The 56,994-nt window shown below is 65.3% G+C and carries 51 protein-coding genes and 1 riboswitch (2 of these 52 cut by a window edge); of the genes, 16 read left to right on the top strand and 35 right to left on the bottom strand.

Going from position 1 to position 56,994, the window contains the following annotated elements; all coding sequences use genetic code 11:
- Nucleotides 1-537, top strand: partial view of a cytochrome c peroxidase gene (locus tag JEY66_RS05085; protein ID WP_018268967.1) — the 3' end only. 894 nt of this gene lie to the left of the window's left edge; the window shows 537 of its 1,431 coding nt (coding positions 895-1,431); its start codon lies off the left edge, out of view; it ends in the stop codon at nucleotides 535-537.
- A gap of 12 nt (nucleotides 538-549) precedes the next feature.
- On the opposite strand, the gene JEY66_RS05080 is transcribed toward JEY66_RS05085, so the two are convergent.
- The 4 genes from JEY66_RS05080 to JEY66_RS05065 all read right to left on the bottom strand — a co-directional run bounded on the left by JEY66_RS05080 (nucleotide 550) and on the right by JEY66_RS05065 (nucleotide 5,806).
- Nucleotides 550-1,236 (bottom strand): hypothetical protein, encoded by a 687-nt coding sequence (locus JEY66_RS05080; RefSeq protein WP_240536813.1) that lies wholly within the window; start codon nucleotides 1,234-1,236, stop codon nucleotides 550-552.
- Nucleotides 1,237-1,354: 118 nt separating this feature from the next.
- Entirely contained in the window at nucleotides 1,355-3,406 is a 2,052-nt protein-coding gene (locus JEY66_RS05075) for an alkaline phosphatase family protein (protein WP_016845253.1), read from the bottom strand.
- Between the two features lie 241 nt (nucleotides 3,407-3,647).
- A complete protein-coding gene (locus JEY66_RS05070; protein WP_016845252.1) occupies nucleotides 3,648-5,024 on the bottom strand; it encodes a cytochrome c peroxidase in 1,377 nt (458 codons plus the stop codon).
- The gene (locus JEY66_RS05065) at nucleotides 5,021-5,806 is read right to left on the bottom strand and encodes an EfeM/EfeO family lipoprotein (RefSeq protein WP_016845251.1); all 786 of its coding nucleotides are present in this window, start codon (nucleotides 5,804-5,806) and stop codon (nucleotides 5,021-5,023) included. Before JEY66_RS05065 ends, JEY66_RS05070 begins: the two co-directional genes overlap by 4 nt.
- Nucleotides 5,807-5,883: 77 nt before the next feature.
- On the opposite strand from JEY66_RS05065, the gene JEY66_RS05060 reads away from it, so the two are divergent.
- A complete protein-coding gene (locus tag JEY66_RS05060; protein WP_244620867.1) occupies nucleotides 5,884-6,540 on the top strand; it encodes a prepilin peptidase in 657 nt (218 codons plus the stop codon).
- A gap of 20 nt (nucleotides 6,541-6,560) precedes the next feature.
- On the opposite strand, the gene JEY66_RS05055 is transcribed toward JEY66_RS05060, so the two are convergent.
- The 10 genes from JEY66_RS05055 to JEY66_RS05010 are packed head-to-tail and all read right to left on the bottom strand — an operon-like array spanning nucleotide 6,561 to nucleotide 14,746.
- Nucleotides 6,561-7,205 carry a hypothetical protein gene (locus JEY66_RS05055; protein ID WP_240536814.1) on the bottom strand — a complete coding sequence of 215 codons (645 nt, stop codon included), beginning with the start codon at nucleotides 7,203-7,205 and terminating at the stop codon, nucleotides 6,561-6,563.
- On the bottom strand, nucleotides 7,205-7,768 hold the full coding sequence (gspM, locus tag JEY66_RS05050) for a type II secretion system protein GspM (RefSeq protein ID WP_038378692.1): 564 nt from the start codon (nucleotides 7,766-7,768) through the stop codon (nucleotides 7,205-7,207). Before gspM ends, JEY66_RS05055 begins: the two co-directional genes overlap by 1 nt.
- Nucleotides 7,765-8,838 carry a PilN domain-containing protein gene (locus tag JEY66_RS05045; protein WP_018268969.1) on the bottom strand — a complete coding sequence of 358 codons (1,074 nt, stop codon included), beginning with the start codon at nucleotides 8,836-8,838 and terminating at the stop codon, nucleotides 7,765-7,767. The genes gspM and JEY66_RS05045 overlap by 4 nt, the downstream gene beginning before the upstream one ends.
- Complete coding sequence (locus JEY66_RS05040) at nucleotides 8,838-9,752, bottom strand: type II secretion system minor pseudopilin (protein WP_018268970.1); 915 nt, start codon at nucleotides 9,750-9,752, stop codon at nucleotides 8,838-8,840. Before JEY66_RS05040 ends, JEY66_RS05045 begins: the two co-directional genes overlap by 1 nt.
- Nucleotides 9,752-10,459, bottom strand: coding sequence for a PulJ/GspJ family protein (locus tag JEY66_RS05035; RefSeq protein ID WP_016845245.1), 708 nt, complete (start codon nucleotides 10,457-10,459; stop codon nucleotides 9,752-9,754). The genes JEY66_RS05040 and JEY66_RS05035 overlap by 1 nt, the downstream gene beginning before the upstream one ends.
- A complete protein-coding gene (locus tag JEY66_RS05030) occupies nucleotides 10,456-10,875 on the bottom strand; it encodes a prepilin-type N-terminal cleavage/methylation domain-containing protein (RefSeq protein ID WP_240536811.1) in 420 nt (139 codons plus the stop codon). The genes JEY66_RS05035 and JEY66_RS05030 overlap by 4 nt, the downstream gene beginning before the upstream one ends.
- On the bottom strand, nucleotides 10,841-11,305 hold the full coding sequence (locus JEY66_RS05025) for a type II secretion system protein (protein WP_016845243.1): 465 nt from the start codon (nucleotides 11,303-11,305) through the stop codon (nucleotides 10,841-10,843). The genes JEY66_RS05030 and JEY66_RS05025 overlap by 35 nt, the downstream gene beginning before the upstream one ends.
- A gap of 15 nt (nucleotides 11,306-11,320) precedes the next feature.
- Entirely contained in the window at nucleotides 11,321-11,836 is a 516-nt protein-coding gene (gene gspG / locus JEY66_RS05020; protein WP_016845242.1) for a type II secretion system major pseudopilin GspG, read from the bottom strand.
- 17 nt (nucleotides 11,837-11,853) lie between these two features.
- Nucleotides 11,854-13,065: a type II secretion system F family protein gene (locus JEY66_RS05015; protein ID WP_016845241.1), complete on the bottom strand. Its 1,212-nt coding sequence runs from the start codon at nucleotides 13,063-13,065 to the stop codon at nucleotides 11,854-11,856.
- Nucleotides 13,066-13,069: 4 nt separating this feature from the next.
- A complete protein-coding gene (locus JEY66_RS05010) occupies nucleotides 13,070-14,746 on the bottom strand; it encodes a GspE/PulE family protein (RefSeq protein WP_016845240.1) in 1,677 nt (558 codons plus the stop codon).
- A gap of 336 nt (nucleotides 14,747-15,082) precedes the next feature.
- Between JEY66_RS05010 and gspD the strand changes: the two genes are divergently transcribed.
- Both gspD and JEY66_RS05000 read left to right on the top strand, forming a co-directional pair.
- Nucleotides 15,083-17,470 (top strand): type II secretion system secretin GspD, encoded by a 2,388-nt coding sequence (gene gspD / locus JEY66_RS05005; RefSeq protein ID WP_170198517.1) that lies wholly within the window; start codon nucleotides 15,083-15,085, stop codon nucleotides 17,468-17,470.
- Between the two features lie 76 nt (nucleotides 17,471-17,546).
- Complete coding sequence (locus tag JEY66_RS05000) at nucleotides 17,547-18,020, top strand: tetratricopeptide repeat protein (RefSeq protein WP_016845238.1); 474 nt, start codon at nucleotides 17,547-17,549, stop codon at nucleotides 18,018-18,020.
- Nucleotides 18,021-18,027: 7 nt separating this feature from the next.
- Here JEY66_RS05000 and JEY66_RS04995 read toward each other — a convergent pair whose 3' ends face one another.
- The 6 genes from JEY66_RS04995 to JEY66_RS04970 form a co-directional block, all read right to left on the bottom strand.
- Nucleotides 18,028-19,527: a PepSY domain-containing protein gene (locus tag JEY66_RS04995; protein ID WP_016845237.1), complete on the bottom strand. Its 1,500-nt coding sequence runs from the start codon at nucleotides 19,525-19,527 to the stop codon at nucleotides 18,028-18,030.
- 2 nt (nucleotides 19,528-19,529) lie between these two features.
- Nucleotides 19,530-21,803 carry a TonB-dependent receptor gene (locus JEY66_RS04990; protein ID WP_016845236.1) on the bottom strand — a complete coding sequence of 758 codons (2,274 nt, stop codon included), beginning with the start codon at nucleotides 21,801-21,803 and terminating at the stop codon, nucleotides 19,530-19,532.
- Nucleotides 21,804-21,909: 106 nt separating this feature from the next.
- Nucleotides 21,910-22,105: riboswitch (cobalamin riboswitch) on the bottom strand.
- Nucleotides 22,106-22,541: 436 nt separating this feature from the next.
- Entirely contained in the window at nucleotides 22,542-23,465 is a 924-nt protein-coding gene (locus JEY66_RS04985) for a CobW family GTP-binding protein (protein ID WP_026191892.1), read from the bottom strand.
- Nucleotide 23,466: 1 nt separating this feature from the next.
- Nucleotides 23,467-24,957, bottom strand: a complete 1,491-nt coding sequence (locus tag JEY66_RS04980; RefSeq protein WP_018268972.1) for an amidohydrolase family protein — start codon at nucleotides 24,955-24,957, stop codon at nucleotides 23,467-23,469.
- A gap of 153 nt (nucleotides 24,958-25,110) precedes the next feature.
- Entirely contained in the window at nucleotides 25,111-25,650 is a 540-nt protein-coding gene (locus tag JEY66_RS04975; protein ID WP_016845232.1) for a hypothetical protein, read from the bottom strand.
- Nucleotides 25,651-25,655: 5 nt separating this feature from the next.
- On the bottom strand, nucleotides 25,656-27,512 hold the full coding sequence (locus JEY66_RS04970) for an ABC transporter ATP-binding protein/permease (RefSeq protein WP_018268973.1): 1,857 nt from the start codon (nucleotides 27,510-27,512) through the stop codon (nucleotides 25,656-25,658).
- A gap of 194 nt (nucleotides 27,513-27,706) precedes the next feature.
- Between JEY66_RS04970 and rpmE the strand changes: the two genes are divergently transcribed.
- Nucleotides 27,707-27,934, top strand: coding sequence for a 50S ribosomal protein L31 (rpmE, locus tag JEY66_RS04965; protein WP_016845230.1), 228 nt, complete (start codon nucleotides 27,707-27,709; stop codon nucleotides 27,932-27,934).
- A gap of 321 nt (nucleotides 27,935-28,255) precedes the next feature.
- Here the strand turns inward: rpmE and JEY66_RS04960 are convergent, their stop codons facing one another.
- Nucleotides 28,256-29,062, bottom strand: coding sequence for a DUF1214 domain-containing protein (locus JEY66_RS04960; protein ID WP_026191893.1), 807 nt, complete (start codon nucleotides 29,060-29,062; stop codon nucleotides 28,256-28,258).
- 680 nt (nucleotides 29,063-29,742) lie between these two features.
- On the opposite strand from JEY66_RS04960, the gene JEY66_RS04955 reads away from it, so the two are divergent.
- Nucleotides 29,743-32,346, top strand: coding sequence for an MASE1 domain-containing protein (locus tag JEY66_RS04955; RefSeq protein ID WP_016845229.1), 2,604 nt, complete (start codon nucleotides 29,743-29,745; stop codon nucleotides 32,344-32,346).
- 86 nt (nucleotides 32,347-32,432) lie between these two features.
- Here JEY66_RS04955 and JEY66_RS04950 read toward each other — a convergent pair whose 3' ends face one another.
- Together JEY66_RS04950 and JEY66_RS04945 are read right to left on the bottom strand one after the other, a co-directional pair.
- Nucleotides 32,433-33,050, bottom strand: coding sequence for a LysE family translocator (locus JEY66_RS04950; RefSeq protein WP_018268974.1), 618 nt, complete (start codon nucleotides 33,048-33,050; stop codon nucleotides 32,433-32,435).
- A 14-nt stretch (nucleotides 33,051-33,064) separates the two neighbouring features.
- Nucleotides 33,065-33,691 carry an FMN-binding negative transcriptional regulator gene (locus JEY66_RS04945; protein ID WP_016845228.1) on the bottom strand — a complete coding sequence of 209 codons (627 nt, stop codon included), beginning with the start codon at nucleotides 33,689-33,691 and terminating at the stop codon, nucleotides 33,065-33,067.
- 109 nt (nucleotides 33,692-33,800) lie between these two features.
- On the opposite strand from JEY66_RS04945, the gene pdxR reads away from it, so the two are divergent.
- Nucleotides 33,801-35,315: a MocR-like pyridoxine biosynthesis transcription factor PdxR gene (gene pdxR, locus JEY66_RS04940; RefSeq protein WP_018268975.1), complete on the top strand. Its 1,515-nt coding sequence runs from the start codon at nucleotides 33,801-33,803 to the stop codon at nucleotides 35,313-35,315.
- 16 nt (nucleotides 35,316-35,331) lie between these two features.
- On the opposite strand, the gene rcdA is transcribed toward pdxR, so the two are convergent.
- Together rcdA and JEY66_RS04930 are read right to left on the bottom strand one after the other, a co-directional pair.
- Nucleotides 35,332-35,844 carry a protease adaptor protein RcdA gene (gene rcdA, locus JEY66_RS04935; RefSeq protein ID WP_016845226.1) on the bottom strand — a complete coding sequence of 171 codons (513 nt, stop codon included), beginning with the start codon at nucleotides 35,842-35,844 and terminating at the stop codon, nucleotides 35,332-35,334.
- 562 nt (nucleotides 35,845-36,406) lie between these two features.
- Complete coding sequence (locus JEY66_RS04930) at nucleotides 36,407-36,598, bottom strand: DUF1192 domain-containing protein (RefSeq protein ID WP_016845225.1); 192 nt, start codon at nucleotides 36,596-36,598, stop codon at nucleotides 36,407-36,409.
- 286 nt (nucleotides 36,599-36,884) lie between these two features.
- On the opposite strand from JEY66_RS04930, the gene metG reads away from it, so the two are divergent.
- The 3 genes from metG (at nucleotide 36,885) to JEY66_RS04915 (ending at nucleotide 42,629) form a co-directional block, all read left to right on the top strand.
- Nucleotides 36,885-38,564, top strand: coding sequence for a methionine--tRNA ligase (metG, locus tag JEY66_RS04925; RefSeq protein ID WP_016845224.1), 1,680 nt, complete (start codon nucleotides 36,885-36,887; stop codon nucleotides 38,562-38,564).
- A gap of 69 nt (nucleotides 38,565-38,633) precedes the next feature.
- Nucleotides 38,634-39,632: an NAD(P)H-quinone oxidoreductase gene (locus JEY66_RS04920; RefSeq protein ID WP_016845223.1), complete on the top strand. Its 999-nt coding sequence runs from the start codon at nucleotides 38,634-38,636 to the stop codon at nucleotides 39,630-39,632.
- A 120-nt stretch (nucleotides 39,633-39,752) separates the two neighbouring features.
- On the top strand, nucleotides 39,753-42,629 hold the full coding sequence (locus tag JEY66_RS04915) for an EAL domain-containing protein (RefSeq protein ID WP_018268976.1): 2,877 nt from the start codon (nucleotides 39,753-39,755) through the stop codon (nucleotides 42,627-42,629).
- Nucleotides 42,630-42,805: 176 nt separating this feature from the next.
- Here the strand turns inward: JEY66_RS04915 and JEY66_RS04910 are convergent, their stop codons facing one another.
- Together JEY66_RS04910 and JEY66_RS04905 are read right to left on the bottom strand one after the other, a co-directional pair.
- A complete protein-coding gene (locus JEY66_RS04910) occupies nucleotides 42,806-43,972 on the bottom strand; it encodes an integrase core domain-containing protein (protein WP_244620959.1) in 1,167 nt (388 codons plus the stop codon).
- 369 nt (nucleotides 43,973-44,341) lie between these two features.
- Nucleotides 44,342-44,599: a DUF7662 domain-containing protein gene (locus JEY66_RS04905; RefSeq protein ID WP_018268978.1), complete on the bottom strand. Its 258-nt coding sequence runs from the start codon at nucleotides 44,597-44,599 to the stop codon at nucleotides 44,342-44,344.
- A 115-nt stretch (nucleotides 44,600-44,714) separates the two neighbouring features.
- Between JEY66_RS04905 and JEY66_RS04900 the strand changes: the two genes are divergently transcribed.
- Entirely contained in the window at nucleotides 44,715-46,208 is a 1,494-nt protein-coding gene (locus JEY66_RS04900; protein ID WP_018268979.1) for a GGDEF domain-containing protein, read from the top strand.
- Nucleotides 46,209-46,467: 259 nt separating this feature from the next.
- On the opposite strand, the gene JEY66_RS04895 is transcribed toward JEY66_RS04900, so the two are convergent.
- The 3 genes from JEY66_RS04895 to JEY66_RS04885 all read right to left on the bottom strand — a co-directional run bounded on the left by JEY66_RS04895 (nucleotide 46,468) and on the right by JEY66_RS04885 (nucleotide 49,948).
- Nucleotides 46,468-48,504: a DEAD/DEAH box helicase gene (locus JEY66_RS04895; protein WP_018268980.1), complete on the bottom strand. Its 2,037-nt coding sequence runs from the start codon at nucleotides 48,502-48,504 to the stop codon at nucleotides 46,468-46,470.
- Between the two features lie 280 nt (nucleotides 48,505-48,784).
- Nucleotides 48,785-49,132, bottom strand: coding sequence for a hypothetical protein (locus JEY66_RS04890; protein ID WP_016842933.1), 348 nt, complete (start codon nucleotides 49,130-49,132; stop codon nucleotides 48,785-48,787).
- Nucleotides 49,133-49,342: 210 nt separating this feature from the next.
- Nucleotides 49,343-49,948 (bottom strand): CGNR zinc finger domain-containing protein, encoded by a 606-nt coding sequence (locus JEY66_RS04885; protein WP_016842934.1) that lies wholly within the window; start codon nucleotides 49,946-49,948, stop codon nucleotides 49,343-49,345.
- Between the two features lie 187 nt (nucleotides 49,949-50,135).
- Between JEY66_RS04885 and JEY66_RS04880 the strand changes: the two genes are divergently transcribed.
- The 3 genes from JEY66_RS04880 (at nucleotide 50,136) to JEY66_RS04870 (ending at nucleotide 52,086) form a co-directional block, all read left to right on the top strand.
- A complete protein-coding gene (locus tag JEY66_RS04880) occupies nucleotides 50,136-50,840 on the top strand; it encodes an alpha/beta fold hydrolase (RefSeq protein WP_016842935.1) in 705 nt (234 codons plus the stop codon).
- 44 nt (nucleotides 50,841-50,884) lie between these two features.
- A complete protein-coding gene (locus tag JEY66_RS04875; RefSeq protein ID WP_016842936.1) occupies nucleotides 50,885-51,739 on the top strand; it encodes an alpha/beta fold hydrolase in 855 nt (284 codons plus the stop codon).
- Nucleotides 51,740-51,822: 83 nt separating this feature from the next.
- Nucleotides 51,823-52,086, top strand: a complete 264-nt coding sequence (locus JEY66_RS04870) for a hypothetical protein (RefSeq protein WP_137483532.1) — start codon at nucleotides 51,823-51,825, stop codon at nucleotides 52,084-52,086.
- 245 nt (nucleotides 52,087-52,331) lie between these two features.
- On the opposite strand, the gene JEY66_RS04865 is transcribed toward JEY66_RS04870, so the two are convergent.
- Nucleotides 52,332-53,633, bottom strand: a complete 1,302-nt coding sequence (locus JEY66_RS04865; RefSeq protein WP_026191895.1) for a PQQ-dependent sugar dehydrogenase — start codon at nucleotides 53,631-53,633, stop codon at nucleotides 52,332-52,334.
- A 446-nt stretch (nucleotides 53,634-54,079) separates the two neighbouring features.
- Here JEY66_RS04865 and JEY66_RS04860 point away from each other — a divergent pair, with 446 nt between their 5' ends.
- The gene (locus tag JEY66_RS04860; RefSeq protein ID WP_075969423.1) at nucleotides 54,080-54,367 is read left to right on the top strand and encodes a hypothetical protein; all 288 of its coding nucleotides are present in this window, start codon (nucleotides 54,080-54,082) and stop codon (nucleotides 54,365-54,367) included.
- Nucleotides 54,368-54,468: 101 nt separating this feature from the next.
- Here the strand turns inward: JEY66_RS04860 and JEY66_RS04855 are convergent, their stop codons facing one another.
- Nucleotides 54,469-54,675 (bottom strand): hypothetical protein, encoded by a 207-nt coding sequence (locus JEY66_RS04855; RefSeq protein WP_016842939.1) that lies wholly within the window; start codon nucleotides 54,673-54,675, stop codon nucleotides 54,469-54,471.
- Between JEY66_RS04855 and JEY66_RS04850 the strand changes: the two genes are divergently transcribed.
- Nucleotides 54,650-55,201: a caspase family protein gene (locus JEY66_RS04850; RefSeq protein ID WP_018268982.1), complete on the top strand. Its 552-nt coding sequence runs from the start codon at nucleotides 54,650-54,652 to the stop codon at nucleotides 55,199-55,201. The two genes, JEY66_RS04855 and JEY66_RS04850, sit on opposite strands and share 26 nt — an antisense overlap.
- Here the strand turns inward: JEY66_RS04850 and JEY66_RS04845 are convergent.
- From JEY66_RS04845 to JEY66_RS04835, 3 genes are all read right to left on the bottom strand, one after another.
- Nucleotides 55,196-55,759: a DUF488 domain-containing protein gene (locus JEY66_RS04845; RefSeq protein ID WP_016840516.1), complete on the bottom strand. Its 564-nt coding sequence runs from the start codon at nucleotides 55,757-55,759 to the stop codon at nucleotides 55,196-55,198. The two genes, JEY66_RS04850 and JEY66_RS04845, sit on opposite strands and share 6 nt — an antisense overlap.
- Nucleotides 55,752-55,961 carry a hypervirulence associated TUDOR domain-containing protein gene (locus JEY66_RS04840; protein WP_016840515.1) on the bottom strand — a complete coding sequence of 70 codons (210 nt, stop codon included), beginning with the start codon at nucleotides 55,959-55,961 and terminating at the stop codon, nucleotides 55,752-55,754. The genes JEY66_RS04845 and JEY66_RS04840 overlap by 8 nt, the downstream gene beginning before the upstream one ends.
- A 331-nt stretch (nucleotides 55,962-56,292) precedes the next feature.
- Nucleotides 56,293-56,994, bottom strand: partial view of a DUF3300 domain-containing protein gene (locus JEY66_RS04835; protein ID WP_240536809.1) — the 3' portion only. The gene runs 603 nt beyond the window's last position; the window shows 702 of its 1,305 coding nt (coding positions 604-1,305); its start codon lies off the right edge, out of view — the gene reads right to left on this strand; it ends in the stop codon at nucleotides 56,293-56,295.

Here is a 56,994-nt window from a genome sequence, read left to right as displayed (position 1 = left end):
GTCGATCATTTCGATCGCGTGTTCGACCTCGAACTGTCGACCCAGGACACCCAGGACCTCGTGGCTTATCTGAATGCGGTCGGCGACGGCGAACGCCCGTTCGACAAGGACGGCGTTATGCTCCGGATGAAAGAGGTACTCGAGCTCTCGAGCGTCCTCGAGGTCGCGATCCCGGCTGCCGATACTGCGGTGGTGTCGCTGGCAGTGACCGGGGTCGGGGCTGAGCTGCGCGAACTGACCGAGCGCATCCCGGACATCAGGAACACCGCGATCGGTGGCAAGGACGAGCGGCTGGCGGCGCGCGCGATCCTGAAGGACCTGGTTCTCACCCTGCGCCGCATTGATCTCGACGTCGCCGCCGGCCGTATCGACGATGCGATGGCCGAATATCGCAACTTTGCGCAGCTGGTGCACTTCGACGTACCCGTCGCCCTGAAAAAGGCCGAACCCTGGTCGCTGTTCAACAGCGACGTGCATCAGTCGCACTACACGGCGCTCGGCCGGATCCTGCCGGTAACAAGCCAGCAGTCGCAGTGACGGACGGCGTGCTCACTCCGAAGCCGGCGGCTCAACCCACACATCGCTCTGCCGGATCCGACGGATCAGCGCTTGCGGGTCGAACTTGCGCAAGCCTGCGGGAATTTCAAACGTCTGCGCCGGCTGCGGCTCGTCGCGGATGTGATCGGCAGCGATCACCGTGCCATCCGCGGTCTTGATCCGCACCGGAAATTTGCGCGCTCGGTCGATCCAGCCGACAAAACTCAAGCCGGGCGGCGCGGCGATTCGAAAGATGTCGGTGTCGTACCCCGCGATGGTTTCCTCTCCATCGCGTTGGCAGTGCCACGTCGCGAGGTCAATCGGCGCGGACAGCTGCGCCATCGCCAGCCATTGCCGGCAGGGATCATCCGGATCGACCGGAATGAACATCCGGGTGAGCGGGCTCGATTGCCGCGCGTCCATGTAAACCCGTGCCGCCGGACGGACGAAATAGGCTGCGGGCTTGCGCGTATCGATCAGGAAGAAGCCATCGGGCAGCGCGCTTGTCTCGATCCGTGCTTTTGCGCCGGAGACCCGCAAGGCTCCCATGGCGGCTGCCGCATCGTCCTTGTTCGCGACGAGGTCGGCGGAAAACTGCTGCGCCATGACCGGGATCGCCGCGCCGGCCAGGATGGCGACGGCAAGCAGCCCGGCCGCGACGCTGCTGCTGATCGAGCATGTCTTCTCGTTGCGCTTCATCGCGTGTCTCCGGTCGATCAGGTGGTGAGGACAGAACATGACGGCGCCGACCGAACCATTGGTTCGATCGGCGCCGCCCTCGGATGGAATCAAGACCTCGCTGTCGGCGAGAGCTTGATCACTCGGTGTAGGACAACGTGACCGGCTTGCTGAAGTCGAACGCGTCGAACAAGTCAGACAATGCAGGGCTGTTGGTCGGAACGTACTCGTTGTTCTTCGAGTAGGTCGGGTTCGGCAGGTTATCGCGGCTGCGGTTCGTGATCGGCTGGAGAGCCCAGTTGCGTTCGATGAACTTCAGCAGCGAAACGTGGTCGGCGTAGTTGTGGTTGACCTTGCCGCCCGTCGAATAGGGCGAAAGGATCAGGGTCGGAATGCGCGGTCCGTCGCCGAAGAAGTCGATGGACTGCTGGTAGCCGGAGTCCCAATAGCCGCCGGCCTCGTCCCAGGTGATGAAGACCGCGGTTTCAGCCTTCAGCTCCGGATTGTTGTCCAGCGAGTTGAGCACGTTCAGGACATAGGCCTCGAACAGATCAACCTTCGAGCTCTGCGGATGACCGTCGAGCAGGCCGTCCGGCTTGCCGAACGACACCGCAGGCAGCGTGTTGTTCTGGATCGCCGTGATCAGATCGGCAGTGTCCTTCATGTGAGCCTGGCGCACGGCCGGATTGGCCATGATCGAGGTCGCATACTGGAACGGATTGCAGATCTGGCAGTAGGCAACACCGAGCGCGTGCGCCGGATCGGCGACCGCAGCGGCGCTGAGGTTCGGGTTCGACGGATTGGCGGCAACCGCGGCGTTGGAAAGCGCCACGGCGTCGTTAAACGCGCCGCCATAGAACGCCCAGGAGATGTTCTTCTCCATGAGCGCATCGCCGATCGTGCGAACCGACGACGGCGGCACGTTGTTGCCGCCCGACAGCGCGCCGTTCGGCAGATAGCCCGGGTTGACGTTGTTGAGCATGTAGTAGTGGTTGGGCTTGCAGTTCGGCTCCGCCGCGTACGGCAGATTGTTGAGGTAGGTGACGATCGGCTTGACGCCGGGCTGGAAGACATCAGAGCAATTGCTCCAATTGCCATCGACGGTGTAGCGGTTGACCGAACCCGCGACCGGATTCGGATTGGCGATCAGGTTGGCCGGCGGCGTCACCGGATTGCCCTTGCCGTCGCTCCAGAAGGCCGCGTCGCCGGTACCGAGCATGAAGTGGTTCGCGCCGGTGCCGCCGTGGAACGACTGGTGGAAGTTGTCGCTCAGGGTGAAGCGGTCGGCCAGCATCTTCAGGACCGGAGCCTGACCCTGCTGGGCGTTGTAGAAGCCCATCGAGTTGGCCATGCTCTTGTTGGACGCCGAATAGGTCGCCATCACGAACGGGAACAGGTCGTTCAGGCAACCCGAATTGTTCTTCTTGGTGGCGTTGGCGGCGCTGCAGTCTTCCTGCTGCCAATCCTGATAGAAGCGATGGGTCGAGTCGCCGGTGTAGTCGTCGTCGCTGATCTGCTCGCCCTGCAGCTGGAACGGTCCGTTCAGACCACCGGCGCCGGGAATGCGGGTATCCAGCACACCGGTCGGCAGGCCGCTGAAGCCGGTGGTGAGGATATCGAGATCGGCCGGGTCCATGTCCTTCTCGACGCTGGCTTCGGCGATCGTCTTGAACGGAGCGCCGGTGTCGCTCTGCGCGGTCGGTGTGCCGGCCGTGTTCGGCTGCGGCATCGGGTTGGTCGCGTTGTAGGGCGACTTCCCGATCGTCGGTGCGCCGATATAGTACAAGGGCTGGCCCGCGACCGAGGACTGCTGCGCCAGCGCAAAGTTCGGTCCCGGCGTTCCATCCTCGTTGACGATGCCCTTCGACAACAGGTTAGAGATGGTCTGCCCCTTGCCCTTCGGCTTGTAGATACCGAAGGTGTGATCAAGGCCGCGGTTCTCACCGATCAGAATGATGACGTGCTTGATCGGCGACGCGGTCTTCACGCCGTGATCGCCGTCACCATGATGGCCATGATTCTCATGCTTCGCACGATCGCCCTCTTCGTGCGCCTGGTGATTGTGATGCGGACGCTTGTCCCAATCACTGCGACCGCCCGGATAGTGAGCGGCATATGCGGCTGTTGCGACGAGCACCGTTGACGCGATGCAGAGCGCGGTGCTGGTTCGCCAGTGCTTTTTGTAATTCAAACTCATTGTCGACCTCAGGGTGTTTGCGGTTAGCAACACACACTGCTTAGTGCGACAATATGACGCATGGTTTTCGCTTACGTGAAAGCGCGCAAGAAATTTCGAAACGTTCAAATATTTTCTGTGGAGACACCCGCCGCTGCGCCGCATCTCCACGATTCAATTATGCAATCAATGATAGAAAATTGATTGAGCATCCGCGCTACGCCGCAGATCGCAAAATCGCTGCAATACAACGTAATCAGTGCGAAAGGTGCTTGGAGCGCATCACCTGGCGAAGCGCAGCATAGTGCTGGTCATGCACGTCTTGATTGAATAGCGACCATGGCTCGGCGCTGGCCAACAGCGCAGGCACTGCAGCAGCCATCAGATTGCGATAATTCCTGAACTCGGTTGCGGCATCCGCGTTGCGCCCTGCCGCAACCGCCATCTCGATTCGCCGCAGCGTGAGCACGAGCTCCTTGAGGCCGTTGCGCGCAAGTACGCGCTGCTGCTCGCCGCCCGCGACGCTGGTGTTCTTGCGATCGGGATATTGCTCGGTCAACTCGCGCAGTTCGCGGCCGATCGTATCGACCGCAAGTGCGACGATGTCCTTGTCGCCGGCAGGAATCGCAGTCGCGAGCACCGTTGAGAAATCGTTGATCTCTTTCAGCGTTGCACCGGCACCGTCGCGCTCATAGGGCTGCACGCCATCGCCGACCGCCGTGAGATAGGCAACGAGGTCGTCCTTGCCCTGCGCCGAGAGGTCGAGCTGAAAGGTCCGGTCGAAATAGTCGACAACCTGGTTGTAATTGTCGAAGCGGCCATCGTGGAAGTACGGCGCGTTGAAGTCGGCGTTGCGCAGCGTCGGCGTCTTGAACAGGCCGCCGGAACCGATGTCGTGCTGCTGGTGATCGACGAAGCCGGACGACGGAACGTGGCATCCCGCACAACTCAATGATGGATCGTGCGGGAACGGCTTCGCGAACAGCGCTTCGCCGCGGCGCTCCGCGTCGGTGATCTTGCCGGCCAGCCGCCCGGCGGGACCAAGGCTCGGATTGGGCAGGAACTCGATGTCGTGAATATACGCCACGATCGCATCGAGCGTTGCCGGCGACGGCTCCGGACCTGCGAATTCGCTGGTGATGACGTTGTGGACGAAGTCGCGCAGCGAGGCGAAGCGGCCGTCTGCGCCGTAGGGCGCAAGATAGCGGGCGCCGCGCAGGCTCGGGATCCGCACGGGATCGAACGCCAGATTGTTGGCCTTCGGATTGAACAGCGGACCGGTGGTGTCGAACGTGCCGGGCCGGCTCGACATCTTCGGCATGAAGAATTTGGCGTTGTTCGCGCCATTGACGTGGCAGGTGCCGCAGCTCACGCCGGCCTGTCTCGCCACATCACCGAGCAGCCCCGGCGAATTGAACGCGAGATCGCCGAGATTCACCAGATAGGACTTGGCTCCGGTCCGCTCGGACTGGAACACCTCGCGCGGCTTGTCGAGCGCATCCTCGTTCAGCTCGGTCGCAACAGGCAGCACGGTCTTGTCACCGTCGACCGGAAACGCCACCGCACGCCCGAGCAGTGCCAGGGCGATGACACCGGAGAGCGGCGCAGCCAGACGCAGGTGAAGCGATCTCATCGCGCCTGGGCCTCCAGGGTCGGCCGTTGCAGCCCGAGCTTTGCCGAGGCGCTCTGCAACGCAACGACCAGTTCCTCGCTGGTCTGGCGCAGATCGGCAATGTTGACATGCGGCAGGTCGGGCGTGGCGACGATCGCTTCGAGCTGCTCGATCCGGTTGGTCACCATCTCGTCGAGCTTGCCGTCGACCGTGTTGAGCGCGGCCGAGAAGATCGTGTGGTAGGCGAAATCGATGCCGGCGATGTTGTTGCGCATGTCGTCGAGCGAGGTGCCGCTGATGCGCGACTCGCCGCCATCGGCCTTGCTCTCTCCGACCTCGTAGGCGAGCCGCACCGTGCCATCCAGGAGGCCCTGCGGCGTCAGCTTGATATCCTTGAGCTTGCCGTGGAGATCGTTCAGATGCTCGACAAGGCCGGTCGCATCGGCGGCAACGTCGGTGCTGGCAGCTCCGAACAGTTTCGCCTCGATGGCATGGAACCCGCTGTCGGCGTTCGGCCAGGCGTCGATCTGCGCATCGAGCTCAGGCACGAAGCCTGCGGTGAACACCTCCGAGCGCTCCCAGCCGGCGCGCGCCGACAGCCAGGCCTTCTTCGCTCCAGGCAAATCTGCCGCCGCGGCGCGCTCGCGCAGCGCGCGCGCGCCTGTCAGCGCACTGGCGACACCCTCGATCAAATATGGTCGGTAGCGCTCGGCGCCCTCCTCAAGAGCGCCGGCATTCGCGGCGCGCACGCCTGCGAACGCTGCCAGCAAAGCAAGGCACGCCGCCACCTGGATCTTGTGCATAGTCAACCCACTCGTCTGCCACGAAGGGCTCGCGGCATGTAGCGGGGCGAACTATTGTCGGTATCCTATGCGGATTTGTGACAGCGCGGACTTTTTGTCGCACCTTTTTTGCTTCGCCAGCGTCGGTGACGATCACAATCTCGCAAACTCGTTCGCGCTGCTGTAGACCGATTGAAATTGGACTGTTCAACGCGCGTGAGTTGTTGCAACACAACGCCCGCACCCGTCACTTGTCCGTCGCCATGCAGATTGATCGAGAAGCTCTTTATCTTATCGGATCTTACGGGGCGCTTTGCATACTCTGCTGCGCCGTCGCGCTGATCGATCTTCGCCACGGCATCATTCCCAATTGGCTGAACCTTGCGATCGCGGCGCTCGGTCTCGCCAACGTCGTCGTCACCGAAGGCACGATGGCCGCCTTCACCGCCATGGGAATCGCGGTCCTGATCGGCATCCTGTTCCTGCTGTTGCAGCGTGTTTACTTCGCCTTGCGGCAAGTCGACGGATTGGGACTTGGCGACGTCAAGTTTCTTGCCGCCGCGGCGATCTGGGTCGGTGCGACAGGCATTCCGACCTTGCTGCTGATCGCGGCAATCGCGGCGCTCGGTGTTGCCGGCGGCCTGCAACTCGCCGGCCACGAAATGAAGCGCCAGACCTCAATCCCGTTCGGCCCGTTTCTGGCGCTCGGGCTTCTCGTGACGCCGGCGCTTCAGAGCTGGCTCGCGTTGAACTAGCATCTCGCTCCGACGCGCCATCACATCTGGCGCCGCGCAGCCAAGGGCTTCCTCTCCGTGCTGACCGGAACGAGGCGGACATCGCCGCTCTCATCACCGCCGGGCTGAGGCAATGTGAGTACCGCCCCCTGATCGTCCTTCTGCATCGTGACTTCGCGTCCATTGATGGTCCGCAGCTTCCAACCCTGGAAGTCATCGCCGATCTTCAGCCGCAGCGCCGTCTTGGTCGATTGATCGAGAAAGATCCCGAAGCTTTCGTCATCTCCCGCGATCGTGCCGACCAGCGACAGCGGCGGTGGCTCGATCGCGACCTTGCGCGGCGGCGCCGGCGCCGGCTTGCTGACCTCCGGTTCCGCAACGACGGCGGGCGGAGGCCGCCGCGACGGCGAGAACACCGGGCGGTCGCGCGTGTTGGACAGCGTCTTGAGCGGGATGCCCCACAACGGATTTGCGCTGAGCGGCCGGGGCGTCGGTGCCGACGACGGGGCCACCCGAACCGACGTCGCCGGTTCGGACGGTGGCGGTGAACTCAGCACCGGTCCGCCAAGACGGGTATCGTCGAGCATCCCGGCGTCCAATGCATCGCCGGATGGGGCAGGCACCGCAGCCGGCGCCGAATAGGCCGACACCGCCAACAGCACGATGGTCGTCGCCAAGCATCGCATCATTTGGCTCCTCGCCATTGTCCGGAGACGCCGAGCAGCACGCGCAGCTTGCCGGGATCGGCGCCCTTGGCGGCCTCGTCGGCGACGGGTTGCACGACCAGCTGGTCGATGAACAAGAATGGCATGCCGGCTTCCAGATCGTAGAGCACCTGCTGCAATTGCGCCTGCTCGATCTCGCTGCTCGCGACCATGCTGATGAAGCCGGCCTTGGCCGGCGCGTTCGGAACATCGAGCTGCGTCGACAGCACATTGCCGCCGGCCTTGATCACCGCCCCCGACACACGTTGCAGCAAGGTGGCGCCGGCGACCGTGACGGTCGCCCCCTCGAGATAGGCCGAGCCGGTCGGCATCGCGGGTTGACCGGGCGCGGTATTCGCCCTGGATCGCCCCTCCAGTTGCTCCAGCATTCCGGCCGATGCCGCGACATCGCTGCGCCGGCCGATGATGTCCGAGAGCGATGAGATGACGACAAAGAGCAGCAGCACGAACAGGCCGAGATAGCTCGCGGCCGCGACCATTGGCGAGGTGCTGACAGCCGTCAGCGATCGGGATGCTGCGCTCATGAGCCGGACCCAAAATAGGCTGAGATGTTGGCCTCGACGTGGAACCGCTCGGCCGATTCATTCGCCGCGCGCGTCGTCGGCGCGAAGAACGTCGCGCGGGTGAATTGCGGTGACTGCTCGAGCAGGCGGATCAGGGACGGCGCATCCTGGGTCAGTCCCACCACCTGCACCTTGTTGCCCTCGATGCGGAGCTCCGTCACATAGGTCGTGTCGGGCAGCACGCGCGAGACCGCTTCCAGAACCATGACGCTCGACGGCGTCGTCTGCCTGCGCTTGGCCAGCAGGCCGAGCCCGGACGAGTCGCCATTGGCATCGAGACGCAGCGCGGCGCGGCGCTGGGCGATCCGGTGTTGCAGGTCGTCCTGCTCTGATTGCAGCCACCCGCCGAGATAGATGTTCAGCAGCAGCGAGACCGCGGCCGCGGCCGCCGTCGAGACCAGGCCGACGCGCAACAGGCGCGTAACCGAAGGCCCGGCAAGGCCGCGCAGCGACTTGTCGAGCAGCGTCACCTGCTGCGCGACGCCGTCGCCACCAACCGCCGGCGCCGAAACCGCCACGGAGGCGGCGCCGAGCACCCTCGCCATCCGGATCAACGGATCGACCTTCGTCGCCGCGGTCGCGCCGAACGCGACTTCAATGCGGTCATTGGCGATCGGCTGCGGCGAACTCCAGCCAAAGACGGCATCGGCGGCGCTCCATGGTGTCAGCCGGTCGACCTGCGCGCGGATCATGCCGTCGAGGAATTCGCTTGCCTGGCTCGGGAAATCGAGCACGCGGCTGACGATCTGATCCGGTCGCAATCGCACCTCGATGCGGCTGCCGTCGAACGCGATCTTCCAGTCGGCCGGCAGCGGGGGCTGCGGCGCATCGTGATCAAGCCGGAACGAAACCGGCGTCGAAGGCGAGCCATCCTTCGAGACCGCGAGGTGCGCGGTGAACGTGCCGTCGCCATTCTCGTCGAGCTCGATGCTGCGCCGGCGCATGAACCTGCCTGCGACGCCGTCGACGGCCGTCGCGACCGCGCCGATCCATTGCTCGAACCATTGCCGTGCCTCGGCAAGCATTGCCATTATCCTCTCTTGCGCAGCAGAACCGGGTTTCGCGGCTCGACATCGTTTTGCCAGGACAACACCCGATAGGGCTCGACCTTGTCACCGAGTGCGATCACCGCCTCGGACGTGGTGCGGTGACCGTTGCGGAAGCGGATCGAGATTGCGATCCGATAGCACGGGCTCTGCGCCGTCGATGCCGCGCTTTGCTGGCTTGAGGCCTGCGTTCCGGCAGCGATGCCGTTCGGCGAAGCCGGGCGCGCGCCGAAGCCGTCCTGGTCCTTCCCCGACGCCTTATCGACGGCGAGAGCGACTTCCGGCGCGGCGATGGTCGGATCAACATCCGGACCGCCGTTGAACACCGTCACGAACGGCAACACGCGATCGACAAACGCTTCGGGGATGCCGGCGACCAGCGCCAGCTCGTTGACATGGGTGAACAGCCCCTGCCGCGGCGAATAGCCAAGCGCGTTGTAGCGTGCCGCCTCCACATTCTCGCTGCCCGGCGCGGGCCGGGTTCGCCAGCCGGCGATCCGGTCGGCATATTCGCTGGCGGCGTCCTTTTGGGCGCCGAGCACGACGAACAGGCCGATCAGCATCTCCTTCGACGCGTAGTTCAGATCCAGGCGGCCGGCCTCCGACGTGAAGGTGACGCCGACGCTGGCATCGTCCAGCCCGAACTGAAACGCCCCGTACTGCGGCCTCGTCTTCTCGTCCGTCAGCGTCAGCTGATAGGCCGTGAGCTCGAGCCCGGCCGACACCAGCGCCTCGGTCTGCAACGAAAGGTCGCTGGCCGCCAGCGCGCGCGCCGACGCAGCCAGATAGGCCGAGAAGATGATCGCCAGCGACGACAGCGCCAGCAGGATCCAGAGCACGGCAACGATGACGAAGCCGCGATTGGCCGGCGATCGGCCGATATTGCTGGACGCGCGCATCACGTCTTCCCCTGATCGGTGGGACTGCCGGAACTCTGCTTGTCGCCGCAATTGCCGTCCGGCTTGGTGCAGTCGCTCGGAATCTGGACATGGACCGGCGCGATGGTCGAAACCGACAGGACGCGCTGGCTCGCCGCATCGCGCACCGTCAGCCGGATCATCGCCGGCAGCCTGTCGGCGTCCTTCCACGCGCTCCTCCAGGCCCGGTCAGCGCCGGCATAGGCGAACGACAGCCGATAGGGCGCACGCAGCAGCACCACCGGGCTGCCGAGATGGACCTGCTCCGACAGCGACACCCCGTCGGCCAGCGGCGTGAAGCGCGTCTGCGTGCGAACCGTGACAAACTCGCCGCGATCGCGCGTCTCGCCAAGACGCACCACGTCGAGCCCCGGCCCCGCATTCGGCCCCACCGATGTGCGCACGAACATCACGGACAATTCCGATCCGTCGAACAGCGGCTTGTGGCTGTCGCGGTTGGCGGCAACGAACTCCGCGGCGGCAAGATCGGCGCCGATCCGTTCCAGCGCGATCCCGATCAATTCGCTGCGCTGGATCCGGTCGAGGCCCCTGTTCCAGCTCGGCAGCCATTGCGCCGTGATGCTGGCGAGCGCCGACAGCAACAGCCCCATCAGCGCCAGCGCGACGATGGTCTCGATCAGCGTGAAGCCGCGCTCGCCCGTTCGCTGGTCTGCCCTTGCCCGGGTCATTCCGACGACCTCGGCATCAGGCGCACGGTGCGAATGTCGGACAGCGCGCCGCCCGGAGATTTGACGCGAATGCGCACCAGCTCCGGAGCCCATGGCACATTGCCCTCGGGCACCTTCCAGTCGCCGCCGAGCGGAGCGACGTCGATGGTCCAGCGGTAGCCTTCCGCCTGCCCTGTCGAGGTGCCCGACTGCAATTCCGCGCGGGGCGGGATGCCGACCGTCATCAAGGTGCGCACCGCCTGCATCAGCGCCACGTGCTGCTCGAGCGCCCGCACGCCGCGCGTCTTGACGCCCATGACGGCGCCGATCGCAACGATCGAGACAGCCACCAGCGCCAGCGCCACCAGCACCTCGATGATGGTGAACCCCGCTTCCCGGCGGTTAGTTGGCGGCGACGTCGCGAGCAACGATTTCAACCCTTCCGGTAAGCCAGTTGACGCGGACCTCGTATCCCGCATCGAGCCGCGTCAGCGCGATGGAGCCGCCGCAGGAACCGCCATTGGCGAAGAAGCGGATGGTCGACAGTGCGGCGCGGCGCTGACAGCTCTGCGGCAGCACGGCATCGAACCGCACGTCCTCGGGGATCCGCACCGTCATGCGCGACGCGCCGGAGTGGATCACCCGGCTCGGTGCATCGACCAGCGTCGCAACGCTGGTGCTGCGCTCGATGGCCGCATTGCGATCGGCCTTCAGCAGTGTTGCGGTCTGCAACGCATAGGCCTGCAGGCGCGATCGCGAGGTCTGGTGCGGAATGAACGGAAGCAGCACGGCCGCCAGCAGCGCGACGATGGCGAGCACACACACCATCTCGAGCAGGGTGAAACCGCGCTGCATCGCGTCGTTCATGCCTGCCATGCATCCTTACTGGTCGTTGTTGGCGGCGGTGGTCTTCTCGAGCGAGATGTCGGCGGAGGTGCCGCTGCCGCCCTCCTGACCATCGGAGCCGTAGGAGACGATGTCATACGGCCCGTGTTCGCCCGGCGAGCGATAGAGATAAGGATGGTTCCAGGGATCGTTCGGAACGTTGCCCCCCTTCAGATACGGGCCGTTCCAGGCCGCGACTCCCGGCGTGCGCCGGACCAGCGCGGCAAGGCCCTCAGCCGTCGACGGGAAGCGCCCGGCGTCGAGATAGAACAGGTCGAGCGCGCTGGAGAAGCTCTGCAGCTGAATGCGCGCGGTCTTGACCTTGGATTCGCTGAGATAGTTGAGCACGCGCGGGCCGATCAGCCCCATGATCAGGCCGATGATCGCGATCACGACCAGCATCTCGACCAGCGTGAAGCCCTCCTGCCCCGAACGCCTCTGGCTTTGCGACGTTGTGCGAGCGCGTCCCGCCCGCGTGGCGAATGCCTTTATGATGGTGTTGCGCGATATCATGGCCGATGACCCCTGCTCTAACCGACTAGCTGCGTGACCGAGAGCAGCGCCGTCATGACCGACACGATCAGTCCGCCGACCACGGTGCTGATCGTGATGATCGCCAGCGGACCGACGATGCCGACGACCCGGTCCAGGCTGCGCTGCAATTTTGCTTCGTAGAATTCCGCGACCCGCCCGGCCAGCACCGGCAGCTGCCCGGTCTCTTCACCGAGCCGCAGCATGCGGACCGCCATCGGCGGCAAGCTGTCCGCCACGGCGAGTGCTTCCGATAATTTGCCGCCATGGCGAACGCGGTCGGCCGCCGCGGTCCAGTTCGCCTCGCTTCCGGTCACTGACATGATGTCGACCAGGATGCGCAACGCCGCGGTGAGGTTGACGCCGCTGCCGAGCAGGACACCGAGGTTGCGGCAGAACAGGCTGGCGCGATAGAACTGGAAGGCGCTGCTGATACCCGGCACACGCGAGATGGCGTTGACCAGGGCGGCGCGGACGCGCGCCTGCCGCAGCAGCCACCATGCGAGCGCAATCGTGGCCGCGCTGATCAGGCTCGCCGCGGTGGCATTGGCGCGAAGGAAATCCGACACCGCGATGAAGCTGGCGAGCGCCGTGTCCGACTTGCCGCCGAAATCGCCGAGCACGGTCGAGAATTGCGGCAGCACGAACAGCAGGAAGAACAGCATCACGCCGGATGCCGCGACCAGCACGAAGGCCGGATACTGCATGGCGTCGGTCAGCTTGCGCCGCATCTGCTCGGACCGCGCGCGCTCGGTGCCCAGCATCTCCAGCACGGAATCGAGCGTGCCGGAGATTTCGCCGACCCGGACCAGGGCGATGTACATCGGCTGGAACAGGGTTGGATGATCGGCGACCGCGTCGGCAAAGCTCTCGCCGGTGAGCAGGGCGGCGCGAATTTTCGCCACCACCGGACGCATCCGGCCGACATCGGCGTCGCCGGACAAAAGCTCCAAGGCATCGTCGAGCCGCGCACCGGCCTTGAGCAGCAGCGCGAGATCGCGCGTGAACGTGGTGACCTCGGCCGCGCTCGGCCCGCCGAACAGGCTGCGGCTGCCGGCGGCGCCGGATGCGCGCTTGTCCTCGGTGGTCTCGATCGGCAGCAGCTTGAGATATTCGATCCGCCGCGCCACCTCGGCCGCGGTCGGGGCGGAGATCGTGCCGTTCACGATCTCGCCGGCCTGGGTCAAAGCGCGATAGCGATAATTCGGCACGGCGTCACCGCACCGTTGCGACGCGGAGGATCTCGGCGGGCGAGGTCAATCCGGCGCGGCATTTCGCGACCCCGTCGTCGAGCATCGTGGTCATACCCGAGCGGATCGCCATCGTATCGATCTTCAGCCCGTCGGTTCGCTCTCCGATCAATTCGCGCAGTTCATTAGACAGTTCGAGCAATTCGAACACCCCGAGGCGGCCGCGATAGCCGGTCCCGCCGCAGCGCTCGCAGCCGCAGGGCTCCTGAATGATCTCGTCCACCTTGAAGCCGAGCGCGGCGAGCCGGGGATCCTCGGTGAAATCGGCTGTCGCCAGCGGCCGCGCCGTCTTGCAGCGCTCGCAGAGTTGCCGGACCAGACGCTGTGCGATCACACCGCGCAGCACCGAGCGCAGCAGATAGCCCTCGACCCCGAGGTCGAGCAGGCGCGGCACCGCGGCCGCCGCGGTCTCGGTGTGCAAGGTCGTCAGCACCAGATGCCCGGTCAACGCCGCATGCACCGCGACATGCGCGGTCTCGGAATCGCGGATTTCACCGACCATGATCACGTCAGGGTCCTGGCGAACGAAGGACCGCAGCGCGGTGGCGAAGGTCAGGCCGATCGCGGGCTTGATCTGGGACTGGTTGACGCCGGGAAGCTCGTATTCGACCGGATCCTCGATGGTCAGGATCTTGCGGCTCGGCTCATTGAGGATCGACAGGATCGTCGCCAGCGTCGTGGTCTTGCCGCTGCCGGTCGGTCCCGTGATCACGACCATGCCGTGCGGCAGCTTTAAGAGCCGCCGCAGCTTGGCTTCGTCGGGCTCGGAGAACCCGAGCTTTTCGACCACCAGCAGGCCGCGATCCTTGGGCAGGATGCGGATGACACAGGATTCGCCGTGCTGCGTCGGCATGATCGCGACGCGGATATCGATGTCGGTGCGACCGGCCCGCAGCCGGGCCGCGCCGTCCTGCGGCAGGCGGCGCTCGGCGATATTGAGGTTGGCGATGATCTTGATGCGGGAGACCACCGCCTGTGGCAGCACGCCCGACAGCGCGGCGACCGGCCGGAGCAAGCCGTCGATCCGCAAGCGCACCATCAGGCCGGCGGAAAACGGTTCGATATGGATGTCGCTGGCGCGAAGCTCGACGGCCTTCTCGATGAGATCGTTGACCGCGCGTACCACCGGCGCGCCGCTGGCGAGATCGCGCAGGCTCTCGATGTCGTCTTCCCGGGGCAGCGCCGCCGCGTTATCGGCGGCCTCGGCCTCCTCGGCGCTGGAAGAGTTGTTCAGCGCGATGGCGACGTCTTCCGACGAAGCCACCTTCACATCGATATCAGCGCCAAGCACGATCTGCGCCGCCCGCAGCGTCGCTTGGTCGGTCGGATCGACGACCGCGAGCACTGTGGTCCCGTCGGCCGCCCGGCACGGATAGACCATGGTCTCGCGCAGGAAGCGCGGCGAGAACGACCCGACCAGCGGCTCGGCCGAGGTCATCTCCTGGAGCGTCAGGCGGCCGAGCGCAAAGAAGCGCGCGGCTTCGTCGGCGAATTCGGTCGGCGAGAGGCTGGTGACCTCCCACAGCTTCAATTGCCTGACGTCGGCGCCCTGCCCGGTCCGGTCAGCCGGTCCCTCGACCGGCGCCAGGTGATTGTTCTGACGCAGATAATCCACGAACCGAACGGACAGGTCGTTGGCCATTCTCGATATCCCGCCACACTATCCCGGATCAGTTCGTGCCAAGTGCCGCTGCGCGCCGTCGTGTTCGGCTCCCGGCAATTGTGCGGTTATCGATCCGAAGTGTGACAGCTGTGCGAAGTCACATCATTCGCCCCGCTCAAGAAACTTTGAGGGTGGCATCGCGGACACAAGCAGCGCGCCGGCTGCACAATTCAGGTGCGATGCGATGGGCAGGTCGCGAACGACAATCATGTAACCAATTTATTTCTGTCATGTTCGATCGCTAAGAGTCCCTCCGGGGCAGGACCGATCGTCGCAAGCAATCGAAATTTCAGTTAGTCAAAGCGAAGGGCCTTCATGCAACGCGTAGGCACAGTGGGCCGCTGCCCGACGATCCGTGGCGGCCTCGCAGCCATTTTTGCCTTGACGTCACTGGGGTTGTTGGCCTCCTGCAATTCCGCGACGGTCGGCGAGAGCGTGGATGCGTCCCAACTTGACGTCACCGACAAGGTGCGCTCGCTGGATCTGGCGCAGCGTCAGCCGCAACCGGTGGGCGCACTGGCGGCGACGGGCGGCGGCCAGAGCGGCAGCGTCCGCGCGGCGATGTATGACGGAAGCGAAGTGACGGCGGTCGCGGACGCGCGGCCGCAGCCGGCGTCGAACGGCAATGGTTTCGATCTGAATTTCGAGAGCACGCCGGTGGCGACCGTCGCCAAGGTGGTGCTCGGCGACATTCTGCATGTCGGCTACACCATCGACCCGCGGGTGCAGGGCACGGTCAGCCTGGTCTCGGTCCGCCCGGTGCCGAAGTCCGACATGGTCTTCGTGCTTGAAAACGCACTGCGCCTGAGCGGCGTCGTGCTGCTCAAGGATACGGCAGGCTATCGCCTGACGCCGCTCGGCGACGCCGTCGGCGGCGGCCGCGTCGATGCCGCGGCGGCCAATCCGGAACCCGGATTCGGCATCTCGGTGGTCCCGCTGCAATATGTGTCGGCGCAGACCCTCATGAAGCTGACCGACAGCTTCGCCACCAGGGCGGGCGCGATCCGCGCCGACACGACGCGCAATCTGCTGCTGATCCAGGGCACCGGCGCCGAGCGCCGCACCGCGGTCGATACCGTACTCAGTTTCGACGTCGACTGGATGCGCGGCCAATCCGTCGGCATCTTCCCGATCTCGAGCGGCTCGCCCGCGCCTGTCATCGCCGAGCTGGAAAAGATCGTCGATTCCGGCGAGAACGGCCTCAGCCAGAACGTCATCAAGTTCATGCCGATCGCACGCCTGAACGCGGTGCTGGTGGTGACCAAGAAGCCCGACATGCTGCACACGGCCGCGACCTGGATCAAGCGCCTCGACCGCAACGACACGGCGCGCACCTCGGTCCATGTCTACCGCGTCAAATACGGCGATGCGCGCCAGATGGCGCGGGTGCTGACCGACATGTTCCTTGGCGGATCGTCCGGCAACCTGCTCGACAGTGCCGACAGCCAGCTCGCGCCCGGCTCCGGCACCTCGTCGACCTCAAGCGTCGCCGACCGTCTGTCGCTCAACAACAACAACGGCTCGAATTCAGGCATGAGCGGCTTCGCATCCCGCGGCACGTCGGGGACAGGCGCAACAGGCCAGGGCCTGGGCCAGGGATTTGGCGCCGGCGGGCAAGCGAACAATCCCAACATTCCGGGCCAGGGCAACAATGCCGCGCTGGATGCCGGACGCGGTGCCGGCGGCGGCAACGGCCAGCCCGTCATGCAGGACGTCCGCATCACGCCCGATGTCGTGAACAACAACCTCCTGATCTATGCCGACCAGGCCAACTACCGGATCATCGAGGCGACACTGCTGCAGATCGACGAGCCGCAGCTCCAGGTCGCGATCGACGCGACGATCGCCGAGGTCACGCTCAACAACACCCTGTCCTATGGCGTGCAGACCTATCTCACCAGCCAGAACCTCGGCCTGAAGCCGAACACCGGCTCGATCCTCGGCACCCAGGCCACTTCCGCGCCTGCGACCACCACGGACGCGACCACCGGCGCGGTCTCGGTCGCGGGATCGCTCACCAATGCCTTCATCAACCAGAGCTTCCCGGGCTTCAACTTCCTGATCGGAAATGCAACGCAGCCGAGCCTGATCCTGGATGCGCTGCACGCCGTCACCAGCGTCAAGGTGCTCTCCAATCCCTCGCTGGTCGTGATCAACAACCAGGTCGCGACCCTGCAGGTCGGCGACGTCGTCCCGGTCTCGACCGGCAGCGCGACGGTGCTGACCACGAGCAACACGGTGGTCAACACCATCGACTATCGCAACACCGGCATCATCCTGAAGGTCTCGCCACGCGTCAGCGTGAACGGCACCGTGCGGCTCGATGTCGAGCAGGAGATCAGCAACGTTCCCCAAAGCAACGGCAGTACGGTCAACCTGACGCCGACCGTTTCGGAGCGACGGGTCAAGAGCCAGATCTCGGTGGCCAACGGTCAGACCGTGCTGCTGGCCGGCCTGATCAGCGAACAGCAGAGCGGCGCCCGCAATGCGCTTCCGGTGCTCGACCAGATTCCGGGCCTCGGTGACGCCTTCGGACATCAGAGCAACGGCACCCAGCGGACCGAGCTGATCATCTTCATCCGCCCGCAGATCATCCGCAATGGCTCTGACGCCCAGACCGTGGCCGAGGAGCTTCGATCGAAATTGCGCGGCAGCATCGCCACGACATCGACCAATGCGCCGATCACCACCAGCTATCACTGAGCCGGACAGCAGGATGCGCCGCGTTCTCGCACAACGGACAGCCCTCTCGGCTTCGCTTGCGATCGTGCTTTGCGCGATGACCGCCTCTGTCGCGAGCGCCGACAGCGTGGCGCGCGGATCGGCCGCCTTCCATCGCGGCGATTATGTCAGGGCGGCTCGGGAGCTCGCGCCGGCCGCCGAGCACGGCAATGCGCGCGCGCTCGGCATGCTCGGCTTCTTGTATGAGCACGGCTTCGGCGTGCCGCAGGCCTACGCAGCCGCCGCCGACTGCTACTATCGCGGCGCCGTGCAGGGCGACCCGTTCGCGCAAGCCCAGCTCGGCCTGATCTACGACAAGGGTCACGGCGTTCCGACAGATTTCGTGCTGGCCTACAAATGGCTCAATCTGGCCGCGGCCCGCTCGAACGGGCGGCAGCGCGATGCCTATCTCCGGTTCCGCGATGCGGTCGCATCCAAGCTCTCGACCTATGAGATCATTGCCGGACAGCGGTTCGCACTGGAATGGGCCCCCGATCGGCCGGCGCCGGACGTGCACCTGACCGTCAAGTAATCGCAGCTTACGAGGGCGTGCGCACGAGGCCCGCCGACACTGGCCTCGCTCGCACCTTGCGTCGCCGCAACCGCCGCCAACCGATCACGATCCCGCTGATCGAGATAATCGTGCCGACCGCCGACAGCAGCCACACCACGGCGTCGCGCGCCGGCGAGATGCGCAGCAGCAGCGGGAAGTCGAGGCTGTGCAGCGCATTGAACAGCCAGCGGTAGGACCGGCGGCTGTCGTCGCTGCGGTCGAGGATCTCGCCGGTGACGGGGGAGACATGCAACCAGGTGTGGGCGGGATCGTCGAAGCCGATCCGCAATACGGGCAGCTCGCGTGTATGGTGCAGCGTGTACCAGTAGGCGTCGGGTTGATCGAGCTGCCGCGCTGATGTCATCGCAGCGCCGGGCATTGCGTGTCGGGCGGCAGCGATGATCTCGTCGCGCGAGAGGGTCATCTGCGCGCCGGTCACAGGATCGGCGAGGCTGCGGCGGCCGTTACCATCGTCGAGCAACATCAACCTGTGTCCGCCGATCCAGACAAAGCGCGCCTCCACCGCCGGCATCGATGGCGACGACTGAAATTTCGCGACGATGTCGGGCGTGTCATGGCCGCTGTAGCCGATCGCAATCTCACGGGTGATGCCGCGAGCGGAGAACGCGCCGCCGGGATTGAGCGACAACCAGCCGCTGAACATCCAGGTCAAGACGCAGATGCCGCCGATCAGGCCGGCGATGTGATGCCAGGCCATCCAGCCGCGATAGGGCGAGACGGCGTCGCGTGCGTAGCGGCGCGTCAGCCGCAGGCGCAAAATGCCGATCCAGAAGCCGGCGACCGCGACGACAAGGCAGACACCCGAGATCCACAGCACCACGTCCCGCCACAGTGGGCCGTCCTTGCGCAGGACGGTCGGATAGATCCAGTGCGGGATCGCGCCGAGCCAGTTCCAGATACGCTCGCGACGCGTGGTGTCGAGCGCGATCTCGCCGGTGCGTGCGGAGACATAGAGCTCGGTGCCATCAGGGTCGCCGAGGCCGATCAGATAGAGCGGCCGCAACGGATCGAAGCGCGCCGTCACCGACCATTGGTCGCGCGTCACTGTTTCGATCAAGCGTGGCCGCACCGCGTGCGGATGATGGCGTGCGATGGCCAGCGCCTGGTCCGGCGTGATGCGGTCGATCACGCTGCCGTTGATCGCCGAAATCGTGATCACCTCTCCCTGCCAGCCGGTCACCCGATAGACGGGCGTGTCGTCCATCATCGCGAGCCGCAGGTCACGCGGATAACGCTCCACGCCCGCGATCGCCATCGCGCGATCGGGTGCGAGCTGCACCTTATTCCAGGGCATGACAGGGAGCGCGGCGAGGCGCTCGCTGTCGGTGAGGCGCGGAAAGGCCACGTACATCATGACGAGGCCGGAGATGAACCACATCGCGAACAGAAGACACGTCGCAATGCCGATCCAGCGATGGACGATATAGAGCCACCGCCGCCCGCGCCGGATCAGAGCGTTGCGCATGGTCAGAACTTCACGTTGACGGACAATTCGGCGGTGCGCGGCATGCCGAGCAGCCACTGCCCGGTGCCATTCGAGGTCACCGCATAAACCTTGTCGAACAGATTGTAGAGGCGGAACGCGACCGTGGTGCGGTCATCCGGCTTCCATCTGATGCCGCCATTGACCACATTGTAGCCCGGCCGCAGCTGGGTGTTGGCAAGATCGGAGTACATCGCGCCGACGATCTGCACGCCGCCATAGACCGACCAGTCGGGTGCGAAATCCCAGGTCAGCCAGACGTTCGCGACCTGCTGCGGCACGTTGACCGGGACATTGCCGTTGTAGCTGACGATCCTGCCGCCGACCACCTGGCTGTTGTTGTCGTACCTTGCGCGCAACAGCGCAAGATTGGCGTCGACACGCCAGCCGTCGCTCAGCGCGAGCCCGATCGATCCTTCGACGCCGCGCGAGGATTGCTGGCCGATCTGCAATGCCAGGCCGCCGGTGGGATTGCCGGGATCGGGAATCGTGAGCCCGGTCTTGACGATCTCGTAGGCAGCCAGCGTCCACTCGCCGCGGCCGCCCCAGAACGACCGCTTGACCCCGATCTCGGTCTGCTTGCCGGTCGCAAGCTGGAAGGTTTTCTGCGAGACGGGCAGCGAGATCAGGTTGCTGACCGGATCGACGCCGACCGCATACTGACCATAGAACGCGAGGTTCTTGATCGGCTCGTAAACAAGGCCGGCGCGCCAACTGGTCCCCGACAGCGTCGTCTCGAAACTGTTTGCCGGCGTCTTGTAGTCGGTACGGTCGACTTCGGGGCGATCATACCTGACCCCGGTGACGAGCGACAATTGATCGGTCAGCGAGAGACGATCCTCGGCGAACAGCGCGTATTGATTGACGATCGCGTTGAAGCCCGGCGTCGTCGCCGTCGTCGTCGCGAAGAACGATCCCGGATCGAACACGTAGGGATTGACCGACGACGCGCCGCCATAGGGCGAGTTGTTGGTGTGGGCGAAGTCGATCCGGTTGACGTCGAACCCGGCGACGAACTGGTTCGCAAGTCCGAACACGTGACCGCTGAACGTCGTATCCATCCGGTTGCCGAGCTGCTTCTGGTCGTGGAAAATCTCGATATAGCTCGTGCGATCGATCAGCTGGGTCTTCGGATTCCAGGTGTAGTTCTCGATGTCGCGCCAGTGCCGCTCGCTGGTCAGGTAATACAGCGTGTTGTTGACCTTGATGCCGTCGGCGACGTCCCACTCGGTCCTGAACTGGGTCCAGCTGTCCTGGTAGCGGATCACGCTGTCCAATGCGTTGTAGTTCTTGAAGCGCAGCGCGTCCTGGATCGAGCCGTTGATCAGCGGCGTGCCGAAATAACGCGACGGGCTGCGGTCGCCGTAGTCCTGCGACAGCGTGAAGGCGAGATTGTCCGACGCCTGCACCCGCACGGCAGCGGAGACCACGGCGTTCGAGGTCTTGTCGCGATCGACCCAGCCGTCCGACATGTTGCCGGTGGCGTTGACGCGGTACGACACATTGGGATTGATCGGACCGGTGCTGTCCACCGAGAGCCGCCGCGTCATGTTGCTGTCGAGCGAGACCTCGGCCTCGCTATGGGGCGTGCTCTGCGGCTTCTTCGGGATCACGTTGATGACGCCGCCGATCGCGCCCTCGCCGTACAGCACCGAGGCCGGGCCGCGCAGCACCTCAATGCGCTGCGTCGACCAGGTATCGTAGGGGAACGTCAGCGTGCCGGAGCCGATATAGAAGCGCGTGCCGTCATACAGCGTCATCACCGAGTTGCTGCCGGCAAAGCCGCGGGTGCTGAACGACAGGCCGCCATTGCCGGGCGCAGGCGTTGCGGTGAAGCCGGCCGCGTCCTGGGTGACGGCATCGAGCACGTTATGCTGGCCGCGCTCGGCGATGGTCCGCGCCGTGATGATCTCGACGCTGGCCGGCGTCTGCAGCGGCGTCAGATTGAGACGACTGCCGGTGCCGCCCTGCGTGGTGGCATTGAGCGTCGGCGATGCAGATCCCGATGCGCCTGACGCTGCGGCGCGCGGTTTGCCGCCAGCCGTCGCGGGCCTCGGCCGTGGCCGCGCCGCAGCGGCCATGTCACGGCTGCGCGCCGCAGGCTTCGGCTTTGCCGCAGCGGAAGGCGCGACCTCGATCGGGTCGAGCCTGGTTGGTGGCGGTGTTTGTGCCGAGCCTTCGGCCGGCAGCAGCAGCGATGACAGGGAGCAGACGAGACCGAGGCGCCATTTGCGCGCAACGGGAAAGGACGGAGACATCAAACGACTCGCGGTAACGTGGCACGTCACCGCGAACGCGGACTGGCGCATTGCCGAAAAGGCAGTGCTCCGATCCCACCAGGACGCCCCCGCCCGATGTGCTCGCGTGTGACCACGACTGACGGCAGGTCTCCTGGCTCACGGGTCATCGCCTGTCGACGCCTTCCCGGGCCTGATAGCCCAGTGGCAAATTGACGAAAGGCTCGCCGTTTACAGTTGCGGGGACAGCTGCGGCATTGGGGTTACCCTCGCACCGCATTCCCTTTTGATCCCCGAAGGGAACCGTCGGCAAAAACGATAGGTGGTGCCGGCAAGGCTGTCAATTCGATGCGGTCGTCGCACACATGCTTTGCGGGATGATGCTGCGGCGATGAGACAGCGGCATCTGCGGCGACGCGAAGACTTCCTAGACCCGTCATCCTGAGGAGCCGCGAAGCGGCGTCTCGAAGGATCGACGGCCACCAGCCGGGCCGTGCATCCTTCGAGACGCGCGGAGCCTGTCATCGGGCCGCGCTTTGCGCGAACCCGTTGGCGCTCCTCGGGATGACGGTGTGAGAATTGTAGGGAGCGGCCTCCCCAAGCTGTCGTCCTGGCGAAAGCCAGGACCCATAACCACCGAATTCGATTGAGAGTGCGATAGTCGCCTCAGCGTCGCACAACAACAAGCGGTTGGGGTAATGGGTCCTGGCTTTCGCCAGGACGACACTGAATACATTCACATTCTCTCAGGATGACGGATTACTCGACGCAACCTTCCATGATCGCATCAATCTCCGCGCGCGAGAGCGCACCCATCTCGGCAATGAACACGATGCGCGTGCGCGGCACGCCGGGCGACGGCACGCCACCCGCAGCCAGGGTCGCGCGGCCGCCGGCGAGTTGAAACACCGTCAGCCGCCCGGGCTGCTCCACCGTTTCGAACAATCCCTTCGCCCGCGCCAGCTTCGGCGCCAGCCTGCCGATCGCCTGCTGCAAGCGCGGCAGCAGCACCGGCCGCTCCGAGGTCCAGCTCAGCGTCTCGAACCGATCGGACGCCGGCCGTCGCGGTGCGGTCTCGCGCGGCACCGGCACATGATCGAGATCCGCCGGGAACAGCAGCGCGGCCGGCACCTCGCCATGCAAGGCATCGACCACCACGGCCGCCGGACGCACCGCGCGCACGGCGTCGCGGATCGCGACGCCCGCGGCGGCGTCAGTCAGATCGACCTTGCTCAGCGCCACCACGTCGGCCGCCCGCAGCTGCGAGCGCAGCAGCGCATCGTTCAGCATCGCCGCAGGCTGCGTCGCGTCGACCACGCACAGCACCGTCTCCAGCGGCGCCTCCTTCCAGATCACGGGATCCATCAGGTTGCGCACGATATCGGCGGGATCGGCGATCCCGCTGGTCTCGATCACGATGAATTCGGGACGCGGGTCACGCCGCAGCAGCGTCGCGAGCGTGCGCAGCAGGTCGCCCTCCAGCGTGCAGCAGATGCAGCCGTTGCTCAGGCTGACCACGCCGTCGCCGGCGCCCGCGATCAGCTCCGCGTCGATATTGATCGCGCCGAAATCGTTGACCACGGCGGCGATGCGCCGCCCTTGCGCATGCGCCAGCAGATGGTTGACGACCGTGGTCTTGCCCGCCCCGAGGAAGCCCGCGACCAGCAGGATCGGGACCGGCACCTCAGCCTCCGGTGACGGGCCGGCGCACCGGCCGGCCGGGACGCGCCGCGACATCGAGCACGCCATCGCTGATCAGCGGCTGGCCGCTGACCACGAGATGCCGCACGCCCTCCGCCGGACGATTCATCGCGGAGAAAGTCGCGCGGTCGCTCAGCGTCTCGAAGTCGAACACCACGACATCGGCGTCGGCGCCGGCCTGCAGCCTCCCCTTGGCCCGCATCGCCGGCGTGCTCGCCGACAGGATCTCGGCCGGGATCAGCGCGCATTTGCGGATGCCCTCGAGCAGCGACACTTTCTTGCGCTCGCGCACCCATTCGCGGATGAAGCGGGTGAAACAGCCCGCCGAGCGCGGATGCGAGGTGGCATCGTCGGGCAGCGGCCAGGCGTCGCCGGTGTAGGGGCGGCCGTCCGACAGCGTCCACGGCATCGCGTCGGAGGCGATCGCGCCGCCTGGATACAGCACCGCCATGTCGAGCAGATCGCGATGATGCGCGTTGTTCTCGATGTCGAGCACGTGCCACAGCACCAGGGTCGAGGGCTCTTCGGCCTGTGCCGCCAGCAGCTCCTCGCGGCTGCCGAAGCGGTGACCGTCGGTCACGCGCTGCACCGAATCGTAGCCGAGGCCGTTGCGCTCCTCGAATTTCGGATCGCTGAAGAAGGTCGCCGCCAGCACGGTCGAGCCGGTGCCGTAGGGATAGGCCTCCACCGTGATCGGTAGGCCCTGCGCCTGCGCTTTCGCGATCAGCGCGACACAGCGTTCGATATCCGTCTTGCTCGACGAGTTGAAGTGGCAGATGTGCATGTGCGCGCCGGTGGCGCCGGCATAGCCGATCAGGCGGATATAGGCTTCGGCCGCGCTCTCTGGATCGATCCGCGACATGTAGGCGACGTGGGTGAAGGTCGGCACCGCATGATCGGCCGCGAGCTGGCACACCGCGGTCAATTCCTGCACGCCGGCGCCCGGCGCATAGGCGTTGAGAATGCCGATGCCGATACCGCCCTCGTTCAGGCCGATCGCGAGGCGGTCGAGGATGCCGCCGACCTCGCCTTCGGTCGCGACGTTCTCGATCCAGCGGCGATCGCGCATCGCGGCGCCAAACGATTCCAGCGAGCTTTCCGAATTCGAACCGGTCATCGCGCCGATGCGCGCGAAGGCCCAGTTGGCGGCGGCGCCGTAGTTCAGCACCCTGCCCTTCTCGGCCTGGCGCTTGTACCAGGACGCGACCGGCAACACGCCGGCCTCGAGGTCGAGCGAGGTCGTCACCCCGTCGAACGCCTGCATGCGGTCGGCCGGAATGGTCTGGCCATGTGCGTGCAGGTCGATGAAGCCCGGCGCCACCACGAGCCCGGTCGCGTCGATCTGCCGCTCGGCGCCGCCGAGGCCGGTGCCGACCGCGGCGATCTTGCCGTCGACCACAGCCACATCGCCGATCGCGTCCATCCCGCTGGCCGGATCCACCACCCGGCCGCCGCTGATCACCAAGCCACCCATCTCGCCACTCCCCGCATTCCGAAACCGACCGGTCTCCTGTCGAGCACAGAGAAGCGCATCGCACTGATCGCAGCAAGCCGGCCAGGGTTGTGGCGACATGCTGTGACGGAATATCCGCCGCGCCGTGATGGCGATTGCAGAGTGAGGCCCTTCCTACGTTCCGGTTGCACGCCGCGGCGCCAGCCCGCGCCAGAGATCGGGGCCGGGCTTGACGCGGCTCGCCACGAGTTTCGGCGGCGTGCGGTCGTTGGCGATCGCCGCCTCGACCGCGCGCTTGAGCCTGACATTGTCGATCTGCGCCAGGAACCGCCGGATGACCGCCTCCTGATCCACGCTTTGACCGGAGATCGCCGCGCACAGCTCCGCGGTCGTCCTGCGGAAGAAATGGAAGGCGTCATCGGCCGCGCCGCCCAGCCGGTCGACCTCGCCGGCCACACCGAGCGCGTGCATCCGATCGTCGTCGTCGAGCGTCACTGCGAAGCGCAGCACGGCAAGCTGCCAGGCACGGAGCAGTTTGCTCTCCGGTTCGGTCGCATTCTCGCGCATCAGTCGAACACCCCGCGCGGCTGACTTCCTTCGGCTGTCGAGGGAGGTCAGGCGCGGCGCGACTATCCTTGCGCGGGAATAGGTTTTCGAGGGGAGCGCGCGCGCGATCGCATAGGAATCGCATAGGCGGAGCGCGCCGAGGCCCAATTCGCTCAGATCCCCTCGAACTGCAGTCGGGCCAGCCGGGCGTAAAGGCCGCCCGCGGCGACCAGCTCGGCGTGAGTGCCCTGCTCGACGATCCTGCCCTGGTCCATCACCAGGATACGGTCGCAGGACAACACGGTCGCCAGACGATGCGCGATCACCAGCGTGGTGCGGTGGCGCATCAGTTCCTCCAGCGCCGTCTGCACCAGCGTCTCGCTCTCGGCGTCGAGCGCCGAGGTCGCCTCGTCGAGCAGCAGCAGCGGCGCATCGCGCAGGATCGCGCGCGCGATCGCGATGCGCTGGCGCTGGCCGCCTGACAGCGTCACACCGCGCTCGCCGAGCTGGGCGTCGAAGCCGCCCGGCAGGCGGCGCAGGAATTCGCTGGCATGGGCGAGATCGGCGGCACGCTCGACCTCGGCGTCGCTCGCATCGGGCCGGCCGAACCGGATGTTCTCGCGGGCGCTTGCGGCGAACACCACGGAATCCTGCGGCACCAGCGCGATGCGCGCGCGCATCTCGGCCGGATCGGCCTGCCGGATCGGCACGCCGTCGAGCGAGATCGTGCCGGACTTCGGATCGTAGAAGCGCAGCAGCAGATGGAACAGCGTGCTCTTGCCGGCGCCGGACGGACCGACGATCGCGACCTTTTCACCCGATCGCACCTCCAACGACACGCCGTCGACCGCTAGCGCGTTGGGCCGGGTCGGATAGGCGAAGCTGACATTGTCGAAGCCGACATCGCCGCGCGCCGGCTGCGGCAGTGCGCGCGGCGAAGCGGGCGCCGCGATCTGCGGCCTGACGCGCAAGATCTCGAACAGCCGCTCGGCGGCGCCCGATGCGGCCGAGACCTCGCCCCAGACCTCGCTGAGCTGGCCGAGGCCGCTCGCCGCGAACGCCGTGTAGAGAATGAACTGGCCGAGCCGTCCCGGACTGATGGTCCCGACCAGCACGTCGTGCGAGCCGACCCAGAGGATCACGACGACGCTGGCGAACACGATGAAGATGACGATCAGCGTCAGCACCGCGCGCGCCTTGGTCGAACTGCGCGCGGCTTGATAGGCCTGCTCGACCTCGCCGGCAAAACGCGTCCTGGCGAGCCGCTCGCCGGTATAGGCCTGCACGGTGCGGATCGCATTGACCAGCTCCGAGGCATAGGCGCTGGCATCGGCCAGCGTATCCTGGGCGGTGCGCGACAGCCGCCGCACCCAGCGGCCGAACGCCACCAGCGGAATCACGATGATCGGGATCGCGAGCAGCACGAAGCCGGACAGCCGCGGGCTGGTGATCACCATCATCGCGGCGGCGCCGAAGAACAGCATCAGATTGCGCAGCGCGATCGATACCGACGCGCCGACCGCGGACTTGATCTGCGTGGTGTCGGCGGTGAGCCTCGACACCAATTCGCCTGATCGTGCGGAGTCGAAGAACGAGGGCGACAGCGAAATCAGATGCGCGAACACGTCGCGCCTAAGATCGGCGACGATGCGCTCGCCGATCGTCATCACGAGGTAGTAGCGCGAGGCACTGGCACAGGCGAGCACCGCGACGACCGCGATCATCACGCTGAAATAGCTGTTGATCATCGCGATGCCTTCGGGCGTGAAGCCCATGTCGATCATCCGCCGCACCGCGACCGGCACGATCAGCGTGGTGATCGCGGCGATCGTCAGCGAGATCAGCGCGAGGATCGCCCGGCCCTTGTAGCGCGCCACATAGGGCGCGAGCGCAAGCAACGGCCGCAACCGGGCACGGCTCTTCGCCGGCTCCGTGATCTGGCTCTCGATGAAGGCTTCCTCATCGAGCAACGCGTCGCGCGGGGGCTGCGGGGCGCCGCGCGGGGTCTCAAGCTGTTCGGCTACGCTCATCAATCTAGACCGGTTCTACCGCCCCCCACATAGGCCCGCCGACCCCCGGCTGGCAAATCCGGTAAAGTCCCAATCCGGTGATGGGCTTAGGCCCTTTCTTGGCTTGTTTTGGCGGGCTCCATGGGTTATAGACCCGCGCAAATCCCGTATTCCAGACATCTTGAGACGGGCGCCGGCGCGCCGAAGGAACTGTCATGAAAGCCGATATTCATCCGAATTATCATACGATTAAGGTCGTCATGACCGACGGCACCGAGTACCTGACCCGCTCGACCTGGGGCAAGGAAGGTGACACGCTGAACCTCGACATCGACCCCAAGTCGCACCCGGCCTGGACCGGCGGCACCCAGCAACTGATGGACCGCGGCGGCCGCGTCTCGCGCTTCCAGAAGAAGTTTTCGGGCTTCCTCAAGAAGGACTAAAGTCCGCTTCGCAATCGCCCTGGCGATCACGCGCAAAACGCCCCCGTCTCGGGGGCGTTTTTTTGTTTTTGGGCTGGTCCGGATTGGCGGGCTGAACGAGCCCGCGATCCTTTCGGTGCGTCGTCCTGGCGAAAGCCAGAACCCATAACCACCGCATTCGGTGATGAACGGGATCGTGGGCCCAGCATCGCGCAGCAACTCTCATTTGGGGTAATGGGTCCTGGCTTTCGCCAGGACGACACCAAATGTGTTGCCGGCTGCGAGTCATACATCCGCGCTCTCGCGACATAATCTGTCCGAGCGTTGCATTTCGTTTCGCGCTCAGGAAACAGAGGGCGAAGGGAAAGCCGCGTGCCGATCGCACCCAGCGGGCAACCGGGACCGTACCCACAAATCTTCGACGATGTCCGCTTCGCACCGACACCGATCACCCCTGCGCGACCCCAGCAATGTCGCGATCGGCCGGGTGCCGACGCACGCGGCTTCCCGCCGACCGGAGTCATTTCGTGCGCAAGGCAATCGCCTATTCGCGGCTATGAGCCGACCTTGATCACCTGCGGCACTTTCCAGCTTCCGTCGATGATCGAAGGCGCAGTGTCCCTGGGCCAGTACATTCGCAGCATCAGCACAAAATCGCCCTTGGGCGCCGGCAGCCAGTTCGTCAGCACCCGGCGACTCGTTCTGGAAGTAGAGGGTCAGCGAGCCGTCCGGATTGAACTTCGGATTGTCGCGCATGCTGACGGTGAATCTGTTCAGCGGATTGGGAACGAACCACCAGCCCTGGTCGATCATGTACATGGTGAACGACCAGAAGCCATTGACGGGCGGTGTCGCATCCTTTGCAAACGTCAATGTGTACTTGTTCGCACCGCTCAGCTTCTGTCCTGTCGAGTCCTTCTCGGTATTCGGATAGACCGCATCACGCTCCTGATTTGCGGGCCAACCGAAGGCCGCCAGCGGCTTGTCGGTCATGCTGAAGCCCGGATTGGGATTCACCGGAGGCGCGACCGGCGTGTATGGCTTGCCCCACGACGAAAGCGGCGTGATCTTGTATTGCGCCTGCAGCGCGTTGACGGCCTTGTAGTCAGCCTCTGTGCCGTCCGCATAGGTGCGACCGAGAATAACCATGTTGCGCGTCGCCGTCGCTGTTCGACCCAATCTCGTCACGGTCTAGTGTGGAGGTTTCGATCGCTTGAGCTCGGCGACCTTAAACTTCCCGGCGACCTGCAGGCTGCTGCAAAGCCACCAGGCTCTGTTTCGGTACTCGCCCAGGAACCATTTGATCTCGACGCAATCGACATAGGATTTGTAGGTGAGGTTGTCTCGGCACGTCGACGAGAACGGTCCGTATGCGAGGGCACGGTACCATACAGCCCGAGTTTGGCTACCTAGGGTTGAAGATAAATCTGCCGGTGTCTCGGGGTCGACATGGCGGCGAGAGAACGCCGATCGCTCGCGCCGTTCCGGCCTCTGCTCCTGGCCCAAAGCTGAGCTCGAACGGCTGTTGCCGATATTCGCCTTTGACCCAAAGCGATCACTTGAGCGATACCGACACGCAGCGGGATCGGATCAATTTTGCAGGACTGACGCCATTAGGTCAGCGATCCTGCCTCATAACCCCTTGTGACGAAGTTGTTGGCGCCCCCTACTCTCGATCCAGCGGCCATGCTTTGGTCAAAACTGCGTTGAGTGTTTGGCAGGGGTCATCGACATGGTGAAAATGCAATCGCCCTCCTTCGGGTGACATTGGACCGGGTGCCAGGTCGTTTCCTACCGCATTCTTGAGGTGCCCACCGCAAAGGCTTGTGATGGAACGGGCAAGGTTCGATAAGGCCGGGATTTTCGCCTTTGGCGATGCTCGGAGCGCTGTGACCTACTCGGTCGAAGTTCTTATCGTCACCGCGCTCTACGGGAGCCTTGCGGCCTCCGCACATCTCCTTCCCGCCATCAATCCAGCCGCGACACCGCTGTGGCCGCCAACCGGGGTTGCGCTCGCGCTCATGCTGCTGCGTGGGTACCGGGTCTGGCCCGCGATCCTGGTGGGCGCCGTCGCGCCTTACCTGATGACCGACCGATCGCTCCTGGAGTTTGTCGCCGCCGGGATCGGCACCCTCCTTGCTGCATTGGCCGGGACATGGCTGATCGGACGCTGGTCGAACGGTCGCCAGACGTTTGCCACGCCATCCGGTGTCGCAAAGTTTGCGAGCATTTCCCTTGCACCGACCGCGATGATCAGTTCATTCACCGCTTTGGCCGGATTCATCTTCGTCAGCGAACCGAGCTTTCCCGATTCCGTCGCCGCCGGGCTGACCTGGTGGCTTGCCGACGCAGCCGCGACCCTGGTGATTGCTCCGGTCATCGTGCTCTTGGCGATGATGCCCTTACGGGTTTCCCCCAGGTGGGATCTGCTGGAATCGATCGCAGTTATCGCTCTCGCTGGTCTCATTGGGATCGTGGCCTACAGCCCGCTCATCGGCAGCGACCTCATCAGCGACGAGCTCAACGTGCCGTTGCCGCATCGCGGCCTGCTGGGCTTTCTGGTTTTGCTCCCGTTGATCTGGACCAGTCTGCGCGGCAATCGATGCACCGCGGCCACGGCTGCGCTCATTTTCACCGGAATGGCAGTCTGGGGGTTCGCGTTCGGTAATGATCCGTTTCCGAAAACGGATCCGAACGCAGCGTTGTTGTCACTGCTCGTGCTTACGATCAGCGTATCGGCGCCCCCTCTTGCCCTGGCTGCGGCAATTGCCACGCGCCAGACCACGGAAGCCCATCTGCTTTCCGTGCAGGACCAACTGAACGGTCAACTTGAACGGAACGCTTTGGCGCTCGACAGCATCAGACGGCACTTCCAAACCCTTATCGAAGGCGTCGTCGACTATGCGATTTTTGCGCTTGATCGGGAAGGACACGTTACGAGCTGGAATAGCACCGCTCAAAAGATCATCGGCTACACCTCGGAAGAAATCATAGGCAAGCATTTTGGCATATTTTATCGGCCGGATGAACGCCGTGCGGGTTCGCCGACACACGCGCTGGAGACGGCAACCGAAAGAGGCAAGTACGACGTAGAGGGTTGGCGCATCAGAAAGAACGGGACGCCGTTCTTCATCACCGGCTCGGTCTCGTCGAGCCATGATGACGCGGGAAATCTGATCGGCTTTATCAGTATTCTGCGCGACGCAACCGAGCGACGCGACGCGGAGGAGAAGCTGGTTCAGGCACGCGAGCAGCTCGCGATGTCGCAGAAAATGGAGGCAATCGGCAAGCTGACCGGCGGGATTGCACACGACTTCAACAATCTATTGATGATCATCGGGGGCAGTGCCCAGATCTTCACTCGCCTGCTCGATCCAAAACTGCCCAAGGCAATTGAAGCCATACAGACCGCGGCCAAACGCGGCGAGAGCCTCACCCGCCAGTTGTTGACGTTCTCTCGTCATCAGCATCTCAGCCCGACGGTCGTCGACCTGAATGCGTCCATCAAGAACATGCGGACCATGATCGAGAGCTCGCTGCGCGGGAACATCGTGTACAACGAAAACGTCGGCGAGGGCGTAGCGTCGGTCAAGGTGGACCTCGCCGAGCTGGAACTTGCGATCGTCAACATCGCCGTCAATGCGCGCGATGCCATGCCGAGCGGCGGCACGTTCACCTTATCCGTCCATGCGGTGACCGCGAACCAGGAAACCGGCGGCGATCGCCGCGCAAAGGCCTTCTTTGCGATAGCCCTTAGCGATACCGGCACCGGCATTCCGCCAAACCTGCTGTCCAAGATGTTCGATCCGTTCTTCACGACCAAGGAGGTCGGCAAGGGTACCGGGCTCGGCTTGTCCCAAGTCTATGGTTTCGCGCACCAGGCCGGCGGAACGGTGACGGCGGACAGCAAGGTTGGGCAGGGAACGACGATTACGATCTACCTGCCGTCCTGCGCAGACGAGCAAATCACCAGTAAAGAGCTGGCCGCTGCCAGAGCAAGATCAAGGCAACCGCAGCGGCAGACGGTTCTCATTGTCGACGACAGCCCCGAAGTGGCGGATGTGACATCCTCGCTGTTCGAGCATCTGGGCTATGACACGATCTATCGAGATTCGGCCGAAGCGGCGCTGAAATTGCTCGAAGCCGGTACAAAGATCGATCTCGTCTTCAGCGATATCGTGATGCCCGGGACCATCGATGGCGTCGGGCTCGCGAGAGAAGTCAGGTCGCGATATCCCGGTTTGCCGATCGCCCTTACAACCGGCTACAGCGATGCCGCAAAAGCAGCTCCACCAAGTCTGAAAATACTCCGCAAGCCGTTCGATACCGAGGCGCTGAGAGATTTTATCCACGATCTTGCGCCGCCGCGACCGACGCGATCGTCCGGCACGCCCATGGCGTCAAGCACGACCGAAGCCGTGCGCAGAAATTGACCGACCGCGCCATTGCAGAAGCGGCTCGTCGCGCAGCTTGGCGAGGCGTTGATCCGCACCATCGCCGCTGATGGACATGACTGCTGCTAGCGATCCTGGAAAGCCAGCCGCGCGCCGAGCGCGACCAGGATGCTGCCGCCGATCCGCTGCATGACGCGCTGCGACCGCTTCGAGCGCTGCAGCTTCGACATCACGGCGCTGGCGAAAAACACGCAGACGATATCGACCGCCGAGAAGGTCAGATTGACCGTTGTGCCGAGCAGAAACAGCTGGGCCCAGACCGGCAGGCCGGCCGACGCATCGACGAATTGCGGCAGGAACGCCAGGAAGAAGATCGCGGTCTTCGGATTGAGCACCTCGACGACGATGCTTTGCGCGAAGGCGCGCTCCGCGGAGAGCGGCGCAAGCGTGGGGCGCTTTGCATTGTCGCGGTCGCGGAACAGCGACAGCCCGAGCCAGACCAGATAGGCCGCACCGGCAAGCTTCATCGCCATGAACAGCGGCGGCACCGCATGAAACAGCAGAGCGAGGCCGGCCGCCGCGGCGACGACATGGACATAGCCGCCGAGATGCAGCCCGAGCGAGGCCATCAGCCCTGCGCGCCTGCCGCCCGCCAAGGTGCGGGCCGCGGCGTACAGCATGGCAGGACCCGGGATCAGCGCGAAGGTTGCGGTCGTGATCGCGAAGGCGAGATACAATTCCATCGGGCGCGTTCGTCTCAGTTCCCAGGGATCATCGCCGCGACCTCGCGGTCGACCGGATCGTCGCTGGCGCCAAGACCCGCGATGACGCCGGCGCGATCCTCGAGCTTGCGGTTCTGGCTCATCTTCTTCTTGGCGTCGATCCGCGTGATCGGCATCCGGAAGCCGACGATGCCGCGCAGCTGCGCCTTGATGAAATCATCCGGCGCATCGCTGACCTGCCAGGCTTCCTGGCGCGACTTCTCGTGCAATTCGGTCAAGCGAGTCACGACGTCGCGCAGGCGGTCGGCATCCTCGAAGAACTCGGCGGAACCATAGGCGTGCACGGCGAGGTAATTCCAGGTCGGCACCACCTTGCCGTGCTCGGCCTTGGTCGCGTACCAGGACGGCGTCACATAGGCGTCGGGCCCCATGAAGATCGCCATCGCCTCGCCGACCGCGGGCAGCTTCCACTGCGGATTGGGCCGCGCGACGTGACCGTACAGCGTGCCGCAGTCGCCCTCGTTCTCATCGAGGATCAGCGGCAGCGGCGTTGCGATCAGGCCATCGGCGGTTGCGGTGACCAGCGTCGCGAGCTTTGCGGCCCGCATCGCGGCGTGGATCGGACCGAGCTCATCGATCTTGAAGTGCGGCGGCAGGTACATCGCGAACCTCTCGGCAGACCTTTGGCAGGCCTCATCAATTGCTGCTCGCACCATAGCGCTGAAGTGGCCTATGATAAGAGCCACTTTCGATCATCTTGATTGGTCCACTATGCCCCGTCTGCGCGCCACGATCAGCATCCCTTCGCTCGGCGCGGTCGACCGCGCCGCCGGGCAGGTCGGGCGCCAGATCGCGCAGGCCCTGCGTGCCGCGATTGCGAGCGGCGAACTGAAGGCCGGGGAATTCCTGCCGTCGACGCGCGCGCTGTCGGCCTCGCTCGGCGTTGCGCGCGGCACGGTCACGGAAGCCTTCGAGCAGTTGCTGGCCGAGGGCTATCTGGAATCGCAGGTCGGTGCCGGCACCCGCGTCGCGCCGACGCTTGCCGAGCAGGCACGGCCCGTCATGGTCGATCGCAGCCCGAACGAATCGGCGCCGATCCAGTTGCCGCCGCGCGCGGCGCGGCTTGTCAAAGTGGCGGCGGCCTTCACGCCGATGCCGGAAATCCCGTTTGCGATCGCAGTCCCCGGCGGCGCGGTCGCGCCCGACGACCAGTGGCGCCGCCTCGGCAACCGCGTGCGCGCATCGCGCACGGCGGCGCCGGCGAGCTATGGCGATCCGCGCGGCCTGATGGAGCTGCGGCAGGCGATCGCCGACTATGTGCGCAAATCCCGCGCGGTGCATTGCGAGCCCGAGCAGGTCGTGATCACGGCCGGCACCCAGCAAGGCCTCTATCTCGCCGGCCGCGTGCTGCTGTCGTCAGGCGACCGGGTCTGGGCCGAGGATCCCGCCTATCCCGGCATGACGGCGGTGCTCGACGATCTCGATCTCCTCACCACGCGCGTATCGGTCGATGCGCAGGGCATCGACGTCGAAGCCGCGGTCGCCGCATGCCCGCATGCGCGCGCGGCCTTCGTGACGCCCTCGCATCAATATCCGCTGGGCATGCCGATGAGCATGGCCCGCCGCAACGCGCTGGTGGCGTGGGCGCAACGACATGATGGGTGGATCGTCGAGGACGATTACGACAGCGAGCTGCGCTATGCCGGGCATCCGTTCCCGTCGATGCAGGGCCTCGCGCCATCGCGGGTGATTTATCTGGGCACGCTGAGCAAGGTGCTGTTTCCCTCGCTGCGGCTCGGCTATGTCGTGGCGCCTTCGCCGCTGATCGACGCTTTCGCCGGCGCGCGGGCGCTGCTCGACCGGCATTCGCCGACCGCCGATCAGCATGTGCTGGCGGCCTATATGCGCGAGGGGCTGTTCGAGGCGCATATCAGGCGGATTCGCGGCGTCTACGCCGCACGGCGTGCGACGCTGATCGCGGCGCTGACGCGTCACATGCCTGGTGACGTCACGCTGCAGCCGAGCGACCAGGGCATGCATCTGCTGCTGTGGCTGCCAGAGCGCTTCGACGATGTGCAATTGGCAAAGGCCGCGCTCGTCGCCGGCATCGTCGTGCGACCGATTTCACCGATGTACCAGGCCGCACCGCGCTCCGGCCTCATGCTCGGCTTCGGCGGATTCGAACCGGAGGAGCTGGAGGCGGCGGCGCTACGGCTGCGGTGCGTGATCGATCAACACACGTCACAGCGGCGCGCCAAGCCACGCCGTACTGAGGCCTCACACTAGTTTTGCAGCTTGAACTTTACTGCTCGAACGCAGCCTTGAGGCGGTTGAGCTGCGGCACCAGCGGGTTGCCGATCGTTGAGCGATCCGGCGCCGGCGCGTGGATCGTGGTGTCGAGGCGGCGGACGCGCGCCTGCAGATCCATCGAGCGGGCGATCAGCTGCTGCAATTGCTCGGGCAGCTTGGTCACCATGTCGACGGGACCGGGATCGGCGGCCGACAGCTTCACCTTGGTCTTTTCGCGATTGGCCTGGGTCAGCGTCATCTCGCCTTCCTTGACCGCGCGATGCAGCAGCAGCCAGGACGCGAGCTGCATCAGCCGCGTGGTCAGGCGCATGCTTTCGGTGGCATAGGTCAGGCTCACGGACCGTTCGAGCGCCTTGGCCTCGGCACGCCCGTCACCGTCGAGATAGGCGGCGGTCTGCTCGACCAGGTCCATGCCTTCCCGGAACAGCACGCCGAATGCCGCAGAATTGGTCAGCCGTTCACTGAACAGTACAAGCCCGGCTTCGCTCTGGGAACGATCGGCCATGGTTAACGCCCTCACACCACCGTAACGCCCGCTGGCATCTGACGCGCCAGCTTATGATGAACAAATCATTGCGCGGGCGCGCCGAAGAGTCCAGCCGCAACCGGATTTATGGTTTCCAGCCGATAGGACGCACAAAAAAGAGCCGCCGTTTCCGGCGGCTTTTGAAGTTGATAACAGGGAGGCGTCAAACAGAGTGGACAGGAGCCACTCGGTGTCCAAACGAGGACAATGCAGTCATAATCGAGAAAGCTTAACCGATCGTAAATGAACGGATTTCTTGACGCTTTGTTTGCCATGTCGGCCATTGACCTAGTTTGGGACAGGTCTCTTCGTAGCCCGGACGGAGTCAACGGTTCGCGCGAACGCGCTCGATGACAGGCCCCGCGAAATCCGGTGGCGCGTGTCTTCTTCCCCCTGAAAGGGGGAAGGTCGGGATGGGGGTCAGCCGCAGGCGACGGCGTATCTGGAGAGAGCGGATCCCCACCCGCTTTGCTCTGACGAGCAAAGCGACCTCCCCTTTTCAAGGGGAGGTGGAGCAGCGTAGCCCGGATGGAGCGCAGCGCTACGACTTGAAGAACGCGTTGGCGGCGTCCTTCGACGCGCGCTTCTTCGTCATCGCCTCCTTCAGGCGATCGACCTCGGCGTTGAGCAGCGCGATGCGCTCGGTCAATTCCTCGACCGACAGCAGCGAGAGATCCTGTCCGATCTCGTGGCTGATTTTCTTCCGCGGCCGGTCCTCATCCTCAATCGGCATGTGTCTTCCCCGCGATGCTGATCTGGCGCCCTGCGCCCAGCGATGATAGATATCCGTCCAGAGGAGAATTTTGCAGTGACTTTCGTGTGCGTGCAACATCTGACGCGAATGCCCCGGCCCGACCGCAAGGAGTCTGACCGGACGGGATAGTTGCGCGCCTGCGCGCCAGGCATGAGCCGACCCCAAGCCCTTCCGGTCACGCGGGAGGGCTTTTTGATTGTCCGATTTGATTTCGTCGGAATTTCTCTTGGGGGTCGGCAGCACCAAACGCGAAAGACCCTAACCCATGACCAAAATTCTCATCACCAGCGCCCTTCCCTATGTGAACGGCGTCAAGCATCTCGGCAATCTGATCGGCTCGCTGCTGCCCGCCGACGTCCACGCCCGCTTCCGCCGCCAGATCGGTGACGACGTGCTCTTCATCTGCGCCACCGACGAGCACGGCACGCCGGCCGAGCTCGGCGCCATCGAGGCCGGACAGGATGTCCGCGCGTTCTGCGCCGCGCAGCACGCCATCCAGGCCGACATCTACCGGCGCTTCGGCCTCTCCTTCGATCATTTCGGCCGCACCAGCTCGCCGCACAATCATGCGCTGACGCAGCACTTCTATCGTCGGCTCGATGACGCCGGGCTGATCGAAGCACGCACCTCGCGACAGGTGTTCTCGCCGGCCGACCGGCGCTTCCTGCCCGACCGCTACGTGCTCGGCACCTGTCCGCATTGCGGCGACGCCGGCGCGCGCGGCGATCAATGCGACCATTGCGGCACGCTGCTCGACCCGCCGGACCTGATCGATCCGCGCTCGGCGCTGTCAGGCGACCGTGCGCTCGAGATCCGCGACAGCCGTCATCTGTATCTGCGCCAGTCGCATCTGGTCGAAAAAATAGGCGCATGGATCGACAGCCGCACTGGATGGCCGCCCTTCGTGGTGTCGACCGCGAAGGGTTGGCTCAATGCGGAGCTGCGCGACCGCTGCATCACGCGCGATCTCGCCTGGGGCATCGCGGTGCCGTGCGAAGGCTTCGAGGGCAAGGTGTTCTATGTCTGGTTCGATGCGCCGATCGGCTACATCGCGGCGACGCAGGAATGGGCCGACGCCGCGCCGGGCCGCGACTGGCGGCAATGGTGGTGGCAGGCCGACGATGTCAGCTACATCCAGTTTCTCGGCAAGGACAACATCCCGTTCCACACCGTGAGCTTTCCGGCGACGCTGATCGGCTCGGGCGAACCGTGGAAGACCGCCGATGTGATCAAGGGATTCCACTGGCTGAATTACGAGGGCGGCAAGTTCTCGACCAGCCGAAAGCGCGGCGTCTTCACCGATGCGGCGATTGCGGAATTGCCGGCCGATCTCTGGCGCTGGTGGCTGATCGCCAACGCGCCCGAAAGCGCCGACACCGATTTTGGCGTCGCCAGGTTCGTTGCCGACGTGAACAAGGATCTCGCCGACATCTTCGGCAATCTTGCCAACCGCATCATCAGCTTTGCGCATCGCGCCTTCCACGGCCGCTTTCCCGAAGGCGGCGTACCGGATGATGCCGAGCGACAGCTGGCGCACGATCTGGAGCAGCGCATCGCAGCGCTGCACCGCCACCACACCGCACTGGAGTTTCGCGCAGCGGCGGCCGCGACCCGCGCGATCTGGGACACCACGAACGCTTACCTGCAGCACGCGGCACCATGGACGGCGATCAAGTCCGATCCGGCACGCGCGGCGGTCATCACCCGCACCGGGCTCAATCTTGTCGCGCTCAGTGCGACGCTGGCGTGGAGCATCGTGCCTCACCTCGCGGCGCGCGTGCTCGGCGCGCTCGGTCGGAGCGATACCGTGCCGCGCTGGCCCAATGGCCCACTCCTCCCGCTGCTGGATCGTGGCGCGGGCACGCCGGTCGCAAGGCTCGGCCCGCTGGTCGAGAAAATCACGCCTGAGAGAGCCGGCCAGCTCACGGCGCGGTTCGGGGCTTAATGGCGTTTCGCTTCGGTGGAAAAGGCGGTATGCCATCCGCCAATCCTCTCCACTGACCAGGGACCGACCATGCCAAACCTGCCCGCGCAAATGACCGTCGTCGCCATCAGCAAGCCGGGCGGCCCTGAGGTGCTGGTGCCGGAGACCCGTGCGGTGCCGGTGCCGAAGGCCGGCGAGATCTTGGTCAAGGTCGCGGCCGCCGGCGTCAATCGTCCTGACGTCGCGCAGCGCTCCGGCTCCTATCCGCCGCCGCCCGGCGCCAGCGACCTGCCCGGCCTCGAGATCGCGGGCGAAGTGGTCGCGCTGGGCGAAGGCGCAAAGCACAAGATCGGCGACAAGGTGATGTCGCTGGTCGCCGGCGGCGGCTACGCGCAATATTGCATCGCGCAGGACGCGCAGGCGATGACCGTGCCGCCCTCGCTGTCGATGCAGGAAGCCGGCGCGATTCCGGAAACGCTGATGACCGTGTGGCACAACGTGTTCGAGCGCGGCGCGCTCAAGGCTGGCGAAATGCTGCTGATTCATGGCGGCTCGTCGGGCATCGGCACGATGGCGATCCAGCTCGCCAAGGCGTTCGGCGCCAAGGTGATCGTCACCGTCGGCTCGCAGGACAAGGCCGATGCCTGCCTCAAGCTCGGCGCCGATCACGCTGTCAATTACAAGACCGAGGATTTCGTCGAGGCGGTGAAGAAGGCCACCGGCGGCAACGGCGCCGATGTCATCCTCGACATGGTGGGCGGCGACTATATCGACCGGAACTACGACGCCGCCGCGGTCGAGGGCCGCATCGTCCAGATCGCGTTCCTGTCGGGAACACCGAAGGCGACGGCCAATTTCGCCAAGCTGATGGTCAAGCGGCTGCACCACACCGGCTCGACCCTGCGCCCCCGTAGTAATGCGGACAAGGCGGCGATGGTCGCGGCGATCGAGGCAAAGGTGCTGCCCTTGCTGCGCGAAGGCCGCGTCAAACCGCTGATGGACAGCACATTCCCGCTGGAAAAGGCCGCCGACGCGCACCGACGCATGGAGACCAGCGAACATATTGGCAAAATTGTGTTGGCGATTTAACCCTCGCGACGGAAGCAGGGGCGGAAACCCTTTGATTCCCTTCGCTTTCGTGTCATTTATCGCGCCACCGCCGGGCCGGTCGCCGGGCCCGGTCAGTTTGTCGATCGCGGAGTACTGACATTGCGTCTGATCAGGTGCCTTGCGCTGCTCGCGCTGGGCCTCATGATGTTTGCCGCCGCGCCTGCCGCGTATGCGATCGACGCGGTCAGCGTGCGCAGCGATGCGCCGGCGATCGATCTGACGGCGGTTCTCGACCATCAGCGCAGTGAAACCGACCGCATCCAGGTCTCTACTGCACCCGGAACCGACGGCATCGTGCGCCGCATCGAGGTTCGCGCCCGCGAAGGCGGCCAGAACTGGGTGGTGTTCGCGCTCGCCAACAACACCGACGACCAGCTCGACCGCCTGATCGTCGCGCCGCACTACCGCATCGTGTCGTCCGGCCTGCTGTGGCCCGACCTCGGCCTGTCGCGCATCGCCACCATCACGCCGTCGGTCGGCGATCGTCCCGAGCGGCAGGAGAGTCCAACCGCCGACGTGTTCCGCATTACGCTCGATCCCGGCGCCGTCGTCACCTATGTCGCGGAACTGCGCACCGACAAGCTGCCGCAGCTCTATTTGTGGGAACCCGACGCCTACAAGGACAAGGTCAACTCGTTCACGCTGTACCAAGGCATCGTGATCGGCATCTCGGGCCTGCTCGCGCTCGTGCTCACGATCTTGTTTGTGGTCAAGGGCAGCATCATGTTCCCCGCCGCCGCGGCGCTGGCCTGGGCGGTGCTGGTCTATATCGGCGTCGACTTCGGCTTCTGGGGCAAGGTGCTCGACATGTCGAACAACGCCGAGCGCGTCTGGCGCGCGGCGGGCGAGGCGATCCTCGCGGCGACGCTGCTGGTGTTCCTGTTCGCCTATCTCAATCTCAGTCGCTGGCACGTCCGCTACTCGCACATCACGATCGGCTGGCTGGTCTTCCTCGGCTCGCTGGTCGCACTGGCGCTGTTCGATCCCGCGGTCGCCTCCGGCATCGCGCGCATGTCGCTGGTGATGATCGCCTTCGCCGGCTTTGCGCTGATCGTCTATCTCTCGACCCACGGCTTCGACCGCGCGGTGCTACTGATCCCGACCTGGTTCCTGCTGGTGGTCTGGGTGGTCGCGGCCGGCATGACGGTCGCAGGCTCCGTCACCAACGACATCGTCGGCCCCGCGCTGCTCGGCGGTCTGGTGCTGATCGTGATGCTGATCGGCTTCACGGTGATGCAGCACGCCTTTGCCGGCGGCGGCGCCACCACCGGCGTCGTCTCCGATGTCGAGCGCCGGGCGCTTGCGCTGACCGGCTCGGGCGACCTGATCTGGGACTGGGACGTCTCCGCCGACAAGGTGTTCACCAGCCCCGAGACCGAGGCCCTGCTCGGCCTCAAGCGCGGCACGCTGGAAGGCCCCGCTGCGAAATGGCTCGAAGTGCTGCACCCGCTCGACCAGGACCGCTTCCGCGCCGCGCTCGACAGCGTGCTCGACCAGCGCCGCGGCCGCCTGGTACAGGATTTCCGGCTGCGCACGCCCGACGGCCATTTCATGTGGTTCGCGCTGAAGGCCCGGCCGGTTGTCGGCTCCGACGGCGAGGTTTCGCGCGTGGTCGGCACCCTGACCGACGTCACCGAGTTCAAGAACTCCGAAGAGCGGATGCTGCATGACTCCGTGCATGACAATCTGACCGGCCTGCCGAACCGCCGGCTGTTCATGGACCGCCTCGGCGCGGTGGCGAATCTCGCCAAGACCATGCCGAACCTGCGGCCGACCTTGATGGTGATCGATCTCGACCGTTTCAAGCAGGTCAACGATTCCGTCGGCATTGCGGTCGGCGATTCCATTTTGCTGACGCTGGCGCGGCGGCTGACCCGCATCCTCAAGCCGCAGGACACGCTGGCGCGGATGGCCGGCGACCAGTTCGGCCTGATCCTGCTGTCGGAGCAGGACCCGGCGCGGATCACCAATTTCGCCGAGACCATCCGCAAGACCATCCGCGCCCCGATCGCGTTCAACGACCGCGAGATCTTCCTGACCGCCTCGATCGGCCTTGCGCTGTCCGACCCGGCGGCGCCGCTGACCGACGAGATCATCAAGGACGCCGAGCTTGCGATGTATCATTCCAAGCGGATCGGCGGCGACCGCATCGACGTCTACAAGCCGGCGATGCGGGCGCGCAAGACCGACCGCCTGACGCTGGAGAGCGACCTGCGCCGCGCCATCGAGCGGCAGGAGATCACGATCCTGTACCAGCCGATCGTGCGGCTGGAGGATCGCGCGATCGCCGGCTTCGAGGCGCTGGCGCGCTGGGACCATCCCAAGCTCGGCCGGATGTCGCCGTCGGAGTTCATCAACGTCGCCGAGGAGACCGGCCTGATCGTCGATCTCGGCATGTTCGTGATGGACCAGACCGCGCGCCAGCTCGCGGTGTGGCAGCGCGCGATGCGCTCGCGCGAGCCGATCTTCGCGTCGGTCAACGTGTCGTCGCGACAGCTGCTGCGCCACGATCTGATCCACGACATCAGAACCGTGCTGTCGCGCTCCTCGGTGGCGCGCGGCACGCTGAAGCTGGAACTGACGGAATCGCTGGTCATGGAGAACCCGGAGCACGCCGCCCAGATGCTGGCGCGGATCCGCGAGCTCGGCACCGGGCTGTCGCTCGACGATTTCGGCACCGGCCACTCCTCGCTGTCCTATCTGCAGCGTTTCCCGTTCGACACCATCAAGATCGACCAGTCCTTCGTCCGCACCACGAGCCGCGGCACCCGCCCGGTGATTCTGAAATCGATCATCGCGCTGGCGCACGATCTCGGGATGGAAGTGGTCGCGGAAGGCGCCGAGACGGATTCGGATGCCGTCGAGCTCTACCAGCTCGGCTGCGAATACGCCCAGGGCTTTGCCTTCGGCGAGCCGATGGACGCGGATGCGGCGACCCGGCTGCTCACCGAGGAACGGCTGGAAGCCGCGAGCTAAGCTCGGTCAAGTAAGTTAGCATCGATCTTGCAGCGGGCTCGCTGCACCTCTCCCGCTTGCGGGGGAGGTCGCTGCGCGTAGCGCAGCGGGTGGGGGCTCTCTCCACGGAACGACTCGCGTGTTCAACCGGCATGATTCCCGACATTTTGGACCGGCATGATCCCCGACAGTTTGGGTTAAGCGGTCTGTTCACCCGGTTCGCGCAGCCCCTCACGCGGCGGAGCGAACCGGGTGAACAGACCGCGGCGGTCGATGAGACCGACGTCGAGGTCGCAGAAGCGGACGACGTGGTCACCGGTATCGAGTTCGGCGATGCCGACAAGTTCGTTCACCAGCGCCTGACCGATAAAGACGAACTTGCCTTTCCATTTGATCTCTCCGTTGCCGCGAACACGGCGGGCCTGGTGATTGGCGTCATACCAGGGGTCTTGCTCGCGATCCGGCATGGTGCGTTGAGATGCTCGATAGGCGTCTTCCGGCGGCCGTTGGCCCAGCGCTTCGTGAGGACGTTCCCTATTGTAATGCTCTCGGAAGGCGTCAAAGCGGGCCTGTTGCTCCGACGCATTATCTGCCGGTGGGCTCGATGTTTGCGCCTTCAAGGTGCGATGCATGCGCTCATGGCGACCGTTCTCCTGCGGCGAGGCCGGACGGATGAAGCGCGGCGTAATGCCGAGCTTCAGCCACCAGACCGACAATGTGGTGAGACCGCCGGCGCCGCGCGAGCCGAACGGCGAACCATTGTCGCAGCGGATTGCCCGCGGCAGGCCATGCTCGCGGAAAGCTCTTTCGAAGCGGGGGCGGACGCCCTCGGTCGTCGGTGCGACGATCTGCAGTTCGATCAGGAAGCGGCTGTGGCTGTCGGCCACCGTCAGGGGATCGACCCGGCACTGGTCGCGGGTGCGAAACCAGCCCTTGAAGTCCACGCTCCACTCGTCGTTCGGCTCCTGCACCGGCGTGCAGGGACGCCGCTGGTCGAGCGGACGGCGACGGCGCTTCACCGGCGAGATCAGCCCCGCGCGCTTGAGAATGCTCCCAATCGTCGACGCCGCCGGCCAATCGATCTCCGGCGCCTGGCGGTCGAGCAAGGCGAGCAGCTTGCGCGGTCCCAGATAGGGAAAGCGCTGCCGAGCCGCGATCACCTTCTCTGCAATCGCTGCATCGGTCGTTTGTCGGCATTGCTGCGGCGCGTGCGAACGGTCCCTGAACCACTCCGGATCGCCGCTCTGCTTCCGCTGGCGCCATGCGTAAAACGTGTCGCGGCAGATACCGTGACGGCGGCACAACTCCGACACGTTCCAGTTCCCGCTCTCGTACTCCATAAACATCCGGATACGCTCTTCCATCCGACTGGTCTCTCTGAACGGCATCGTCGGGCCCTCCCGCCGATGCTTCTAGAAACCTGTCGGCAATCATGCCGGTCTAAACTGTCGGGTATCTATCCGGTCTGTACCACTCCGACACGTTCCAGTTCCCGCTCTCGTACTCCATAAACATCCGGATACGCTCTTCCATCCGACTGGTCTCTCTGAACGGCATCGTCGGGCCCTCCCGCCGATGCTTCTAGAAACCTGTCGGCAATCATGCCGGTCTAAACTGTCGGGTATCTATCCGGTCTGTACCGCGGAGAGAGCCCCCACCCCAGCCCTCCCCCGCAAGCGGGAGAGGGAGCGCACCTTCTCCGCCATGACTGTCCGACCTTACAGGATCGCGCCTCAGCGCGGCTTGGGCATGCGCTTGAACTTGACGCTCTTGCCGTCGGCCTGACGGGTGGCGATGTAGCCGCCTTCGAGGCAGGCCTCGCGTTGCGGCATCTTCTCCTGCGGGCTGCGCAACGTCTCCCACCACGAGGCCCGGTGTGCGGCGCGCGGCAGCGCCGCGTCGATGATCGCCTCGATCTCCTCGAAGGTCAGCACGAATTCGGGCAGATGCTGCTTCTTCAGATAATCCCGCAATGCGTCGTAGTCGTTCACAACGTCCTCGATGACAAAAGTCCGGCAACCACCCGTTAACCCATTCGGCGGCTGCTGTCGCCATTTAAGGCGACAACAAGATTTCCCGTTGCATGACGGCGCATTGGAGCGGGACATGCCATTTCGACGGGGAAACGACGCAAGGCGGCGCTGGCGGCTATCGGCAAAGCTGCTGATCGCGGCGTCGGTTGCGACCGTCCTCGGCTTCTCCGCGGTCTGCGCCGGCGTGATGTTCGACATGCGCCGCGGCGAGGAGGAACTGGCCCGCCGCACCCTGGAGAATCTGGCGTCGGGCATCGAGGCCGACATCAGCCGCAACATCGAGCTTTACGACCTGTCGCTGCGCGCGGTCGCCAGCAATCTCGAGATGCCGGAGATCCGCAATATCAGCAAGGAGCTGCGCCAGCTGATCCTGTTCGATCACGCCGCGACCGCAAAACATTTCGGCGCGATCCAGGTGTTCGACACCAGGGGCAATTTGACCATCGACGCGGCGAGCCTCGATCCGCGGCCGGAGAACCGCAGCGACGAGGAGTATTTCACGGTCCAGCGCGACAATCCCGATGCCGGCCTTTACATCAGCCGACCGATGCTGCATCGCGGCGCCTACGCCATCGTGCTGAGCCGGCGCATCGTCGGCGAGGACGGCCGCTTCCTCGGCGTCGTGGTCGGTTCGATCCGCTTCAGCTATTTCCACGATCTGTTCGGGCGGCTGAGCCTCATGCCGGGCGACACCATCACCGTGCTGCGCAACGACCGCACCATCATCATGCGGACGCCGTTCGATCTCGACGTGATCGGCAAGAACCTCGCGGAGCAGCTGGACTGGAAGGCCGAGAACCTGAAGGTGGGCGGCGCGTTCTCCGGCAAGGGCCCGGTCGACGACACGCCGCGGCTCTATGTCAGGCGCAGCAGCACCGGTCCGCTTTACGTGGTGGTCGGCAAGCCGCTCGAAGCCGTCTTCAACCTCTGGCGCACCGAGGCCATTCGCATCGGCGCGATCATGGCGTTTCTGATCCTGTTCGTGCTCAGCGCAACGCTGGTGCTCGCCCGCGAGATCGTCCGCCGCGCCGACGCCGAGGACAAGCTCGAGGAGATGGCGACCACCGACGCCCTCACCGGCTTGAAGAACCGGCGCAAGTTCGACGGCGAGATCGAACGCGAATGGCGCCGTGCCGGCCGCTACGGCCAGCCGGTCGCGCTATTGATGATCGATGCCGATCATTTCAAGGCCTACAATGACACCTATGGGCATCAGGCCGGCGACCAGGTGCTGGTCGGGATCGCGATCTGCATTTCGGACGCGGTGCGCCGCGCCGGCGATTGCCCGGCGCGCTTCGGCGGCGAGGAATTCGCCGTGCTGCTGCCCAACATGACCGCGCTCGAGGCCTTCAATCTGGCCGAGACCATCCGCAACAAGGTCCAGCAATGGTGCGCGGGCGAGCTGATCACGACAGTCAGCATCGGCGTCGCCAGCATGCGGCCGACCGCGGGCCAGCAATGGTCCGACCTGATCGAGGCCGCCGACAGGGCGCTCTACGCCGCCAAGGCCAACGGCCGCAACCAGTCGGTGCTCGCAACCGTGCCGAAGATCGCGCTGGTGGCGTAGGATCGGAGTCGGCAGCGAAGACACTGGCCGCACGTCCAATCAAAGTTCGTCGCGCAATCTCTCCGCATCGTCGTCCCGGCCTAGTGCGCAATTGCGCACGGGGGCCGGGACCCATAACCACCGCATGTGATTGTGAACGGGATTGTGGCCCCAGTCGCGCGTAACAATGAGCAGTTGGGGTAATGGGTCCCGGCCTTCGGATGTGGCACGCCCAGTGGGTCCTACATCCGCACCCGAAGCGCGTTGCGCCGGCGCCAACTCAGCCCCGCCGCTTCTTCTTCGGCTTCTTGCCGAACTTCGGTTTCGCCGACACGTCCGGCCACTGTGTGACGCCGCCCTGGCCCGACTTTCCCCGATGCTTCTTTTTCTTCCCGAACCGTGGCTCGTCGCCGGATTTCGGCTTGAAGCCTTTTCCGTCCCGATCGGATCGGGCCGAGTCCCTGGATTCCTTTTTTGACGCGTATTCGTGACGCGAACCGCTCGCGGCTTCGCTCGAAAACGCTCTGGCCTCGCGATCCGGCTTGCCGCCCCGCCTTGCTGCCCCCTCGTCGGCGCGCGGCGCGCTGTATCCGCCGTCGTCATTGTCGCGCCAGGGCTTGCGCGCCGGCTTCTCGCGCGCCTCGCCCTGCGGTGCGCCCGCCAGCGGCTCGATGCGGATGCTGTCTTCCTTGTCCGGGCGCTTGATCTTGACCGCGAAGGAATCCGCGACCCGCGCGGCGATCTCGAACTCGGTGGTCGTGTCCATGATCTTGATCGCGCCGATGTCGCGCTTGTCGATGCCGCCACGGCGGCAGATCATCGGCAGCAGCCAGCGGGCTTCGGCATTCTTCCGGCGTCCGATCGCGGCGCGGAACCAGACGGTCGCCTCCTCCATGCCATGACGCGCGGATGACTTGCCGGTCTTCGATCGCGGCCCGGCGGCACGATCATCGCGCCGCGAGGCGCGCTCGCCGCGGCGATCGTCGCGGTCCCGGCCGCGTCCCTCGCCGGGATCGAGAATGTCTTCGGGCGCCGGCAGCCGCGCGCGATAGAGCCGGGCGAGCGCTGAGGCAATCGCCTCGGGCGAGCGTTCGGCGAGCAGGGCCTGCGCCAGTGCCAGATCATCTGATGTCGCCTCCTCGGAGAACACCGCATCCTGCAGCAGGCGATCATGGTCGAGCTTGCGGATCTCCTCCGCCTGCGGCGCGGAGCCCCACACCACATCGATGCCGGCGAGATCGAGCAGCAATTCGGCGCGCCGCCGCCGTGCCGGCGGCACCAGCAGGATGCTGACGCCCTTGCGGCCGGCACGGCCGGTGCGGCCGGAGCGATGCTGCATGACCTCGGGATCTTTCGGCAAATCCGCGTGAATGACGAGATCGAGGCTCGGCAGATCGATGCCGCGCGCCGCGACGTCGGTCGCGACGCAAACCCGCGACCGTCCGTCGCGCAACGCCTGCAGCGCCTGGGTGCGCTCGTTCTGGGTCATTTCGCCCGACAGCGCGGCGACGGAGAACCCGCGCTCAAGCAGCGCCGCCTGCAAATGCCTGACGGCCTCACGGGTGTTGCAAAACACCAGCGCGCTCGGCGCCTCATGGAAACGCAGCACGTTGACGACCGCGTGCTCGACATCGTCGGCGGCCACCCGGATGGCGCGGTATTCGATATCGGCATGGCCGCCTTCGTCGCCCGCGACCTCGATCCGGAACGCCTGCTCCTGATACTGCTTGGCGAGCGCGACGATGCCGCGCGGGAACGTCGCCGAGAACAGCAAGGTGCGGCGGGTGTCCGGCGTGGTCTCGAGGATGAATTCCATATCCTCGCGGAAACCGAGATTGAGCATTTCATCGGCCTCGTCGAGCACGACGACCTTGAGTCCCGAAATGTCGAGACGGCCGCGCCGCAAATGGTCGCACAACCGGCCGGGCGTCCCGACCACGATGTGGGCGCCCTCGGCAAGCTCGCGCTGCTCGCGGCGCGGATCCATGCCGCCGACGCAGGAGACGACGCGGGCATCGGCATGCTCGTAGAGCCACGCAAGCTCGCGCTGAACCTGCAAGGCGAGCTCGCGGGTCGGCGCGACGATCAGGGCCAGCGGGGCGGCAGCCGGCTCGAACCGCTCGGCGCCGTCGAGCAGGTCCTTTGCCATGGCCAAGCCGTAGGCAACGGTCTTGCCCGAGCCGGTCTGGGCTGAAACGAGGAGATCACGGTCGACGGCGTCGTCCGCGAGCACGGCGAGCTGGACAGGGGTCGGTTGATCGTAGTTGCGCTCAGCCAAGGCGCGGGCGAGCGGCGAACTTGTGGTCGGAAAGGGCACGAGATGGGAAACCTTGATTGGTCCGGGCGCAGAACGTCGAGCGGGACGACCTGGAGCTGCGTGCCCGGCAAGCGGCACAACCGCATGACGATTTGGGGTGCTTTACGCCAAGAAGCGCCAAATCGCCATGCCCCATCGCAGAAAAGCTGAGGCGCGGATCAGGCGGGCTGCCCGATCGGGGCCGTAGGGCCGGTCAGCGCGATGGCGCGTCACGGCTTGAGAGGTCAAGAGGGAACGGCAGCGGGACGAGCGCCGTTGTGGCACTCCTCTTGAGGCGGCATCACTTCGCCTTGAGCGCCTTCTCGTGGCTCTCGAGCGCCGCTGCCATCAGCTTCGGCAATTGCGCGGCATAGACCTCGATGAAGGTGGCATCGCCGCAGGCCTCCGGATCGCGCGCGGCCTGCTCGGCGATGCGCGCGGCCCTGGCCTCGCATTTCGCGAACATGTGCCAGAACCAGTCGGCATTCTTGCCGAGTGCCGGCTTGTTCTTCTTGATGACGGCGGCGCCGACCGCGCTCATCGCGCTGACGACGCCGGCGCCCAGCGTGCTGATGGCGCGCGCGTTAAGGATGTCCTCGCGCCCTTGCGCGGTGGCGTTGGTCGCGGTCGCTCGTCCCTTGGCCGGCATGCTGTGACCTCCTTCGATCCCGGTGGCGGGCGCAGCATCGGCCGCGGAAGTTGAGGAAGGCTCAAGGGGCATGGTTGAAAACCGCTATGGATTTCATTCCGGTTTTATGCACTTCCGAGCGATCGGACCTGGAGGGGAGTTTTGCCCTCGCCTCCGCCGCGAGAATCCGTCAGGTGCCGTTACCCTTTGGCGCCGTGGTTTTTGCTGATCTCAGCCCCTGTCCTTCATCCGGCTGCGGTGCGCGGCCTGCTTGGCGCGGTTGCCGCAGATCGCCATGCTGCACCATCGGCGCGCCCGCGCCCGCGTGTGGTCGGCAAACATCAGCGTGCACGCCGGGCCCTCGCACGCCTTGATGTCGGAGAAGCTTTCCTCGCAGACGACCCTGGCCATCGCTTCCCCAATCGGCAGCAGCAATGTTTCGGCCGAGCGCCAGCGCCGCGTCCGCTCCAGCGCGAAACCGTCATCGCCGTCCTTTTGGCGATGCGCCACGATCTTGCTGAACGCCTGATCGCTTTCCAGCAGCCGGTTCAGCGGCTCGAGCTCCTTGAGCGCCCGCGGCGTCAGCGGCCGGCCCATATGCTTGCGGACGAAGCCGCGGAACCATTCGCGCAAATCGCGGGCCTGACCGGCGGCATTGTCGAGCGCGCCAGGCGTCGCGCGCGCCTTGAGCTCGTCGAGCACAACGGGCGGCACCAACTGCGCCTGCGCTAGCCAGCGCAACAGGCCGTCGCCATCGGCGATCCAGTCCACCGGCGTATCGACCGGCGTCGCGATCGAATTGATGAAATCGAGGCCCAGGCTGTCTGCGATGAACATCGCGGGCGGATGGGATTGCACGGTGACGCCCTCCTGGCGGCTTTCTGGCGGCTTCCTCAGCTACGGAAATAGTAACCTGATAAAATTCATTTGACAAGTTACGAGCCATGGACCATAAGCGCAGTAACCTATCAAATAGCATTTTGACGGTTACCGCCTAAACTGGCCTGAGACGAGGGAACGGACAATGTCGAACGAGAATGTCAGCGTGGTGCTTGCCCATGGCGCGTGGGCCGACGGCTCGAGCTGGGCGCGGGTGATCACGGCGCTCGACGCCGAGGGCATTACGGCGGTGGCGGCGCCGCTGCCCCTTAACTCGCTCGCCGATGACGTCGCCGCGCTGAACCGCACCCTGGACCGCGTCGCGGGCCCGGTGGTGCTGGTTGGCCATGCCTATGCCGGCGCCGTGATTGCCGGGACCCGCTCGCCGCACGTCAAGGCGCTGGTCTATGTCGCGGCGCTGGCGCCGGACGAAGGCGAGACGGTCGCCGACGTCTTCTACCGGCTGCCGCCGCATCCGTTTGCGCCCAAGCTTGCGCCCGACGCCAATGGTCTGATCTGGCTGCCGGAGTCCGCTTTCGCAGCGGCCTTCGCGCAAGGCGCGCGGTCCGAGGACCTCGCGGTGCTGGCCGCGGTGCAGCGGCCGATCTCTCCGGCCTGCATCACCGTGCCGGTCGGCCGCCCCCTGTGGAAGGACGTCCCGAGCTGGTTCCTGGTTGCCGAGGACGACCGGATGATCGCGCCCGAGACCCAGCGCAGCATGGCGGCGCGGATGCAGGCGACCGTGCGCTCACACCCCGTCGATCATACCCCGATCGTCACCGCGCCGAAGCTCGTCACCGACATCATCCGGGAGGCGGTCAGTGCGGTCGCCGGGCAGATCAATTCCTGAACTCGCAAACCACGCCACCACATCACGATCACAAGGACTGACAGATGTCTCAGGTCAAATACCGCACCGCCGATGTCGATGGCTTTAGCATCTTCTATCGCGAAGCCGGTTCGCCCGGCGCGCCAAAGCTGCTGCTGCTGCACGGCTTCCCGAGCGCGGGCCATATGTTTCGCGATCTGATCCCGCAGCTCGCGGACAAATTCCACATCGTGGCGCCGGATTTGCCCGGCTTCGGTCAGTCGGACATGCCGCCGCACGACAAGTTCAACTACACCTTCGAGAGCATCGCCGGCGTCATCGATCGCTTCACGGAGGTGATCGGCTTCGATCGCTTTGCGGTCTATGTGTTCGATTATGGTGCGCCGACCGGCTTCCGCATCGCGGTCAAGCATCCGGAGCGAATCACGGCGATCATCTCGCAGAACGGCAACGCCTATGAGGAAGGCCTCAGCGACGGCTGGACTCCGATCAAGGCCTATTGGCAGGATCCCTCGCCGGCGAACCGCGACGCGCTGCGCGCCTTCCTGACGCCGGACACCACGCGCTGGCAGTACACCCACGGCGCATCAGATCCGCAAACGGTGTCGCCCGACGGGCAGAACCTCGACAATTACTACATGGCGCGGCCCGGCGCCCACGACGTGCAGCTCGATCTGTTCGGCGATTACAAGAGCAACGTCGCGCTCTACCCCACCTTCCAGAGTTACTTCCGCACCCATCAGCCGGCGTTCCTCGCGGTGTGGGGCAAGAACGATCCGTTCTTCCTGCCGCCGGGTGCCGAGGCGTTCAAGCGCGACAACCCGAAGGCGGTCGTCAAATTCTTCGACACCGGCCACTTCGCGCTGGAGACGCATGCCGCCGAGATCGCGCAGGACATCCGCGAGTTCCTGAGCCGCTGACGTCGCGCACCGCGAAGGCCGAGGAACTCTTGCCCCAGCTGGATTGTTGGAAAGCGGATGCAATAACTCAGGAGGAAACGCGCATGAGAAACCTGTTATTGGCCGGTGCATTGGCGGTTGCCGGTTTCGCTGTCGCCACGCCGATCTCCATCACGCCCGCGTCAGCTCAAGTTGCCGTCGATACTCCGCTCGGCGGCGTGAGGGTGGGCCCCGAGCCGCGCTACTACCGAGACTACGATCGACCCGCTTATCGCGCCTACGGATACGATCGCGGATATCGCGGATGCCGCACCGTTACGATCGAGCGCGACGACGGTTCGGTCCGCAGGGTCCGCCGCTGCGACTAGAGCTTTTCCCGTTCCGATGGAATCGGAACGGGGCTCTAGATTCTTGTTTTGACGCGTTTTCTTCACGCGAACCGGTATCCACTTCGCTCGAAAACGCTCTAGCAGAACCGGACTGACAAGATCGCCCCCGACGCTCACAAGGGCGTCGAGCCGGCCCTCGCAATCAAGGAAGCGGGAGCCATCCACTCAGGCCGCCGCAGCCGGCGGCCTGCTTCATTTCGCGAATGCGCGCGCTCGCTCGCAGCCTATGCCGCCGTGACGCGCCAGATCACATTGCCGACATCGTCGGCCACCAGCAGCGAGCCGTCGGGGCCGAGCGCGACGCCGACCGGGCGGCCGTACGACACCTTCTCGTCGGGCGCGAGGAAGCCCGACAGGATGTCGCGCGCCGGCCCTGCGGGACGGCCGCTCGCGAACGGCACGAACACCACCTTGTAGCCCGACAGCGTCGAGCGATTCCACGAGCCGTGCTGGCCGATCACCATGCCGTCGGGGAATCCCGGCAGCGTGCCCTGCGGCATCCAGCACAGCCCGAGCGAGGCGGTATGGCCGCCGAGCGCATAGTCCGGCTGGATCGCCTTGGCGACCATCGCCGGATCCTGCGGCACGCGATCGTCCACCGTCTTGCCCCAGTAGCAATAGGGCCAGCCGTAGAAGCCGCCGTCACGCACCGAGGTCAGATAGTCGGGCGGCGTCTCGTCGCCGAGGCCGTCGCGTTCGTTGACGACGGTCCAGAGCACATTGGTGGTCGGCTCCCAGGCGATGCCCACCGGATTGCGCAGGCCGCCGGCGAAGATGCGGCTGGTGCCACCTGCGAGATCGAGCTCGTAGATCGCGGCGCGGCCTTCCTCGACTGCAAAGCCGCTCTCGGCGATGTTGCTGAGCGAACCGACACCGGCATAAAGCTTCTTGCCGTCGGCGCTCGGCAGCAGGCTGCGCGTCCAGTGCCCGTCGGGCTTGAAGCTGACGAGCTTGCGTCCCTGCGCGGTGATGCGATCGGCGCCGGCAACATAGGGAAACGCCACCACGCCGTCGGTGTTGCCGACATAGAAGGTGTCGCCGACCAGCGCCATGCCGAACGGCTGGCTCAATCCTTCCATGAAGGCACTGCTGCTTTCGGCGACGCCGTCGCCATCGCGGTCGCGCAGCAGCGTGATGCGGTTGGCGCTGACGCCGAGCGCCGCGGCGCGCCGCATCGTCGCCTGCATCGCGTAGTGGAAGACGCTGCGCGGTGTGCCAGCGATCTGCGTTGCCTCCGCGATCAGCACGTCGCCGTTGGGCAGCACGTTGATCCAGCGCGGATGATCGAGCCCGGCCGCAAATGCGTTGACCTTGAGCCCGGGCGCGGCGACCGGCTTCTGGTCCTTGTCCCAGCCCCGCGCCGTCGGCATCTTGAGCGTCGGGATCGCGCCCTGCGGTTTGGCCTGCGGGATCTCTGGCGCGCTGCCCCAGGCGGGCGCGGGCTGCGCGCCCTGCATCCGCCGCCACGCCAAGGCGCCGGCCCCGATCGCCGCGACGACGCGGGCAAAAACTCCAGACGTGCTCATGAACTTCCCCTGTATTTGCGCCGTGTTAGCGCGCCCTGTCATTCCCTTGCCGGCCGGCCGCGGCACCAGCAGCATTCGCATAATGCCGGCCCTGATGACAGTAGTTATACGATCTTCGCAGCCGCGCACGAATCAGGGAGACTGGCTGCACGCTCCCTTGTCAGGGCGTTTTCCTCCCTGGACCTTGCCCGCCGCAGTGGCGGGCTTCCTTTTACGAACCGCCCGGTTTTTCGAGGCGCCGCTCGCGCATGCGCCGTTATAGCCATGGAAGCATAACGGGCCGGCGATGCGATGCATCCTGCCGGGCAGAGCCCGGCCGGAGCGCAAGCCCCTTCACAAGAACCTGATCCCACGCTCGCGCAGATTTGCCATTGCGAGATGCATGGCAGATCGGGAACGCCGCTCCATGGCGGTCGTTGGTCGAGACACCAGCAAGGAGAGTGTGGATGCAACGAAAGACCAAGATATTGTCCCTCGCCGCGGCGTCCCTGATCGCAACAACGGCAGGCGCGTTCGCACAAGGCTACTATCCTTACGGGAACCCTGGTCCGAGATACTATGGCGGCCCCCGCTATCAGGCCGTGCAGCCTGATGTGATGTACTCTCCGGCGGAGCCGGGCTGGTACGGTTCATTCAACGGCACCAATCACCCGACGCCGAGCTCAACCCAGGGCGACGTGGGTCCTGAAGGGAACAACAATGGGACGCTGACCGGCGTCTACAGGCGCTGGTAGCCACGCAAAATTGAAGGCCCGTCGCCCGGATCGAGCGACGGGCCTTTTTTGCTGTTCCACGTTCCACGTGACGCTAGGCTTTTCTACGACGTCGAGGCCGTTTACTTCACCATCGCGCCGTAGACGATGTCCTGCACATTCTCGCGATAATATTTGCGCAATTCGCCCGGCGCCGCGGTTCCCACAACGACGACAAGGCGCTCCTTCGGATCGCAGAAGAACTGCGTGCCGTAGGCGCCGTTCCAGGTGAACTCGCCGGGGCTGATCCCGGTCGACGCCGAGTTGAAGCGCGATACCGACGCCGCCAATGAAGCGATCAGCCTGCAAAGCGTGATGCTGCAGGTCGCCAACACCGGAAGTCTCGGCCTCGTCATCCTCGATGCCTGCCGCAACAATCCGTTCGCGGCGAAGATGAGCCGCTCGCTCGCCGCCCGCGCCGCTGCCGGCAGCGGGCTCGGCCGCATCGAGCCGGTCGGCAATGTGCTGGTCGCCTATGCCGCGCGCGACGGCACCACCGCGCTCGACGGCGACGGCCGCAACAGCCCGTTCGACGCGGCGCTGCTCCGCAACATCGAGACGCCGGGCGTCGAGGTCACCTTCATGTTCCGCAACGTCCGCGACGACGTGATGGAGGCGACGCGCAACGCGCAGCAGCCGTTTGTATACGGCTCGCTGTCGCGCAAGGCGATCTATCTCGTGGCCGCGCCGCCGGCCGACACGACCAGCGTGAAACAGGCGAACGCTGCGCCGGCGGCCGCCGCATCGTCGGCGCCATCGGCGACGTCAGCCGGCGCGGCACGATGGTGCAGCCGCAAGCCTCGCCCCCCTTCATAGATCCAGTTCACCCGTCGCCGGATAGACCACCGTGCCGTCGCCCTGGACGACGGCGCCTTCGGTGAGACGGGCGGGCTCGAGGCGGCCCTCCCCCATGATGTGGACGACGGTCTCGCCGGACGCGATCAGATAGTCGGCAACGATGCGGCGGTGGCAACGCCACCACACCGCTTCCGAGCACATCATCGCACAGCGTTGCCGGCGTCCCTCGTCGCGCAGATGCTGGAGCGCCGCATGGAACTGCGGCGACAACGCATAGTCGGCGTAGTTGTGAAAACTCTCGTTGCTCCAGAATCCATTGACGGACGGCGGCACGCTTCGCGCCTTGCCGCGGAGCCCGCCGAGATCGGCCAGATGCTCATACGAGATGCCCGCGGCCTTGAGCGGCTTGGGCAGCGTATCCTTGTTGAACTGCGGATTGGTCCGCGACCGCGGCACCGTTCGGATGTCGACGATGCGCTCGATCGCGGCCGCGCCGAGGAGAGCGATGAAATCCTCGAGGCTGCGGGTGGAATGACCGATCGTGAAGAACGGAAGCGCCGCGTCTTTGCTAGGCATGATGCAGCGCGCTGCCCTTGTGGGCCGCGACGTGATCGGTCTTGTCGCTCTTGATCTCGTATTGCGGATCGGCGTCCGAGGCGCGGTGGGTGTGCCCCTTGTAGTCGAAATCGCGGGTGTGAACCGCGATGATGGTGCCCGAGACGCGGCCGGCCTCGGAATTCCAGCTGACGTGATCGCCGACCTTGAATTTCCTGGCCATCGTTGCAGGCTCCTTCAGGCGCGAGATTGATCGTACGATACGCCGCCAATCGACGGCACGGGACCAAAAAAGCCCGCCGGAGCAAACGAACTGGCAGCCGGTCAAGTTCCCGCCTCGCGTTGGGGGTTCAAGCGGCTCCCGGCGCGCCGGACATTTTGATGGCCCTTGGAGCACGTAAGTTCAACCAGGATTTCATCCGCGCAAGGATATGTCGAATCGCCGGGACTGGGAGCCGGTGGTCGCGATAGTTCGCCACCTGCGACGGTCGCATCCTGGGGGGCACGCCGTTTGGCGATCTCGTATGGAATTCCCCGAATAGCAATCGCGCCACTCAGCGCCGGCGGCCACCTCCGTGAAAGCCGCCTCCGCGGAAGCCGCCGCCAGCACGCATGCCGCCACCGCCACGATGGAAACCACCGACGCCTGCCCGCATGCCACCGCCGCGCATCGCGGCCGGCCGGCCGCCTGCGTGAACACGTCCACTGACGCGCGTGTGCGTTACGCTTCTGTGCGAGATCGCCGCGCGATTGCCCGCGCGCGTATGGGCGCGGGTGACGTTCCGGCTGCTGGCCCGGCGGGATACGCTTGCACCGCGATTGCCGGCGCGTTGCGAGACCGCGGTCCTGGCCCGGCCGGCCCCCGCATTCGAGACCCTGCCGCCAGGACCACCGGTGCGATTGCGCAGCGCCTCGCGCGCGGCGGGGGTATTGCCGCTGCCAAAGCGTCTCGCCACGCCGGCATCGCGATAGGCAACGCCGCCGCGGTGCGCCGGATTGTGGGCCCAATTGGTGTTTCTGATGTTGGTGCGGTTGAACTGGTTATAGCGGTTGACGTTGACGTAGACGTTGCGGCCCCACCAGTTGCAGCCGCCCCAGATCGCAGCGCCGACGGCCACGCTGGCGGTGAAGCCGATCACGCCCGCGGCGACATAGCCTGGCGGAGACCAATAGAACGGCTGGTAGTCGGGATAATCCCAGGCCCCGTAGACGACACCGGGATCGTAGACCGGGACGTAATACTGGTCGGGATCGAC

The sequence above is a fragment of the Bradyrhizobium elkanii USDA 76 genome, assembly GCF_023278185.1.
GTDB lineage: Bacteria > Pseudomonadota > Alphaproteobacteria > Rhizobiales > Xanthobacteraceae > Bradyrhizobium > Bradyrhizobium elkanii.
Note: the sequence above shows the minus strand (reverse complement) of the source record. Positions and strands in the feature narration are given on the sequence as shown.

Bases quoted from the DNA above. Each gene is read 5' to 3' on its own strand.
- JEY66_RS05045 (WP_018268969.1), bottom strand. From the start codon at position 8,838: ATGGCAATGCTTGCCGAGGCACGGCAATGGTTCGAGCAATGGATCGGC.
- JEY66_RS05000 (WP_016845238.1), top strand. From the start codon at position 17,547: ATGACCGCCTCTGTCGCGAGCGCCGACAGCGTGGCGCGCGGATCGGCC.
- JEY66_RS04950 (WP_018268974.1), bottom strand. From the start codon at position 33,050: ATGGAATTGTATCTCGCCTTCGCGATCACGACCGCAACCTTCGCGCTG.
- JEY66_RS05065 (WP_016845251.1), bottom strand. From the start codon at position 5,806: ATGCACAAGATCCAGGTGGCGGCGTGCCTTGCTTTGCTGGCAGCGTTC.
- rcdA (WP_016845226.1), bottom strand. From the start codon at position 35,844: ATGGCCGATCGTTCCCAGAGCGAAGCCGGGCTTGTACTGTTCAGTGAA.
- JEY66_RS05080 (WP_240536813.1), bottom strand. From the start codon at position 1,236: ATGAAGCGCAACGAGAAGACATGCTCGATCAGCAGCAGCGTCGCGGCC.
- pdxR (WP_018268975.1), top strand. From the start codon at position 33,801: ATGCCCCGTCTGCGCGCCACGATCAGCATCCCTTCGCTCGGCGCGGTC.
- JEY66_RS04885 (WP_016842934.1), bottom strand. From the start codon at position 49,948: ATGTTCATCGCAGACAGCCTGGGCCTCGATTTCATCAATTCGATCGCG.
- gspD (WP_170198517.1), top strand. From the start codon at position 15,083: ATGCAACGCGTAGGCACAGTGGGCCGCTGCCCGACGATCCGTGGCGGC.
- JEY66_RS05025 (WP_016845243.1), bottom strand. From the start codon at position 11,305: ATGAACGACGCGATGCAGCGCGGTTTCACCCTGCTCGAGATGGTGTGT.
- JEY66_RS04995 (WP_016845237.1), bottom strand. From the start codon at position 19,527: ATGCGCAACGCTCTGATCCGGCGCGGGCGGCGGTGGCTCTATATCGTC.
- JEY66_RS04970 (WP_018268973.1), bottom strand. From the start codon at position 27,512: ATGAGCGTAGCCGAACAGCTTGAGACCCCGCGCGGCGCCCCGCAGCCC.
- metG (WP_016845224.1), top strand. From the start codon at position 36,885: ATGACCAAAATTCTCATCACCAGCGCCCTTCCCTATGTGAACGGCGTC.
- JEY66_RS04880 (WP_016842935.1), top strand. From the start codon at position 50,136: ATGTCGAACGAGAATGTCAGCGTGGTGCTTGCCCATGGCGCGTGGGCC.
- JEY66_RS05010 (WP_016845240.1), bottom strand. From the start codon at position 14,746: ATGGCCAACGACCTGTCCGTTCGGTTCGTGGATTATCTGCGTCAGAAC.
- JEY66_RS04990 (WP_016845236.1), bottom strand. From the start codon at position 21,803: ATGTCTCCGTCCTTTCCCGTTGCGCGCAAATGGCGCCTCGGTCTCGTC.
- JEY66_RS04955 (WP_016845229.1), top strand. From the start codon at position 29,743: ATGGAACGGGCAAGGTTCGATAAGGCCGGGATTTTCGCCTTTGGCGAT.
- gspM (WP_038378692.1), bottom strand. From the start codon at position 7,768: ATGAGCGCAGCATCCCGATCGCTGACGGCTGTCAGCACCTCGCCAATG.
- JEY66_RS05035 (WP_016845245.1), bottom strand. From the start codon at position 10,459: ATGACCCGGGCAAGGGCAGACCAGCGAACGGGCGAGCGCGGCTTCACG.
- JEY66_RS04960 (WP_026191893.1), bottom strand. From the start codon at position 29,062: ATGGTTATTCTCGGTCGCACCTATGCGGACGGCACAGAGGCTGACTAC.
- JEY66_RS04910 (WP_244620959.1), bottom strand. From the start codon at position 43,972: ATGGAAGAGCGTATCCGGATGTTTATGGAGTACGAGAGCGGGAACTGG.
- JEY66_RS04865 (WP_026191895.1), bottom strand. From the start codon at position 53,633: ATGAGCACGTCTGGAGTTTTTGCCCGCGTCGTCGCGGCGATCGGGGCC.
- JEY66_RS04920 (WP_016845223.1), top strand. From the start codon at position 38,634: ATGCCAAACCTGCCCGCGCAAATGACCGTCGTCGCCATCAGCAAGCCG.
- JEY66_RS04860 (WP_075969423.1), top strand. From the start codon at position 54,080: ATGCAACGAAAGACCAAGATATTGTCCCTCGCCGCGGCGTCCCTGATC.
- JEY66_RS04890 (WP_016842933.1), bottom strand. From the start codon at position 49,132: ATGCCGGCCAAGGGACGAGCGACCGCGACCAACGCCACCGCGCAAGGG.
- JEY66_RS04870 (WP_137483532.1), top strand. From the start codon at position 51,823: ATGAGAAACCTGTTATTGGCCGGTGCATTGGCGGTTGCCGGTTTCGCT.
- JEY66_RS04900 (WP_018268979.1), top strand. From the start codon at position 44,715: ATGCCATTTCGACGGGGAAACGACGCAAGGCGGCGCTGGCGGCTATCG.
- JEY66_RS04930 (WP_016845225.1), bottom strand. From the start codon at position 36,598: ATGCCGATTGAGGATGAGGACCGGCCGCGGAAGAAAATCAGCCACGAG.
- JEY66_RS04945 (WP_016845228.1), bottom strand. From the start codon at position 33,691: ATGTACCTGCCGCCGCACTTCAAGATCGATGAGCTCGGTCCGATCCAC.
- JEY66_RS04840 (WP_016840515.1), bottom strand. From the start codon at position 55,961: ATGGCCAGGAAATTCAAGGTCGGCGATCACGTCAGCTGGAATTCCGAG.
- JEY66_RS04980 (WP_018268972.1), bottom strand. From the start codon at position 24,957: ATGGGTGGCTTGGTGATCAGCGGCGGCCGGGTGGTGGATCCGGCCAGC.
- JEY66_RS04875 (WP_016842936.1), top strand. From the start codon at position 50,885: ATGTCTCAGGTCAAATACCGCACCGCCGATGTCGATGGCTTTAGCATC.
- JEY66_RS05040 (WP_018268970.1), bottom strand. From the start codon at position 9,752: ATGCGCGCGTCCAGCAATATCGGCCGATCGCCGGCCAATCGCGGCTTC.
- gspG (WP_016845242.1), bottom strand. From the start codon at position 11,836: ATGATATCGCGCAACACCATCATAAAGGCATTCGCCACGCGGGCGGGA.
- JEY66_RS05055 (WP_240536814.1), bottom strand. From the start codon at position 7,205: ATGCGATGCTTGGCGACGACCATCGTGCTGTTGGCGGTGTCGGCCTAT.
- JEY66_RS05070 (WP_016845252.1), bottom strand. From the start codon at position 5,024: ATGAGATCGCTTCACCTGCGTCTGGCTGCGCCGCTCTCCGGTGTCATC.
- JEY66_RS04845 (WP_016840516.1), bottom strand. From the start codon at position 55,759: ATGCCTAGCAAAGACGCGGCGCTTCCGTTCTTCACGATCGGTCATTCC.
- rpmE (WP_016845230.1), top strand. From the start codon at position 27,707: ATGAAAGCCGATATTCATCCGAATTATCATACGATTAAGGTCGTCATG.